General features: G+C 56.6%; 62 protein-coding genes, 1 tRNA gene and 2 pseudogenes (1 of these 65 cut by a window edge). 41 read left to right on the top strand and 24 right to left on the bottom strand.

Going from position 1 to position 55,603, the window contains the following annotated elements:
- The 19 genes from BFP70_RS01145 to cysE form a co-directional block, all read left to right on the top strand.
- Positions 1-187, top strand: partial view of a hypothetical protein gene (locus BFP70_RS01145; protein ID WP_255356552.1) — the 3' portion only. It extends 125 nt beyond the left edge of the window; 187 of the gene's 312 nt are visible here — the last part of the coding sequence; its start codon lies off the left edge, out of view; it ends in the stop codon at positions 185-187.
- Position 188: 1 nt separating this feature from the next.
- Complete coding sequence (locus BFP70_RS01140) at positions 189-1,487, top strand: DNA-packaging protein (RefSeq protein ID WP_066009319.1); 1,299 nt, start codon at positions 189-191, stop codon at positions 1,485-1,487.
- 100 nt (positions 1,488-1,587) lie between these two features.
- Positions 1,588-2,784 carry a phage portal protein gene (locus BFP70_RS01135; RefSeq protein WP_066009316.1) on the top strand — a complete coding sequence of 399 codons (1,197 nt, stop codon included), beginning with the start codon at positions 1,588-1,590 and terminating at the stop codon, positions 2,782-2,784.
- Complete coding sequence (locus BFP70_RS01130; RefSeq protein ID WP_369820164.1) at positions 2,781-3,014, top strand: hypothetical protein; 234 nt, start codon at positions 2,781-2,783, stop codon at positions 3,012-3,014. The genes BFP70_RS01135 and BFP70_RS01130 overlap by 4 nt, the downstream gene beginning before the upstream one ends.
- Before the next feature lie 61 nt (positions 3,015-3,075).
- Positions 3,076-3,588, top strand: coding sequence for an HK97 family phage prohead protease (locus tag BFP70_RS01125; RefSeq protein ID WP_255356551.1), 513 nt, complete (start codon positions 3,076-3,078; stop codon positions 3,586-3,588).
- A 30-nt stretch (positions 3,589-3,618) separates the two neighbouring features.
- Positions 3,619-4,818 carry a phage major capsid protein gene (locus tag BFP70_RS01120; RefSeq protein ID WP_066009312.1) on the top strand — a complete coding sequence of 400 codons (1,200 nt, stop codon included), beginning with the start codon at positions 3,619-3,621 and terminating at the stop codon, positions 4,816-4,818.
- A gap of 199 nt (positions 4,819-5,017) precedes the next feature.
- The gene (locus tag BFP70_RS01115; protein ID WP_066009661.1) at positions 5,018-5,605 is read left to right on the top strand and encodes a hypothetical protein; all 588 of its coding nucleotides are present in this window, start codon (positions 5,018-5,020) and stop codon (positions 5,603-5,605) included.
- The gene (locus BFP70_RS01110) at positions 5,602-5,937 is read left to right on the top strand and encodes a head-tail adaptor protein (protein ID WP_066009310.1); all 336 of its coding nucleotides are present in this window, start codon (positions 5,602-5,604) and stop codon (positions 5,935-5,937) included. Before BFP70_RS01115 ends, BFP70_RS01110 begins: the two co-directional genes overlap by 4 nt.
- Positions 5,934-6,338, top strand: coding sequence for a DUF3168 domain-containing protein (locus tag BFP70_RS01105; RefSeq protein WP_066009308.1), 405 nt, complete (start codon positions 5,934-5,936; stop codon positions 6,336-6,338). The genes BFP70_RS01110 and BFP70_RS01105 overlap by 4 nt, the downstream gene beginning before the upstream one ends.
- 50 nt (positions 6,339-6,388) lie before the next feature.
- A complete protein-coding gene (locus BFP70_RS01100) occupies positions 6,389-6,802 on the top strand; it encodes a phage major tail protein, TP901-1 family (protein WP_066009306.1) in 414 nt (137 codons plus the stop codon).
- A 2-nt stretch (positions 6,803-6,804) separates the two neighbouring features.
- Entirely contained in the window at positions 6,805-7,125 is a 321-nt protein-coding gene (locus tag BFP70_RS01095; RefSeq protein WP_066009304.1) for a gene transfer agent family protein, read from the top strand.
- The gene (locus BFP70_RS01090; RefSeq protein WP_066009302.1) at positions 7,125-7,325 is read left to right on the top strand and encodes a phage tail assembly chaperone; all 201 of its coding nucleotides are present in this window, start codon (positions 7,125-7,127) and stop codon (positions 7,323-7,325) included. The genes BFP70_RS01095 and BFP70_RS01090 overlap by 1 nt, the downstream gene beginning before the upstream one ends.
- 3 nt (positions 7,326-7,328) lie before the next feature.
- Positions 7,329-7,988 carry a phage tail tape measure protein gene (locus tag BFP70_RS01085; RefSeq protein WP_066009300.1) on the top strand — a complete coding sequence of 220 codons (660 nt, stop codon included), beginning with the start codon at positions 7,329-7,331 and terminating at the stop codon, positions 7,986-7,988.
- An 11-nt stretch (positions 7,989-7,999) separates the two neighbouring features.
- Positions 8,000-8,632, top strand: a complete 633-nt coding sequence (locus BFP70_RS01080) for a DUF2460 domain-containing protein (protein WP_066009298.1) — start codon at positions 8,000-8,002, stop codon at positions 8,630-8,632.
- Positions 8,632-9,522 carry a DUF2163 domain-containing protein gene (locus tag BFP70_RS01075; RefSeq protein WP_066009659.1) on the top strand — a complete coding sequence of 297 codons (891 nt, stop codon included), beginning with the start codon at positions 8,632-8,634 and terminating at the stop codon, positions 9,520-9,522. Before BFP70_RS01080 ends, BFP70_RS01075 begins: the two co-directional genes overlap by 1 nt.
- Positions 9,519-9,959 (top strand): peptidase, encoded by a 441-nt coding sequence (locus tag BFP70_RS01070; protein WP_066009295.1) that lies wholly within the window; start codon positions 9,519-9,521, stop codon positions 9,957-9,959. The genes BFP70_RS01075 and BFP70_RS01070 overlap by 4 nt, the downstream gene beginning before the upstream one ends.
- A complete protein-coding gene (locus tag BFP70_RS01065; protein ID WP_066009293.1) occupies positions 9,959-13,909 on the top strand; it encodes a glycoside hydrolase TIM-barrel-like domain-containing protein in 3,951 nt (1,316 codons plus the stop codon). Before BFP70_RS01070 ends, BFP70_RS01065 begins: the two co-directional genes overlap by 1 nt.
- Positions 13,906-14,193 carry a hypothetical protein gene (locus BFP70_RS01060; RefSeq protein ID WP_066009291.1) on the top strand — a complete coding sequence of 96 codons (288 nt, stop codon included), beginning with the start codon at positions 13,906-13,908 and terminating at the stop codon, positions 14,191-14,193. The genes BFP70_RS01065 and BFP70_RS01060 overlap by 4 nt, the downstream gene beginning before the upstream one ends.
- 92 nt (positions 14,194-14,285) lie before the next feature.
- On the top strand, positions 14,286-15,107 hold the full coding sequence (gene cysE / locus BFP70_RS01055; protein ID WP_066009290.1) for a serine O-acetyltransferase: 822 nt from the start codon (positions 14,286-14,288) through the stop codon (positions 15,105-15,107).
- Between the two features lie 93 nt (positions 15,108-15,200).
- Here the strand turns inward: cysE and BFP70_RS01050 are convergent, their stop codons facing one another.
- The 6 genes from BFP70_RS01050 to pgk all read right to left on the bottom strand — a co-directional run bounded on the left by BFP70_RS01050 (position 15,201) and on the right by pgk (position 21,979).
- Positions 15,201-16,526, bottom strand: coding sequence for a pyruvate dehydrogenase complex dihydrolipoamide acetyltransferase (locus BFP70_RS01050; RefSeq protein ID WP_066009288.1), 1,326 nt, complete (start codon positions 16,524-16,526; stop codon positions 15,201-15,203).
- Positions 16,527-16,538: 12 nt separating this feature from the next.
- Entirely contained in the window at positions 16,539-17,918 is a 1,380-nt protein-coding gene (locus BFP70_RS01045) for a pyruvate dehydrogenase complex E1 component subunit beta (RefSeq protein ID WP_066009286.1), read from the bottom strand.
- 13 nt (positions 17,919-17,931) lie between these two features.
- Positions 17,932-18,957: a pyruvate dehydrogenase (acetyl-transferring) E1 component subunit alpha gene (gene pdhA, locus BFP70_RS01040; protein WP_066009284.1), complete on the bottom strand. Its 1,026-nt coding sequence runs from the start codon at positions 18,955-18,957 to the stop codon at positions 17,932-17,934.
- Positions 18,958-19,171: 214 nt separating this feature from the next.
- On the bottom strand, positions 19,172-19,468 hold the full coding sequence (locus BFP70_RS01035) for a septum formation initiator family protein (protein ID WP_066009281.1): 297 nt from the start codon (positions 19,466-19,468) through the stop codon (positions 19,172-19,174).
- Between the two features lie 256 nt (positions 19,469-19,724).
- Positions 19,725-20,633: a fructose bisphosphate aldolase gene (locus BFP70_RS01030; protein WP_066009279.1), complete on the bottom strand. Its 909-nt coding sequence runs from the start codon at positions 20,631-20,633 to the stop codon at positions 19,725-19,727.
- 155 nt (positions 20,634-20,788) lie between these two features.
- Positions 20,789-21,979, bottom strand: a complete 1,191-nt coding sequence (pgk, locus tag BFP70_RS01025) for a phosphoglycerate kinase (protein ID WP_066009278.1) — start codon at positions 21,977-21,979, stop codon at positions 20,789-20,791.
- Between the two features lie 179 nt (positions 21,980-22,158).
- Here pgk and BFP70_RS01020 point away from each other — a divergent pair, with 179 nt between their 5' ends.
- Together BFP70_RS01020 and BFP70_RS01015 are read left to right on the top strand one after the other, a co-directional pair.
- Positions 22,159-22,665, top strand: coding sequence for a peptidylprolyl isomerase (locus BFP70_RS01020; RefSeq protein ID WP_066009276.1), 507 nt, complete (start codon positions 22,159-22,161; stop codon positions 22,663-22,665).
- Positions 22,658-23,254, top strand: coding sequence for a peptidylprolyl isomerase (locus tag BFP70_RS01015; RefSeq protein ID WP_066009274.1), 597 nt, complete (start codon positions 22,658-22,660; stop codon positions 23,252-23,254). The genes BFP70_RS01020 and BFP70_RS01015 overlap by 8 nt, the downstream gene beginning before the upstream one ends.
- Positions 23,255-23,417: 163 nt before the next feature.
- Here BFP70_RS01015 and typA read toward each other — a convergent pair whose 3' ends face one another.
- The 8 genes from typA to BFP70_RS00975 all read right to left on the bottom strand — a co-directional run bounded on the left by typA (position 23,418) and on the right by BFP70_RS00975 (position 30,164).
- Positions 23,418-25,235, bottom strand: a complete 1,818-nt coding sequence (gene typA / locus BFP70_RS01010) for a translational GTPase TypA (protein WP_066009272.1) — start codon at positions 25,233-25,235, stop codon at positions 23,418-23,420.
- Positions 25,236-25,329: 94 nt separating this feature from the next.
- Complete coding sequence (locus BFP70_RS01005; RefSeq protein ID WP_066009267.1) at positions 25,330-25,662, bottom strand: multidrug efflux SMR transporter; 333 nt, start codon at positions 25,660-25,662, stop codon at positions 25,330-25,332.
- Between the two features lie 18 nt (positions 25,663-25,680).
- Entirely contained in the window at positions 25,681-26,373 is a 693-nt protein-coding gene (locus BFP70_RS01000; protein ID WP_083217280.1) for a YitT family protein, read from the bottom strand.
- Between the two features lie 111 nt (positions 26,374-26,484).
- On the bottom strand, positions 26,485-27,114 hold the full coding sequence (locus BFP70_RS00995; RefSeq protein ID WP_083217279.1) for a YitT family protein: 630 nt from the start codon (positions 27,112-27,114) through the stop codon (positions 26,485-26,487).
- Positions 27,115-27,244: 130 nt separating this feature from the next.
- Positions 27,245-28,459 (bottom strand): NADP-dependent isocitrate dehydrogenase, encoded by a 1,215-nt coding sequence (locus tag BFP70_RS00990; protein WP_066009263.1) that lies wholly within the window; start codon positions 28,457-28,459, stop codon positions 27,245-27,247.
- A 135-nt stretch (positions 28,460-28,594) separates the two neighbouring features.
- The gene (locus BFP70_RS00985) at positions 28,595-29,194 is read right to left on the bottom strand and encodes an HD family hydrolase (protein WP_066009653.1); all 600 of its coding nucleotides are present in this window, start codon (positions 29,192-29,194) and stop codon (positions 28,595-28,597) included.
- 62 nt (positions 29,195-29,256) lie between these two features.
- On the bottom strand, positions 29,257-29,505 hold the full coding sequence (locus tag BFP70_RS00980) for a hypothetical protein (protein WP_066009262.1): 249 nt from the start codon (positions 29,503-29,505) through the stop codon (positions 29,257-29,259).
- Positions 29,505-30,164: an alpha/beta hydrolase gene (locus BFP70_RS00975; protein ID WP_066009261.1), complete on the bottom strand. Its 660-nt coding sequence runs from the start codon at positions 30,162-30,164 to the stop codon at positions 29,505-29,507. The genes BFP70_RS00980 and BFP70_RS00975 overlap by 1 nt, the downstream gene beginning before the upstream one ends.
- A 239-nt stretch (positions 30,165-30,403) precedes the next feature.
- Here BFP70_RS00975 and BFP70_RS00970 point away from each other — a divergent pair, with 239 nt between their 5' ends.
- The 11 genes from BFP70_RS00970 to BFP70_RS00920 all read left to right on the top strand — a co-directional run bounded on the left by BFP70_RS00970 (position 30,404) and on the right by BFP70_RS00920 (position 39,569).
- Positions 30,404-30,862: an Rrf2 family transcriptional regulator gene (locus BFP70_RS00970; protein WP_066009259.1), complete on the top strand. Its 459-nt coding sequence runs from the start codon at positions 30,404-30,406 to the stop codon at positions 30,860-30,862.
- A gap of 217 nt (positions 30,863-31,079) precedes the next feature.
- Positions 31,080-32,153 (top strand): cysteine desulfurase family protein, encoded by a 1,074-nt coding sequence (locus tag BFP70_RS00965; protein ID WP_176715471.1) that lies wholly within the window; start codon positions 31,080-31,082, stop codon positions 32,151-32,153.
- A 94-nt stretch (positions 32,154-32,247) separates the two neighbouring features.
- Positions 32,248-33,762, top strand: coding sequence for a Fe-S cluster assembly protein SufB (sufB, locus tag BFP70_RS00960; protein WP_255356550.1), 1,515 nt, complete (start codon positions 32,248-32,250; stop codon positions 33,760-33,762).
- 24 nt (positions 33,763-33,786) lie between these two features.
- Positions 33,787-34,101: a YbjQ family protein gene (locus BFP70_RS00955; RefSeq protein WP_066009255.1), complete on the top strand. Its 315-nt coding sequence runs from the start codon at positions 33,787-33,789 to the stop codon at positions 34,099-34,101.
- Positions 34,102-34,115: 14 nt separating this feature from the next.
- Complete coding sequence (gene sufC / locus BFP70_RS00950; RefSeq protein ID WP_066009253.1) at positions 34,116-34,889, top strand: Fe-S cluster assembly ATPase SufC; 774 nt, start codon at positions 34,116-34,118, stop codon at positions 34,887-34,889.
- Complete coding sequence (locus BFP70_RS00945) at positions 34,889-36,169, top strand: SufD family Fe-S cluster assembly protein (protein ID WP_066009249.1); 1,281 nt, start codon at positions 34,889-34,891, stop codon at positions 36,167-36,169. Before sufC ends, BFP70_RS00945 begins: the two co-directional genes overlap by 1 nt.
- Before the next feature lie 16 nt (positions 36,170-36,185).
- Positions 36,186-36,674 (top strand): YIP1 family protein, encoded by a 489-nt coding sequence (locus BFP70_RS00940; protein WP_066009247.1) that lies wholly within the window; start codon positions 36,186-36,188, stop codon positions 36,672-36,674.
- Complete coding sequence (locus BFP70_RS00935; RefSeq protein WP_066009245.1) at positions 36,674-37,270, top strand: YIP1 family protein; 597 nt, start codon at positions 36,674-36,676, stop codon at positions 37,268-37,270. The genes BFP70_RS00940 and BFP70_RS00935 overlap by 1 nt, the downstream gene beginning before the upstream one ends.
- 25 nt (positions 37,271-37,295) lie before the next feature.
- Entirely contained in the window at positions 37,296-38,516 is a 1,221-nt protein-coding gene (locus BFP70_RS00930) for a cysteine desulfurase (RefSeq protein ID WP_066009243.1), read from the top strand.
- A gap of 203 nt (positions 38,517-38,719) precedes the next feature.
- A tRNA-Arg gene (locus BFP70_RS00925) sits at positions 38,720-38,796 on the top strand.
- A 134-nt stretch (positions 38,797-38,930) separates the two neighbouring features.
- Positions 38,931-39,569, top strand: coding sequence for a LysE family translocator (locus BFP70_RS00920; RefSeq protein WP_066009241.1), 639 nt, complete (start codon positions 38,931-38,933; stop codon positions 39,567-39,569).
- A gap of 67 nt (positions 39,570-39,636) precedes the next feature.
- Here BFP70_RS00920 and BFP70_RS00915 read toward each other — a convergent pair whose 3' ends face one another.
- Positions 39,637-40,485 carry an SDR family oxidoreductase gene (locus BFP70_RS00915; protein ID WP_066009240.1) on the bottom strand — a complete coding sequence of 283 codons (849 nt, stop codon included), beginning with the start codon at positions 40,483-40,485 and terminating at the stop codon, positions 39,637-39,639.
- A 91-nt stretch (positions 40,486-40,576) separates the two neighbouring features.
- Here BFP70_RS00915 and BFP70_RS00910 point away from each other — a divergent pair, with 91 nt between their 5' ends.
- Positions 40,577-40,960: a helix-turn-helix domain-containing protein gene (locus tag BFP70_RS00910; RefSeq protein ID WP_083217278.1), complete on the top strand. Its 384-nt coding sequence runs from the start codon at positions 40,577-40,579 to the stop codon at positions 40,958-40,960.
- A 160-nt stretch (positions 40,961-41,120) separates the two neighbouring features.
- On the opposite strand, the gene BFP70_RS20565 is transcribed toward BFP70_RS00910, so the two are convergent.
- Complete coding sequence (locus BFP70_RS20565; protein ID WP_255356549.1) at positions 41,121-41,321, bottom strand: DUF1127 domain-containing protein; 201 nt, start codon at positions 41,319-41,321, stop codon at positions 41,121-41,123.
- Between the two features lie 92 nt (positions 41,322-41,413).
- Here BFP70_RS20565 and BFP70_RS00900 point away from each other — a divergent pair, with 92 nt between their 5' ends.
- The 4 genes from BFP70_RS00900 (at position 41,414) to BFP70_RS00885 (ending at position 45,756) form a co-directional block, all read left to right on the top strand.
- Positions 41,414-42,850, top strand: a complete 1,437-nt coding sequence (locus BFP70_RS00900) for a PLP-dependent aminotransferase family protein (protein ID WP_255356548.1) — start codon at positions 41,414-41,416, stop codon at positions 42,848-42,850.
- 118 nt (positions 42,851-42,968) lie between these two features.
- Entirely contained in the window at positions 42,969-43,865 is an 897-nt protein-coding gene (locus tag BFP70_RS00895) for an ABC transporter permease (RefSeq protein ID WP_066009235.1), read from the top strand.
- Complete coding sequence (locus tag BFP70_RS00890) at positions 43,862-44,668, top strand: ABC transporter permease (RefSeq protein ID WP_066009234.1); 807 nt, start codon at positions 43,862-43,864, stop codon at positions 44,666-44,668. The genes BFP70_RS00895 and BFP70_RS00890 overlap by 4 nt, the downstream gene beginning before the upstream one ends.
- 14 nt (positions 44,669-44,682) lie before the next feature.
- Positions 44,683-45,756: an ABC transporter ATP-binding protein gene (locus BFP70_RS00885; protein WP_066009647.1), complete on the top strand. Its 1,074-nt coding sequence runs from the start codon at positions 44,683-44,685 to the stop codon at positions 45,754-45,756.
- Between the two features lie 56 nt (positions 45,757-45,812).
- On the opposite strand, the gene BFP70_RS00880 is transcribed toward BFP70_RS00885, so the two are convergent.
- A complete protein-coding gene (locus BFP70_RS00880) occupies positions 45,813-46,100 on the bottom strand; it encodes an SH3 domain-containing protein (protein ID WP_066009646.1) in 288 nt (95 codons plus the stop codon).
- Positions 46,101-46,286: 186 nt separating this feature from the next.
- Positions 46,287-46,970, bottom strand: a complete 684-nt coding sequence (locus BFP70_RS00875) for a GntR family transcriptional regulator (protein ID WP_066009232.1) — start codon at positions 46,968-46,970, stop codon at positions 46,287-46,289.
- 222 nt (positions 46,971-47,192) lie between these two features.
- Between BFP70_RS00875 and BFP70_RS00870 the strand changes: the two genes are divergently transcribed.
- Positions 47,193-48,098: a DMT family transporter gene (locus tag BFP70_RS00870; RefSeq protein ID WP_066009231.1), complete on the top strand. Its 906-nt coding sequence runs from the start codon at positions 47,193-47,195 to the stop codon at positions 48,096-48,098.
- A gap of 98 nt (positions 48,099-48,196) precedes the next feature.
- Here BFP70_RS00870 and BFP70_RS00865 read toward each other — a convergent pair whose 3' ends face one another.
- A complete protein-coding gene (locus BFP70_RS00865; protein ID WP_066009230.1) occupies positions 48,197-48,745 on the bottom strand; it encodes a peroxiredoxin in 549 nt (182 codons plus the stop codon).
- A 231-nt stretch (positions 48,746-48,976) separates the two neighbouring features.
- Here BFP70_RS00865 and lipA point away from each other — a divergent pair, with 231 nt between their 5' ends.
- Positions 48,977-49,927 carry a lipoyl synthase gene (gene lipA / locus BFP70_RS00860; protein WP_066009229.1) on the top strand — a complete coding sequence of 317 codons (951 nt, stop codon included), beginning with the start codon at positions 48,977-48,979 and terminating at the stop codon, positions 49,925-49,927.
- A gap of 82 nt (positions 49,928-50,009) precedes the next feature.
- Here the strand turns inward: lipA and BFP70_RS00855 are convergent, their stop codons facing one another.
- Together BFP70_RS00855 and BFP70_RS00850 are read right to left on the bottom strand one after the other, a co-directional pair.
- Positions 50,010-50,516 carry a hypothetical protein gene (locus tag BFP70_RS00855; protein WP_066009227.1) on the bottom strand — a complete coding sequence of 169 codons (507 nt, stop codon included), beginning with the start codon at positions 50,514-50,516 and terminating at the stop codon, positions 50,010-50,012.
- A 239-nt stretch (positions 50,517-50,755) separates the two neighbouring features.
- A complete protein-coding gene (locus BFP70_RS00850) occupies positions 50,756-51,916 on the bottom strand; it encodes an amidohydrolase (protein ID WP_066009225.1) in 1,161 nt (386 codons plus the stop codon).
- Between the two features lie 63 nt (positions 51,917-51,979).
- Between BFP70_RS00850 and mazG the strand changes: the two genes are divergently transcribed.
- Positions 51,980-52,819 carry a nucleoside triphosphate pyrophosphohydrolase gene (gene mazG / locus BFP70_RS00845; protein WP_083217276.1) on the top strand — a complete coding sequence of 280 codons (840 nt, stop codon included), beginning with the start codon at positions 51,980-51,982 and terminating at the stop codon, positions 52,817-52,819.
- A 138-nt stretch (positions 52,820-52,957) separates the two neighbouring features.
- Here mazG and dusA read toward each other — a convergent pair whose 3' ends face one another.
- From dusA to BFP70_RS00830, 3 genes and pseudogenes are all read right to left on the bottom strand, one after another.
- A complete protein-coding gene (dusA, locus tag BFP70_RS00840) occupies positions 52,958-54,025 on the bottom strand; it encodes a tRNA dihydrouridine(20/20a) synthase DusA (RefSeq protein ID WP_066009223.1) in 1,068 nt (355 codons plus the stop codon).
- 181 nt (positions 54,026-54,206) lie between these two features.
- A pseudogene (locus BFP70_RS20180) lies at positions 54,207-54,635 on the bottom strand (IS3 family transposase); the annotation flags it as partial.
- A gap of 57 nt (positions 54,636-54,692) precedes the next feature.
- Positions 54,693-55,103 (bottom strand): transposase, encoded by a 411-nt coding sequence (locus tag BFP70_RS00830; protein WP_255356547.1) that lies wholly within the window; start codon positions 55,101-55,103, stop codon positions 54,693-54,695.
- A 24-nt stretch (positions 55,104-55,127) separates the two neighbouring features.
- Between BFP70_RS00830 and BFP70_RS21545 the strand changes: the two are divergent.
- Positions 55,128-55,245 (top strand): annotated as a pseudogene (locus BFP70_RS21545) (IS3 family transposase); the annotation flags it as partial.
- Positions 55,246-55,603 lie beyond the last annotated feature (358 nt).

Genomic DNA, 55,603 nt, shown 5'->3' with positions numbered 1-55,603 from the left:
GACCGCGCGCGCTGCGATGCGTGATTTGCGCGCCGCGATGCAACTTGTTTTGGAAGAAAGGACGCGCGTTGACAAACTTCGTCAGGACGCAATCGGGGCCGTTGACGGCCGCCGACTTGATTTCGCCGCCGCCAGATCTGAGATCGGGCGCCGCTTGGCTTGCCTGCGCGACGCAGGAGCAGGTTGATATGTTCATCGACGGGTTAGGGGACAACGCATTGTTGTCCCTGCCATGGTTGTTTGAATTTTGGGCTTTGCCGCATCAGATCCCGCCCAATGGCGCGTGGAAAAGCTGGGTGATTATGGGCGGGCGAGGTGCGGGTAAAACGCGAGCGGGTGCCGAATGGGTGCGTGCGCAGGTGGAATCTGATACCCCGTTAGAGCCGGGGCGCGCATCACGTGTGGCGTTGGTGGGCGAAACATTTGACCAGGTGCGTGATGTGATGGTGATGGGGGAAAGTGGGATCTTGGCCTGTTCGCCGCCCGATCGACGCCCTGCATGGGAGGCGGGGCGCAGGCGCCTGGTTTGGCCCAACGGGGCGGTGGCGACCTGCTATTCTGCGCATGAGCCAGAGGCGCTGCGCGGACCGCAGTTTGATGCTGCTTGGGTTGATGAGCTGGCGAAATGGAAGAAGGCAGAGGACACATGGGATATGCTGCAATTCGCGCTGCGTCTGGGGCGCCATCCGCAGCAGGTGGTGACAACAACGCCGCGCAATGTCCCGGTGTTGAAGGCGATTTTGAACAACCCGTCGACCGTCGTGACCCATGCGCCGACGGATGCGAACCGCGCCTATCTGGCGGATAGTTTTTTAGCGGAGGTCCATGCGCGTTACAACGGATCGCGGCTGGGCCGACAGGAGCTGGACGGTGTCTTGTTGGAAGATCTGGAAGATGCGCTTTGGACTGGACCGCAGTTAGAGGGACTGCGGGTGGATAGGGTGCCTGATTTGGACCGGATCGTTGTGGCGGTGGACCCGGCGGTGACAGGGGGCGCGCGCTCTGACGAATGCGGCATTGTGGTGGCTGGTGTGCAGACCAATGGTGGCGGTCCGTTGGATTGGCGCGGCTTTATTCTGGCCGATTGTACCGTGCGTGGAAAACCCACCGATTGGGCCAAAGCCGCCATCGCTGCAATGGAACGGTTTCGCGCTGATCGTCTGGTGGCCGAGGTCAATCAAGGCGGTGATCTGATCGAACAGGTTGTGCGGCAGGTGGATCCTTTGGTGCCCTTTACGGCGCTGCGTGCCACCTGTGCCAAAACCGCGCGGGCCGAACCAGTTGCGGCGCTGTATGAGCAGGGCCGTATGCGCCATCATCGCGCCGGGATGTTGGGCCAGTTGGAAGACCAGATGTGCGCCATGACGCCGCATGGGTTTGCGGGTAAAGGCTCCCCCGATCGGGTGGATGCATTGGTATGGGCGGTGACGGATTTGATGATTGCCCCGGCTGCCAAATGGCGCAGGCCGCAGATGCGCAGTTTGTAGAGCATTTTGCACAGTTAGATCGATATTTCGACAGGCACGCAGGACGTTGCCTGATTGCAGCGCGGTGGCCAGCGCCCGCCGCCCACCCAAAGAGAGAGGAATGGCGATGAAGTTTTTCAAAAAGGCACAGCAGGCGGCGCCGCAGCGCAAGGCCTCACGAGCGGGACGGGTGGCTGCGATGGCCGCAGGGTCTGGGAGGGTTTTGTGGAGCCCGCGTGACAGTGGCGCCATGACGCGCAGCGGATTTAGCAGCAATCCCATCGGCTTTCGGTGTGTGAAATTGATCGCAGAGGCGGCTGCGGCCCTGCCATTGCTGTGCCACGATCAGGTGCAGCGGTTTGAGCAACATCCGGTCGTGGATCTGATCCGGCGTCCCAATGCAGGCCAAGGGCAGGCGGAATTTTTAGAATCGCTTTACGGGCAGATCCTATTGACCGGAGATGGCTATATCGAGGCGGTCTGCGCGTTGGACATGAAGTTGGATGTGCCACAAGAGCTGCATGTGCTGCGCGCAGACCGGATGCGTGCGGTGCCCGGCAGTGATGGCTGGCCCGTCGCCTATGACTATGAGGTAGGCGGACGAAAGCTGCGGTTTGACATGACCGGGCATCCCGATCCGATCTGCCATATCCGCAGTTTTCACCCGCAAGACGATCACTATGGTCTGTCGCCCTTGCAAGCGGCTGCAACAGCGGTGGATGTGCATAATGCGGCCTCGGCTTGGTCCAAAGCGCTTTTGGACAATGCGGCGCGCCCGTCTGGTGCGATTATCTATCGCGGACAAGATGGCAGCGGAACATTGGGGCAAGATCAATATGATCGTCTAATCCACGAGATGGAGCATATGCATCAAGGCGCGCGCAATGCGGGGCGGCCGATGTTGCTGGAAGGTGGCTTGGATTGGAAACCAATGGGCTTTTCCCCGTCCGATATGGAATTTCACGAGACAAAATCATCGGCAGCGCGTGAGATTGCCGTGGCATTCGGGGTTCCGCCGATGCTTCTGGGGATCCCCGGTGATGCAACCTATGCCAATTACGCCGAGGCGCATCGGGCGTTTTATCGGCTGACGGTGTTGCCATTGGCCACGCGGATCACGGCGGCGTTGGCATGGTGGCTGAGCCAGCATCTGGGCGAGCGGGTGGATCTGCGCCCGGATTTGGACCAGATCCCGGCACTGGCTTCGGAGCGTGATCAGCAATGGAAACGGGTGGGTGAGGCCAGCTTTCTGACCCAGTCCGAAAAGCGGTCCATCCTTGGCTTGCCGCTTGCGCCTGACAGCGGGCAGAGCGCATGAGCGTGACCGGCTCCAGATTTTTGAAAGAGCCATTCGCTGTGCATGAACAACGCTTCGACGCCACTGAAAAGATCATGGCGCTGCAATTTGATCAGGTGGAAAAGCGGCTGGCACGGTTAGAGGCGATGATTGCGGGGCTGGAACGGCGGCTGTGGATGGCGGTTTATGGCATCGTGGCAGTGATCCTGACGCAGGCGGTTTATGGTTTGATGGAGTTGTCACCAAATTAGGAAAATAGACATGGAAACAATAAATTGTGGACTTGAATTAAAGTATTTTCGACCTCGGGGTATGCAGGTTCAGTTAACGGATGGGCATATCATCGAAGGCTATGCCAGCTTATTTGGCAAGCCCGATCAAGGCGGCGATATCGTCTGCCCTGGCGCCTATTCCGCGTCATTGAAGATCAAAGACCGGGCGGTGAAAATGCTGTGGCAACATGATCCCGCACAGCCCATCGGCGTTTGGGATGAGATCCGCGAGGACGGCACTGGCCTATGGGTCAAAGGCCGATTGTTGCCCGATGTGGCCCGCGGGCGCGAAGCGCAGGCACTGGTTCAAGCGGGGGCGATCGACGGGCTTTCAATCGGCTATCGCGTTGTGAAAGCATGTAAATCGGCTGGCAGTCAGCGGATGTTGCAAGAGTTGGAGCTGTGGGAAGTGTCGCTGGTGACCTTCCCAATGCTTCGAGAGGCGCGGGTTGCGGCCAAGGGCGAAGTCCCCAACGCAGATCTGCGACATTTGGTCGAGGCGCTGCGTGCGGCCACGGCTGAATTGGCCGCTGATCCGGCCCGCCACCGCTAACAGACACGCAGTTTACCTACAGGAGAGACCATGAACGACCACAGCAATGCTGGGGATCGGACAGCTATGTCTGATTGTCCCGATGATATCGGCGAAGTGAAATCCGCCCTGCAAGATTTTCTGAACGAAGTCAGATGCGTTCAGTCTGAACTTAAAGTAAAATTTCAACAACAAAATGAGCGATTTGTCATGCTGCAAAAGAAATCAATGACCACGGGCCGTCCGGTGCTATCGGCTGATAACGCTGCGCCAGCACCGCATCAAAAGGCCTTTGCGTCCTATCTTCGCTCTGGCGATGATGACGGGTTGCGCGGGCTGGCTCTAGAGGGGAAATCGTTGAATTCCCAAGTGTCCGCAGAGGGCGGCTATCTGGTGGATCCGCAAACAAGCGAAACCATCCGATCGGTTCTGAGCGCGACTGCGTCGATCCGCCAGGTGGCGAATGTCGTGCAGGTCGAGGCCACGTCATTCGACGTTTTGGTCGACCATGGCGAGATGGGTTCAGGTTGGGCGTCCGAGACGGCGGCACTGACCGAGACGGCAACGCCACAAATCGACCGCATCAGCATACCGCTGCACGAGCTGTCTGCACTGCCCAAGGCCAGCCAGCGTCTGTTGGATGATGCCGCGTTTGATATTGAAACCTGGTTGGCCGAGCGCATCGCAGATAAGTTTTCGCGGGCCGAGGCTGCAGCCTTCATCATGGGCGATGGCGCGGATAAGCCGACCGGTTTTTTGACCCATCCTACGGTAGATAATGACAATTGGACCTGGGGCAACCTAGGCTATGTGGCGACCGGCGCAGAGGCGGATTTTGCAAACACAAGCCCTGCGGATGCGATTGTGGATTTGGTCTATGCGCTGGATGCGGAATATCGTGCCCGCGCAAGTTTTGTGATGAACTCTAAAACAGCTGGAGCGGTGCGCAAGATGAAAGATGCCGATGGGCGGTTCTTGTGGACCGATGGTTTGGCAGCGGGAGAGCCTGCGCGGTTGATGGGATATCCGGTGCTGATTGCCGAGGATATGCCCGATATTGCAGCGGGCACATTTGCGCTGGCTTTCGGGGATTTCCACCAAGGCTATACGATTGCTGAACGCCCGGAGCTGCGCGTGTTGCGCGATCCGTTCTCGGCCAAGCCACATGTGATCTTTTATGCCTCTAAGCGGGTTGGCGGTGATGTCAGCGATTTTGCAGCGATCAAGCTGATGAAATTCGCGCTGTCGTGACGCGATCAGGACGGGTGGAGGGGTAGCGCCTTTTGCCCTGCCGTGGCTGTGATGTGCCGCGGCGGGCGGGTGTGGCCCTTCATCGTCGCCTAGCTGCTTCCTCCGTCCGATGGCGGTGGGGGCGCACCTGCCCAAAATCTTGGCGCCCGGTGGCGGAGCTGCGACCGGGCGGATTTCGGTCATTTCAGGGATCATGAATATGTTGACACAACTTACCGAGGTTGCGGCAGCGGCCTTGCCGGTGGCCGCGTTGCGCGACCATTTACGGCTTGGCCGCGGATTTGCGGATGTGGGGGCGGAGGATGCCGCGCTGGAAGGATATCTGCGCGCAAGCCTAGCCACGATTGAGCGACGTACGGGGAAAGCCTTGCTGGGACGGGACTGTGTTTTGACGCTGTATCAGTGGCGTTGTACGCGTCATCCACTTCCATTGTCGCCGGTGCAGCAGGTAAGCGCGATTGTGCTGGTCGATCGCAATAACATGCGACAGACGGTGGATCCGGCGCGCTACCGGTTGGTCAGGGATATGAGCCGTCCACTGATCGAAGGCCTCGGGCAAAGCCTGCCCGATATCCCGCTGCATGGTCATGCCGAGATCACATTGCAGGCCGGGTTTGGCGTTTGGGCGCAGGTGCCTGCCGATCTGGCGCAGGCGGTGATGTTGCTGGCCGCGACCTATTTTGAACATCGACATGAGCGTGGCGCAGAGGGGGATGACATTCCCTTTGGGGTGGCCTGTTTGATTGAACCATGGCGGACAGTGCGTCTGATCGGAGGGCGTAGATGAATGTCCATTTGAACAGGCTGTTGGTTTTAGAACAAGCGCAGCGCCTGCCAGATGGGGCCGGTGGCTTCGTTCAGACCTGGGCACCGCTGGGCGGGCTTTGGGCGCAGGTGACGCCCGGCACGGGGGTGGAGCGCGCGGGGGAGTTCGTCACACTTGCTTCGGTCAAGATGAAGATCGTCGTGCGTGCGGCACCAGAGGGATCACCGCGCAGGCCGCGGCCTGAACAGCGGTTCCGCGATGGGGATCGGGTGTTTCCTATTCTGGCAGTGGCAAGTGCGGATACGGCGTGCCGTTATCTAACCTGTTTTTGCGTTGAGGAGATTGTTGCATGAGCTATGGCACATCAGCAGCGCTGCAAGCGGCTGTATTTCAGCAACTTAGCACAGATCCAAAGATCAACGAGTTGGTCGGTGGCGCTGTCTATGACGCGGCGCCGCCAGGGCAAATTGGCACATATATCAGTCTGGGACCGGAGGATGTGCGTGATGCGTCTGACAGTTCCGGCCCGGGTGCGCGCCATGATTTCACAGTGTCTGTGGTGACAGATGCTGCGGGGTTTCAGGCGGCTAAGACAATTGCAGGCGCGATTTCGGATGCGTTGGTTGGTGCGGATTTGCCCCTGACGCGCGGGCGGCTGGTGGGGGTGTGGTTTGTGCGCGCCAAGGCTGCGCGGGTGAACAAAGGCGCGACCCGGCGCATCGATATGACATTCCGTGCGCGGCTTGAGGGCTGAGCGGGCGGTTTCGTGGCCTGCGGGCCCTTTGACATTTGGAGACACAGAACATGACGGCACAAAACGGCAAAGACCTATTGATAAAGCTGGATCTGACCGGTGATGGCGCGTTTCAGACGATCGCTGGCTTGCGGGCCACGCGGATCAGTTTCAACGCGGAAACGGTCGATGTGACTTCGTTGGAAAGCGCAGGTGGCTGGCGCGAGCTTTTGGCGGGCGCGGGTGTGCGTTCTGCCGCGCTGTCAGGCTCTGGTGTGTTCCGCGATGCCGATACGGATGAGCGCGCGCGGCAGATCTTTTTCGACGCCGAGATGCCGCAGTTTCAGGTGATTGTTCCCGATTTCGGGATCATCGAGGGGCCGTTCATGATCACCTCAATCGACTATGCCGGCAGCCATAATGGCGAGGCCAGCTATGAGATGGCGATGGCCTCGGCGGGGGCGTTGGCCTTCACGGCGCTATGACTATGACGAACCCTTGGGCAGGAGAGGTCGAGGTGACGCTGGATGGTGTGGCGCATCGCGCAAAGCTGACATTGGGCGCGCTGGCGGAGTTGGAAGCGGGGCTGGGGGAGGCATCGCTGATGGATTTGGTGGAGCGGTTTGAGGCAGGGCGCTTTTCATCGCGCGATGTGTTGGCGCTGCTGGTGGCGGGGCTGCGCGGTGGGGGCTGGCAGGGTTGTGCACAGGATTTGCGCTGTGTCGAGGTGGCCGGCGGGCCAGTGGCGGCCGCGCAGATCGCCGCGACCCTTTTGGCACGCGCCTTTGGGCCGGTTGGGGGCGGGTGATGGATTGGGCGGGATTGTTGCGGGTTGGCCTGCAGGGTTTGGGTTTGCGCCCGTCCGAATTCTGGGCACTGAGCCCGATTGAACTGGCGATGATGCTGGGCGAACCCACGCAGGCACAGGTTTTGTCCCGCGCAGATTTGGAGGCATTGGCTGCCGCGTGGCCTGACCAGCGCCCGCGTGCAACGGATGGGAAAGGGTGAATTATGGCGGAATTTGAAGGGTTTGGAGATCTGTCAGAACAAGCGGCAGAGTTGGAACGTGTTTTGGGCAGCGCGGAGACGGTCACCGGTGCCTTCACCACCGAATTGTCACAGCTGCGTGACAGCATGGTGTTTACCTCCCGCGAGGTGGGCAGCTTGTCACGGTCATTCGGGTCCACGTTGCGCTCTGCGTTTGACGGTGTGGTGTTTGACGGGATGAAACTGTCCGACGCGCTTGCTGCGGTGGGGCAACGCATGTCCGCCAGCATGTATTCGGCGGCGATGAAACCTGTGCAAAATGCTGCAGGAACGGCGCTGGCCAGCGGTTTGAACGCGGTTCTAAGTGGGGTTTTGCCCTTTGCGCAGGGGGGTGTTGTGTCTTCGGGGCGGGTGCAGGCCTTTGCCAAAGGGGGGGTGGTCAGCCAGCCTACGCGCTTTGCGATGCGCGGAGGGACCGGGCTGATGGGCGAGGCGGGACCAGAGGCGATTATGCCGCTTGCGCGTGGGGCAGATGGACGGCTGGGCGTTCAGGCATCTGCGGGGCGTTCAGTCAATGTGGTGATGAATATCACAACGCCGGACGCACCCAGTTTTCAGCGATCACAGTCGCAGGTTGCAGCGCAATTGTCCCGCGCCCTGGCGCGCGGGCAACGCAATGGATGAGGAGGATTACAGTGGCATTTCATGACGTTAGATTTCCTGCGAATTTGAGCTTTGGCTCGGTCGGGGGGCCGCAAAGGCGCACCGAAATCGTGACGCTGAGCAATGGCTATGAGGAGCGCAACAGCCCGTGGAAACATTCGCGGCGCCAATATGACGCGGGGGTTGGGCTGCGATCGCTGGATGATGTGGAGCGGTTGCTGGCATTCTTTGAGGCCCGCGGTGGGCAGCTACACGGGTTTCGTTGGAAGGATTGGGCCGATTACAAAACCTGTGCGGCCAGCGGCACGGTGCATTTTGAAGATCAGGTGATTGGTCTGGGCGACGGGGTGACGACACAGTTCCAACTGGCCAAGACCTATATATCGGGGGGCGTGTCCTATGTGCGTCCGATACATAAGCCCGTTTTCGGCACGGTGATGGTCGGTATTCAGGGCGGCTACCGCGCAGAGAGCATTGACTGGGCCCTGGATCTAACAACCGGGCTGGTGACGTTTACCGATGCCCCACCGGAGGGGGCACAGGTATCGGCAGGGTTTGAATTCGATGTGCCCGTGCGGTTCGACACAGACATGATCCAGGTATCGGTGCAAAGCTTTCAGGCGGGCGATGTGCCACAGGTGCCTGTAATTGAGCTGCGTCTATGATGGGGTATTCAACGCAATTTAAAGACCATTTGCGCAGTGGTACGACGACAGTTGCGCGGGCCTGGGCGGTGACGCGCCGTGACGGGATAACGTTGGGCTTTACCGATCATGACCTTGGGCTGACATTTGAAGATATCGTATTTCGCCCCGATAGCGGAATGAGCGCTAAGGCGGTCGCGCAATCGACCGGATTGGCGGTGGATAATAGCGAAGCTTTTGGCGCCTTGAGCGGTAATGCCATTTCAGAAACTGACATTTTGGCTGGGCGCTATGACGGTGCGCAGCTGCGTGCATGGCTGGTCAATTGGGCCGCACCGCAAGAGCGTGTTTTGGTGTTTCGCGGGACATTGGGGGAAATTATCCGTGCAAGCGGCGCCTTTACTGCCGAGCTGCGCGGGTTAACCGAGGCGCTGAACGTGAAGACAGGGCGGGTGTTTCATTCGCGCTGTGCGGCGATTTTGGGGGATGGGGGTTGCCGGTTTGATTTGACCGCGCCGGGCTATGCCACTGAATTGGAGGTGGAGACGGTGGAGGACGGCGTGCGGTTTGGCTTTGCCACCGTGCCCGGATTTGCCGATCGTTGGTTTGAAAAAGGTCGATTGGAGGTGCTGACAGGCGCTGCGGCGGGTTTGGCGGGGGTGATAAAGGCTGACCGCGTCAGCGGCAGCGGCACCCGCAAGATCGAACTTTGGCAACGCATTGCAGGACAGGTGGTGGTCGGGGATCAGCTGCGACTGACAGCGGGATGTGACAAGCGGTCCGAAACCTGTCGGGTGAAATTTGACAACTTTCTAAATTTTCGAGGCTTTCCGCATATTCCTGGGGAGGATTGGCTGATCAGCTATCCGGTGAAGGCCGGAAATAATGACGGTGGGAGCCTGTTTCGATGATCGGCCCGGACACGGTTGTTGCGCAGGCGCGCCGTTGGATCGGCACGCCCTACAGGCATCAATGCAGCATGCGCGCTGCGGGGTGCGATTGTCTGGGGTTGATTTGTGGTATTTGGCGCGCGCTGTATGGCGACCTGCCCGAGCAGGTTCCTGCCTATACGCCGGATTGGGCGGAGGCGTCGGGTGAGGAGCGCCTGTGGCGCGCAGCACGACGGCATTTGATTCCGGTGCAAGATGCGCCTGCGCCAGGGCAGGTATTGTTGTTTCAGATGCGCCGAGGGGCGGTGGCCAAACATCTGGGCATCGTGTCGCGAGATGGGCCTGCGCCTGCATTCATCCATGCCTATAGCGGCCATGGTGTGGTCGAAAGCCCGCTAAGCCGACCGTGGCGCGACAAGATCGTGGCGCAGTTTATCTTCCCTCAAGGAGCAGTCTAATGGCGACGATATTGCTTTCAGCGGCGGGGGCCGCGATTGGTGGCGGGTTTGGTGGCTCTGTTTTAGGGCTGTCCGGGGCGGTTATTGGCCGTGCGGTGGGGGCCACGCTGGGCATGGCGATCGACAATCGGTTAAGCGCGCAGTTGGTGGGGGGCGCCTCCAACGCCGTTGAGACGGGCCGGGCCGAGCGGTTCCGGCTGTCCAGCGCAGGTGAAGGGGAACCGGTTGGCCGGATCTGGGGGGCAATGCGGCTGAGCGGTCAGGTGATTTGGGCGACACGGTTCATGGAGCATTCTGACGTCAGCAGCGAAACAACGGGCGGTAAAGCCACAGCAAAGGTTGCCACAGGGGTGACGACCACCACAACCAGCTACAGTTATTCTGTAAGCTTGGCGTTGGCGCTGTGCGAAGGCGAGATATTACGGGTTGCGCGTGTCTGGGCGGATGGGAATGAGATTGATCCACGTGATCTGGATATGCGTGTCTATACCGGGGCAGAAGATCAACAGCCTGACCCCAAGATCATGGCGGTGGAGGGGGAGGACGCGGCCCCTGCTTATCGTGGCATTGCCTATGTTGTCATTGAGGGTTTGCCTTTGGCCGCCTATGGCAACCGGGTGCCGCAGTTCTCATTCGAGGTGATGCGTGCGGCCCAAAGCGATGCGGTTGAGCCAGAGCCCGATCTGGTGCGCGGTGTTCAGGCTGTGGCACTGATCCCGGGCACCGGGGAATACGCGCTGGCAACTGAGCCGGTGTATATGAGCGGTGACGGGATTGGTGCGGCCACGGTTGCGGTCAATCAAAACGCCACAGGGGCTCAGACGGATTTCCTTTATGCCCTTGACGCATTGCACCAGGAGCTGCCTGCATGCAAGGCGGTGTCGCTTGTCGTGTCATGGTTTGGCGATGATCTGCGATGCGGGTCTTGCACGATCCGCCCCCATGTGGACACAGAGCAGGCCGAGGGCCGCGATATGCCCTGGCGCGTGTCGGGCGTTGGGCGCGCTCAGGCGGGATTGGTCCCGTTGAGCAACGGCACGGCGGTCTATGGCGGCACGCCGTCTGATCGCAGCGTGATACAGGCAATACAGGCATTGCGAGCAGCGGGACAGTCGGTGACTTTTTATCCGTTCATTTTGATGACGCAGCTGTCTGACAATGGGTTGCCCGATCCGTGGAGTGATGCACAAGAACAGCCTGCATTGCCGTGGCGTGGGCGGATCACCACAGCAATAGCACCGGGACGCGCTGGCAGTGCCGATCAGACAGATGCGGCCGACGCTGAAGTCGCAACATTTTTCGGTACGGCCACGCTCGAAGATTTTACGCCTGGCACCGACACTGTCACATTCGCAGGTGAGGAATGGTCCTTCCGGCGCTTTATTTTGCATTATGCACATCTATGCGCCCAGGCAGGCGGGGTGGATGCGTTTTGTATCGGCACTGAAATGCGGTCATTGACGCAGATCAGGGGGAGCGCGAACCGCTTTCCTGCTGTGCACGAGCTGATCGCGCTGGCTGCGGATGTGCGCGCAATTCTGGGGCACGGGTGCAAGATTTCATATGCGGCGGATTGGTCAGAATATTTCGGTTATCAGCCCGGCAATGGGGATCGGTTCTTTCATTTGGACCCGCTATGGGCAGATTCCAATATAGATTTCATCGGTGTTGATAATTACCTGCCCCTATCGGATTGGCGCGACGGTGAAGACCATCTGGATGCGTCATGGGGCGCGATTCACAACCTTGATTATCTTCAGGCCAATATCGCGGGGGGGGAGTACTACGATTGGTATTACGCCTATGACGCCCACCGCGATGCACAGATCCGCACACCGATTACCGATGACCACGGCGAGGAGTGGGTCTGGCGGGCAAAGGATTTTCGCAATTGGTGGGGAAATGCGCATCATGAACGTATAGGGGGGGTACGTTCGCATGATCCCACAGTCTGGGTGCCCGGGTCCAAGCCGATCTGGTTCACGGAATTTGGCTGTGCCGCGATTGATAAGGGCACGAACCAGCCCAATAAATTCCTGGACCCCAAAAGTTCGGAATCCAGTTTGCCATATTATTCGGATGGGCGACGCGATGAGGCGCTTCAGATGCAATATCTGCGGGCAATGATCGCCTATTGGGGCCAGCAAAAGCACAATCCCGATGCGACGCTTTATGATGGCGCGATGATCGACATGACCCGTGCGCATGTGTGGTGTTGGGATACCCGTCCGTCGCCGCAGTTTCCGGCCTATGACGCGCTATGGTCAGATGCGCAGAATTATGCGCGTGGTCATTGGATCTCGGGGAGGGCGGTTGCACAGCCATTGTCTAATGTTGTCGCAGATGTTTGTGCCGATGTCGGGCTTTATGCGATTGATGTGCGCGGGTTGGTTGGCACTGTACGTGGTTTGGCCGCAACCAGCGGACAGACACCGCGTGCTGTGTTGCAAAGCCTGATGATGGCCTATGGGTTTGAGGCTGTGGAGCGCGACGGTGTCGTGCGGTTCCAGATGCGCAACGGATGGGTGGATGCGCAGCTGGCGGAAGAGGATCTGGCGCTGGGCGAAGGGGATAGAACCGTGCAGCGGATGCGCATGCCAGAGGCCGAGACGGCAGGCCGGGTCCGTTTGAGCTATCTGCAGATGGATGCCGATTATGAGAGCCGCATGGCGGAGGCAGTCTTTCCCGATGAGGCGGCGGCGGAGGTCACATCGGCCTGTAGCTTGCCGCTGACGCTGAGCACGGCTGCGGGCCAGGCCACGGTGGAGCGCTGGTTGGCCGAGGCGCGTGTGTCGCGCGACCGTATCAGCTTTGCGCTGCCGTTATCTTTGGGGGATTTGGGACCCGGGGATGTCGTGGATCTGACGGTTGAGGGAATCGCACGGCGCTACCGGATAGACCGGGTAGAGAGGGCCGGGATCAGCGAAATTGAAGCCGTGCGTATAGAGCCAGGTGTCTATCGCCGGTCAGATGAGGCAGAGGAACGGATTGGTCTGCAACCCTTTGTGGCCCCGGTTCCGGTGACGCCTGTGTTTTTGGACCTGCCGCTGCTGACCGGACAGGAAATCCCCCATACGCCGCATCTGGCGGTAAGTGCCATTCCGTGGCCCGGATCGGTTGCGCTATGGTCTTCGCAGGAGGACGATGGCTACATGTTGAACACGGTTGCCGCGGCGCAATCGGTGATCGGTGTGACGCAAAACGCGCTGGGCGCGGCCCCTGCTGGAATGTGGGATAATGGTCCGGCGTTGCGTGTTAAGCTGATGTCAGGCGCGTTGGCGTCTGCATCACAGGCGCGTGTGTTGAACGGGGCAAACGCGGTGGCCATTCGGGGCGGAGATACTGCCGATTGGGAAGTGTTTCAATTCACCCAGGCCCAGCTGATCTCCCCCGGGGTCTATGATCTGCGCGGACGGTTGCGCGGGCAATGCGGCACGGATGCGGTAATGCCTGATACCTGGCCGGAGGGATCAATTATCGTGCTGTTGAATGATGCGGTTGGCCAGATAGATCTGCCTGCTGGCGCGCGCAATCTGGCCCGTCATTACAGGATTGGCCCTGCCGGTCGCGGCTATGATGACCCAAGCTATATCCACCGGGTGGAGGCCTTTGCTGGTGTGGGGTTGCGCCCGTTTCGCCCGGTGCATTTGCGGATGCATCAGGTGGCGGGCGACATGACGTTTGACTGGTTGCGCCGCACACGCCGAGATGGTGACAGTTGGGAAGGCTTTGACGTGCCGCTGGGCGAGGAGCAGGAACATTATATGCTGCGCGTTGTACAAGGCGAGGCGGTGATCCGCGAAACCACGGTGAGCGCGCCGCATTGGACCTATACAGCGCAGATGGCTGCGGATGATGGTCTTGGCGCGGGGGCCGTATTAACGGTTGCGCAAATGTCGGATCTGTACGGGCCAGGGCCATTTGCGCAGTTGAAACTGGACAACGTATGATGCGGCCTATTACCCAAGATGACCTGATAGCGGCCACCCGTGCGATGATGATCCGTCCGCGGGTTGGGCGGATCACATGGATGTGTTGTTTGTTGCATGATGCCCATGCGGCCGATCGTTTCCGTAAGCGGCTGCGTAAAGCCCATCCAAAATGGGGCGATGGCAGCCTGATATCACGGGTGTTCAAAGAGCCACGCGCCCCTGTGGCCCGTTTGGACGCATGTTATTTGCATGCGTTGGCCGATACTGTGCGGGCAATTGGGATCTGGCGCGACCGGGTTTAGGCTCTTTTCATCTTGTGCCGCTTTTCGTATCCCGAGAGGAACCCTATGTTGCAAAACTGTGCTACGATCAGGGCAAGTGAAAGGAACACGCTATGGCCAAAACCCGCACCACCCTTGCCGCAATTGATCCGGTCTGGACCCGGATTTGTGACGAAGCGCGCGTTGCGGTGGCGGATGAGCCATTGCTGGGGGCTTTGATCCATGCCGGGCTGCTACATCATGGAACGTTTGAAGGCGCGCTGGCCTATCGGTTTTCGATGAAGCTCACATCGGATGAAATGTCAGAGCAGTTGCTGCGTGAGATCGCGGATGAGGCCTATGAGGCCGCGCCTGATCTGGGGGTGGCGGCCCGCGCCGATTTGGTCGCCGCGTTTGAGCGTGACCCTGCGTGCCACCGGCTGATGCAACCATTGCTGTTTTACAAAGGCTATCAAGCGCTGCAAAGTTACCGGATTGGCCATTGGCTATGGCAACAGGGACGCCGTGATATGTCCTATTTCGTGCAGATGCGCACCTCTGAAATGTTCGGAGTGGATATTCACCCTGCCGCGCGGATCGGCAAAGGTGTGATGATCGATCACGCGCATTCCATTGTAATCGGGGAAACGGCAGTCGTGGGCGATAATGTGTCGATGTTGCATTCGGTTACGCTGGGTGGCACCGGCAAAGAAGAAGAAGACCGTCACCCCAAGATCGGCAACGGTGTTTTGATAGGCGCTGGCGCGAAAGTGCTGGGCAATATTCGGGTGGGCGACAATAGCCGAGTCGCGGCTGGCTCTGTTGTGTTGAACGAAGTGCCGCCATGCAAGACGGTGGCGGGTGTTCCAGCCAAAATCGTGGGTGATGCGGGCTGCGCCCAGCCGTCAGTCAGTATGGACCAGATCCTGAGTGAGTTTTGCCGCAATCAAGGATAATGGCACAGTCTATTTCATAGGCCGTATTACATGGTGACATATGCAAAAGGGCGGCCGATGGGGCCGCCCTTTGTGATGATATATCAAAATGCATCATGCAAGCATCAGCATCGGGTTTTCAAGGTTCTCACAGATGGCTTTCATAAGCTCGGCACCCAAGGCACCGTCGATGACGCGGTGATCGACAGACAATGTCATCGACATCATCGTGGCCACGCCCAGCTCTCCATCCGCGTTCACGACGGGCTTTTTCAAACCCGCACCAACAGCAAGGATGGCACCATGCGGTGGGTTGATCACAGCATCAAAGTTTTGAATGCCGAACATCCCAAGGTTCGAGATCGCGAAAGAACCGCCCTGATATTCATGCGGCGCCAGCTTTTTATCGCGCGCACGGCCTGCCAGGTCTTTCATTTCGGCTGACAAGGCAGATAGTGATTTGTTTTCAGCGTCTTTCAGGACCGGTGTGAACAATCCGCCTTCAATAGCAACCGCAACCGCAACATCGGATGGCTTCAGTTTGAAGACGCGGTCCCCTGCCCAAACAGCGTTCGCATCTGGCACCGATTGCAACGCCAGCGCGCAGGCTTTGATGATGAAGTCATTGACCGACAATTTGACGCCACGGCCCGCAAGCTGCTTGTTCAAATCACCGCGGAATTTCATCAGCGCATCCAGCGAGACTTCACGCCGCAGATAGAAATGTGGGATCTGTTGTTTCGCTTCGGTCAGGCGGGCTGCGATAGTTTTGCGCATCCCGTTAAGTTCGATGACCTCGTATTCGCGGCCCTCATACATCTTCGCAATCGTATCCGAAGATGCGCCTTTGGCAGCTGCAGCGGCCGACGCTGTCGGTGCGGTTGGTGCCGCAGCTTTGGTAGCCGGTGCCGCAGCAGCGCCCGCTTTCGCACCTTCTACATCGGATTTGACGATACGGCCTTTGGGGCCAGAGCCCGTCAGAGTCGTCAGATCAACACCGTTTTGATCCGCGATGCGGCGTGCCAACGGGGAGGCAAACAGGCGTTTGCCATCTTTGACCGGAGCAGCGGGCGCTTTTCCGCCCGAGCTGGCAGGTGCGGGCTGCGCCTCTTTCGGGGTTGGGGCAGGGGCGGCATCCTTCGTCGATGAGGCGCTGTCTGCAGGTGCAGAGGCGCTGTCCATCGCGGAGGCGTCTTCGCCTTCTTCCAGCAAAATCGCAATGGCCTCGTTGACCTTCACGCCGCTGGTGCCTTCGGCCACAAGGATCTTACCCATGACACCTTCGTCAACGGCTTCGAATTCCATCGTGGCTTTGTCGGTTTCGATTTCAGCGATGATATCACCGCTTTCGACCGTGTCGCCCTCTTTCTTTAGCCATTTGGCCAAAGTGCCTTCCTCCATCGTTGGAGAAAGGGCGGGCATTAGGATTTCAATTGCCATTCCCGTAACTCCTTAGCGATAGGTGACTTTTTTGACCGCATCGACGACTTCTGCCGTTGTGGTCAAAGCCAGTTTTTCAAGGTTGGCGGCGTAAGGCATCGGCACATCTTTACCGGTGCAATTGATGACCGGCGCGTCCAGATAGTCAAACGCGCGTTCCATGATCACAGCCGACAAATGGTTGCCGATGGAGGCGACCGGGAAGCCTTCTTCGACAGTGACGCAGCGGTTGGTTTTCATCACCGAAGCCAGAACCGTATCATAATCCAACGGACGCAGAGTCCGCAGGTCGATTACCTCTGCCGAGATGCCCTCTTCTGCCAACTTTTCAGCGGCTTCCAGTGCATAGGTCATGCCAATACCGAAGGAGACGATGGTAACATCCGTCCCTTCGCGCCAAATTTTCGCCTTGCCAAATGGCACGGTGAAATCATCCATGTCAGGCACATCGAACGTCTTGCCGTATAGGATTTCATTTTCCAGGAAAATGACCGGGTTTGGATCGCGGATCGCCGATTTCAACAAGCCTTTTGCATCGGCTGCGGAATAGGGAATTGCCACTTTCAGGCCGGGGATTTGCGCATACCAAGCTGAGTAATCTTGGCTGTGCTGTGCACCCACGCGCGCGGCCGCACCATTGGGGCCACGGAACACCATCGGAGCCCCCATCTGGCCGCCCGACATATACAATGTTTTCGCAGCCGAATTGATGATGTGGTCAATTGCCTGCATTGCAAAGTTGAATGTCATGAATTCAACAATCGGACGCAACCCGCCAAAGGCCGCACCAACCGCGATACCGGCAAAGCCATGTTCGGTGATCGGCGTGTCAACGACGCGCTTGTCGCCGAATTCATCCAGCAGACCTTGCGAGATTTTGTAGGCGCCTTGATATTGCGCAACTTCTTCGCCCATCAGATAGACGTTTTCGTCGCCGCGCATTTCTTCGGCCATCGCGTCACGTAACGCTTCGCGAACGGTCTGTTGCTTCATTGGTGTGCCTTCAGGCCAGTCCGGGTCCAGATTGGCCTGTGGGGCGGGGGTGTCATCTTCTGATTTGGCCGCTGCGGGAACGGATGCGGGCGCATCGTCTTGGGGTGCTGCAGGGGCTTCGGATTTTGCCGAGCTGTCGACGTCATCCATCGATTCGCCTTCTTCCAGAAGGATCGCGATGCAATCATTGACCTTCACGCCGGCAGTGCCTTCGGGGATCAAAATTTTGCCGATGACGCCTTCGTCAACGGCTTCGAATTCCATCGTGGCTTTGTCGGTTTCGATCTCGGCGATGATATCGCCAGAAGAGACCGATTCGCCTTCTTTCTTCAGCCATTTCGCAAGCGTGCCTTCCTCCATCGTAGGAGACAGTGCGGGCATCAGGATTTCAGTTGCCATTTATTTGTCCCCCTCAGGCGTTTTGCGGCGCCGCTTCGGCATAGATGTCGGTCCAAAGCTCTTCGAGCGCGGGCTCGGGGCTTTCTTTGGCAAATTCAGCAGACTCGTTGACGATGCCTTTGATCTCTTTATCAAGTGCCTTCAGGTCGTCTTCGCTTGCATGTTCCCCGGTCAGCAACAGCTGGCGGACATGTTCAATCGCATCGCGTTCTTCGCGCATTTTCTGCACTTCATCGCGTGACCGGTATTTCGCCGGATCGGACATGGAGTGACCGCGGTAGCGGTAGGTTTTGACCTCAAGAATATAGGGGCCATTGCCGGCGCGGCAATGCGCAACAGCTTTTTCGCCCGCTTCCTTAACCGCCAGAACATCCATTCCGTCGACCTCTTCGCCGGCGATGCCATAGGCTGCGCCGCGCTGCCACAGGGACGGGGATTTGGTGGAACGCTGAACCGATGTGCCCATCGCGTATTGGTTGTTTTCAATGACAAAAACCACCGGAAGATCCCATAGCTGCGCCATGTTATAGGTCTCATAGACCTGACCCTGGTTGGCCGCACCATCGCCGAAATACGCGAAAGTTACATTGTCATTGCCTTTGTATTTATCCGCAAAGGCGAGCCCTGCGCCAATTGGAACCTGCGCGCCAACAATGCCGTGGCCGCCGTAGAAATGCTTCTCTTTTGAGAACATATGCATCGAGCCGCCCTTACCTTTGGAGTAGCCGCCTTCGCGACCGGTAAGTTCCGCCATCACGCCTTTGGCGTCCATGCCACAGGCCAGCATATGGCCGTGGTCGCGATATGAGGTGACGCGCTTGTCGCCCTCTTTGGCTGCGGCTTCAAGGCCAACAACAACCGCTTCTTGCCCGATATACAGGTGGCAGAAACCACCGATCAGGCCCATGCCGTATAATTGTCCTGCTTTTTCTTCAAAGCGGCGGATCAGCAACATGTCACGGTAGTAGCTGAGAAGATCGTCCTTCGAGACATTCGCGCCCGGCTTGGCCGCGTTGCCCGAAGCTTTGCGAGTCGCCATTGGCTTCCTCCCTCTGCACGGATAGTTCAACGTTAAACCATTTCTACGATAAAGCCTTCACAATGACAATGACCCCCGTGCGGAGTTGTCTTTTTCAATAAATAAAAGGTGGTTGGTGCGAAGATAATTTTCGCTATCGCATTGCAAATGCGCATAAAAAACCCGCCGGCAAGGGCGGGTTATGACATATTGTGGTGCCGTTTTTTGGTTTGGCTTAGCGGATGACAACCTCATCGGCGCGGACCAGGCCAAGAATGTCGCGCGCTTGTTGATCCAGTAGGTCCAGGTCAAGATAGCGGTCGGACAGACGATGGGTCAGGTTCGCCATCTGTTTGACTTCGGCGCGTAGGGCGTCGCGTTCGGTTTCCAGCTCGGAGATTTCCGCCTGAATTTGGACGCTGCGGAAAATCCCGTAAGATCCCTGCACGGCTGCAAAGGTGAAATAGGCGCCCAACACAAAGGCGATCGCGAAGAAAATAAGCGGGCCAAACGCCCGGCTTTTATGTTGCATGTGCCTGTCCACTGCTTGGCCCCTGTGCGGGGCGCGACTGCTTTTGATGTGCCTCTGATGGGCGGTGATAGCCTGAAGGATCGGGCTTCACATTCTGTTCACCATAATGCAATGGGCGGCGCGATGTGGCTAGTGGAACAAAGCGTGATCGCCACTTGTGGGGCGCAACAAAATCGGGCCACAAGGGGCATCGAACCCCTTGTGGCCCGTTCGGTGGCGTGACGCCACCTTCGGTCCGGATGATCCGCGCGGCGCCTTAAGCGGCGACCGTTTCGCTGGCGGTGGATGCGGCATGGATATTGGTGATGGCTGCGGCGAGTGCTGCATCGAATTCTGCATCCGATTGCTGTGCCGACATGCCTTCGGTTAATGCGCGCGAGAAGGAGGCAATCATGCCCTCGTTCTTGGCCAAAATCACATTTGCTTCGTCGCGCGAATAGCCGCCCGACAGCGCCACAAGTTGCAACACCCGTGGGTGATCGATCAGCGGCTTATAGAAATTTGGCACGCTGGGCAGAGACAGTTTCAACATCACCTGCTGATCGCTGGGCAATTGATCCAGATGTTTCAACAGCTCATCGCGCAAAATCGCCTCTGCCTCGGCCTTATCAGAGATCGAGATCGTTACCTCTGGCTCTAGGATTGGCATCAGCCCATGCGCGGTGACCGTCGCGCCCAGTTCAAACTGCTGCGCCACAATAGCGGCGATACCAGCGTGATTGGCCGCATGGATGACCGAGCGTTCTTTGGTGCCATAGATGCCTGCTGCCTTAGCGCGATCCAACAATGCACCCAAACCCGGGATCGGTTTGAGCATCTGCACACCGTTCGACTCGTCTTCCAGACCTTTGTCGATCTTCAAGAAGGGCACGACGCCTGCACTTTCCCACAGATAGGTCGCGGTGGGCGTACCATCGATATCGCGATCCATTGTCTGTTCAAACAAGATCGCACCAATGACTTTGCCATTGGAAAATGCTGGTGATTTAATGATCCGTGCGCGCATCTGATGGATCAGGTCATACATTTCCACATCATTGGAATATGCGTCTTCTTCAATACCATACAAGCGCAATGCTTTTGGCGTTGAGCCTCCGGACTGATCCAACGCGGCGATGAAACCATCCCCTTTTGCGATCTGTGCGGTCTGCTGTGCGGTTGCCATTATAGGACTCCCCCCAAATTTGGAGCTACGTTATTGGGCCATTAATATAGAGCTAATGCGACAATCCTTTGATGCCAATGCTGATGGCGCTAACGCTATGCAAATAAAAACGGCGACCCATGGGCCGCCGCTGTTTTTGATCATGATTCGGGCGATCAGCTTTGCAAAGCTGCGACACCGGGCAGGGTTTTGCCCTCCATCCACTCCAAGAAGGCGCCCCCGGCGGTAGAGATATAGGTGAATCGCTGTGCTGCGCCCGATTTGTTCAGCGCGGCAACCGTGTCGCCGCCCCCCGCCACAGAGGTCAAGCTGCCTGCTTCGGTCAATTCGGCCGCTTTGGCAGCGGCTGCATTCGTGGCCATATCAAAAGGCGTGATTTCAAACGCGCCCAAAGGGCCGTTCCAAATCAATGTGCGCGACGCTGTGAATACTCTGGCGATTTCTTCAACGGTCTTGGGACCGGCATCCAGAATCATCGCATCAGCGGGGCAGGCATCGGCGGACACGGTTTCATTTTCTGCATTGGCTTTAAATTCGCGTGCGACGACAACATCGACAGGCAGGTGAATGGCGCAACCAGTGGACTTGGCTTTCTCCAAAATCTCGCGGGCAGTGTCGGCCATATCGCGCTCTGCCAGTGAGCTGCCCACTTCGATCCCCTGTGCGACCAGGAATGTATTGGCCATACCGCCGCCGATGATCAGATGATCGACTTTTTCAATCAAATTCGACAATAGATCCAGCTTGGTCGATACTTTGGCCCCGCCCACAACGGCGGCAAGCGGGCGCACGGGCTCGCCCAATGCGGCCTCCAGCGCCTTCAGCTCGGCAGCCATCAACCGGCCTGCGGCAGAGGGCAAGACCTGCGCCAAGCCCTCGGTTGAGCTATGCGCGCGATGAGCCGCCGAAAACGCATCATTGACATAGACCGACCCCAGCGCGCCCATTGAAGCGGCAAGCTCGGCGTCATTTTTTTCTTCGCCAGCATGAAAACGCGTGTTTTCCAGCAGCAAAACTTCACCATCGGGCAGGGCGGCTACTGCTTTTTTGGCAACGGTGCCGATGCAATCTTCAGCAAAATGCACGTTGACCCCAAGTGCGTGCGACAAAGCTGGGACCAGCGGCGCAAGGCTTAGATCGGCCAAGACCTGCCCTTTGGGGCGACCAAAATGCGCCAGCAAAACCGGCTTGCCACCCTTGGCCAAAATATCTTTCACCGTAGGCACGATTTTTTCAATCCGGGTGGGGTCGGTGACGCGGCCATTTTCAACGGGAACGTTAATGTCCACACGCGTCAGCACGACCTTGCCCGCCAGATCCAAATCATCAAGCGTTTTCCAAGCCATGTCAGTCTCCAATCATGAAACACGGGGCGCGGCTGTCCCCGGTGCAGTTGCGGCTAACTTGCATCCCCCGTCACGAATGGTCAACGGTGCGCGATGTCATCACACAGACCTAATCGCCCCTTTCATCGGGCGGCGCGTTGTGTAAGTTGCACGGCGAACAAATTTCCTTGGAGGACGCCATGGCCGAAATCAAAGATCCCGAAAACACCATCATTATTGAGCTGAAAGACGGGCCAGTCATCATCGAATTGCTGCCCGATATTGCGCCGCTGCACAGCGAACGTATGAAAAAACTGGCCCGTGATGGAGCCTATGATAACGTCGCGTTTCATCGTGTGATCGACGGTTTCATGGCGCAGACCGGCGATGTTGCCCATGCGAATATGGAAAAAGACTATAATCCGGGCCGCGCAGGCACCGGTGGATCAGAATATGACGATGTCCCGGCCGAATTCTCGCGGATCCCACATGATCGTGGTACGCTGGGCGCCGCACGGTCGTCCAACCCCAATTCGGCCAATTCGCAGTTCTTTATCAATTTCGGTGACAACCATTTCCTGAACGGCCAATACACCGTTTATGGCCGCGTCATTGAAGGCATGGAACATGTTGACGCGATTACCCGTGGTGAGCCGCCGAAATCGCCCGACCGTATGATCTCGGTTAAGGTTGCAGCCGATGCGTAATTTGGTGCGTCGGTCCCTTCTGGCCGGGGTGATGGCCTGTGCTGCAGCCGGTGCATGGGCCCAGGGGGCCGGCACCGCAGATACCGATGGTCCGAACCTGACATTGGAAGTCGCAGGATCGACCAGCGGTGAAATCGTGATTGACCTGCTGCCCGATGTTGCCCCGCAGCATGTGGAGCGTATCGTCAAGCTTGCCAAAGAAGGCGCGTATGATGACGTGGTCTTCCACCGTGTGATTGACGGCTTCATGGCCCAGACGGGCGATGTGCAATTTGGCAAGAAAGATGGCGCGCAAACCGCCATGGCAGGAATGGGCGGATCAGAATATCCGGACCTACCGGCAGAGTTTTCCAACCGAAGCTTCACCCGTGGTATCGTGGGCATGGCGCGGTCGCAAAACCCGAATTCGGCCAATTCGCAATTCTTCATCATGTTTGCAGATGCGCCGCATCTGGATGGGCAATATACCGTTGTCGGCCATGTTGTCGCCGGCATGGATGTTGTCGACGCGTTGAAAAAAGGCGACAGTCGCAAAAACGGCCTGGTCACTGATCCCGATTATATCGCCAGCGCGACGGTTGCAGAATAATCCAATCGCCATAAACAGTTGGTGTAAAGCGGGGCCGTCTGGCCCCGTTTTTTTATGCATGCCTACCGCGCGCCCCGCATAGGCAAGTTGTGGCGCATGAAAATAGTGGCGTATGAAAAAAAGGGGGCCAACTGGCCCCCCTTCCTAAGTATATGCGGCTGACTTATGCGCCGCGCGATGCGCGTTTACGCTCATGCGGGTCCAGATGCGTTTTGCGCAAACGGACCGCTTTCGGTGTGACCTCTACCAGCTCATCATCATCAATATAGGCGATGGCTTCTTCCAGGCTCATCCGAACCGGAGGCGTCAGGCGAACCGCTTCATCTGTTCCAGACGCACGAACGTTGGTCAGCTTTTTGCCCTTCAGCGGGTTCACTTCCAGATCGTTGTCGCGCGAATGCTCGCCAATGATCATGCCGGTGTAAACCGCTTCTTGCGCGCCAATGAACATTTTGCCGCGATCTTCCAAGTTCCACAATGCATAGGAGACCGAAATCCCGTTATCCATGGAGATCAGAACACCCTGACGGCGTCCTTCAATCGCACCCTTATACGGTGCCCAGCTGTGGAACAGACGGTTCAAAACGCCCGAGCCACGTGTATCGGTCAGGAACTCGCCCTGATAGCCGATCATGCCGCGCGACGGCACATGAGCCACGATGCGGGTTTTGCCACCTTCGGCGGGGCGCATCTCGACCAGGTCGCCTTTGCGGTGGCCTGTCAGCTTCTCGATCACGGTGCCGGAATATTCATCATCAACGTCGATAATGACTTCTTCGATCGGCTCTTCGCGCTGACCATCCACGTCACGGAAAATCACCTTGGGACGCGAAATCGACAGTTCGAACCCTTCACGGCGCATGTTTTCGATCAACACGCCCATCTGCAATTCACCACGACCCGATACGACGAAGGCTTCGCCGCCCGGCGTGTCTTCGATCTTGATCGCAACGTTGGTTTCGGCCTCTTTCATCAGGCGGTCACGAATGACGCGCGACTGAACCTTAGAGCCGTCTTTGCCTGCAAGTGGGCTGTCGTTGATGCCAAATGTGACCGAGATCGTCGGCGGGTCAATTGGCTGTGCGGGCAGGGCAGTATCGACATCCAGCGCACATAGCGTATCGGCCACGGTCACTTTGGTCATACCGGCCACGGACACGATGTCGCCTGCGATGGCTTCGTCAATCGGCTGCTGGCTCAGGCCGCGGAAGGCCAGAATTTTGGTGCAGCGGAACTGCTCGACCTTATCGCCATCGCGCGACAGACCTTTCAGCGCATCACCGACCTTCAACTTGCCGGATTCGATACGGCCCGTCAGGATACGGCCAATGAACGGATCCGCGCCCAATGTGGTGGCCAGCATCGAGAAGGGCTCGTCTTGTTTTTCAAGCTGCTTTGGTGGCTCAACGTGTTTGACGATCAGTTCAAACAACGCGTCGAGGTTTTCACGTGGCCCGTCCAATTCGGTGTCAGCCCAGCCGCCAATACCCGAGGCATAGACATGCGGGAAATCAAGCTGCTCTTCGCTGGCGCCAAGGTTGGCAAACAGGTCGAACACTTCGTCGAGCGCGCGGTCAGGCTCGGCTGCCGGTTTGTCGACCTTGTTCAAAACCACGATCGGCTTCAGGCCAAGTGCCAACGCCTTTTGGGTAACGAATTTCGTCTGCGGCATCGGGCCTTCGGCGGCATCCACCAACAGGCACACGCCATCAACCATCGACAAGATACGCTCTACCTCGCCACCGAAATCGGCGTGACCGGGGGTATCAACGATATTGATGCGGGTGGTGCCCCATTCGACGCTCGTCGCTTTTGCAAGGATGGTAATCCCGCGTTCGCGTTCGATGTCGTTGCTGTCCATCGCGCGTTCCGCGACGGCCTGGTTTTCCCGGAAAGCACCGGATTGTTTCAGAAGCTGATCAACGAGCGTGGTCTTGCCGTGGTCAACGTGGGCGATGATCGCGATATTGCGAAGGTCCATGGAACTTGCCTGCGTAAGGGAGGTTGCCCTGCGCATAAGGCAAAAAAGCCGGACTGGAAAGCCCTGTGGCAGTTAATCGCCCTGAAAGAGCAGGTTAATGCGTGGCAGATTTTGAGAACAGGTTGATCACGACGATCCCACCGATGATCAGCGCCAGTCCGATCATGCCTGCCAGATCCAGCTTTTGCCCGAAGAAAAGGCGCCCGGTGATCGCGGTCAACACGATGCCAATTCCCGACCACAGCGCATAGGTGATCCCCAGCGGCAACACGCGCAAAACCAATGTTAGCAAATACAGTGCGGTTCCCAGACCCAGCACCACCCCCAGCGACGGCCAAAGCCGCGTGAACTGTTGGCTGGCTTGTAACGAGGTGGTCGCAAGCGTTTCAAACAGCACCGCAACCAGAAGGATGACATAGGTTTTCATCTGCGCGACCCTGCACGATCAGGTCACGACATACCAGTCACGCCGATGATTGAACGCGATCACGAAATTGAGAACAACCGCCCCTAACAAGGACCACAGCACCCGATCGGCCGGCAAGATTGCGAAGGCTACGGCAAACAGGCACAAATCATGGATTGATTGCGTCCAACCCGCTTTGAAGCCGAATTTATCTTGTAATATCACCGCAACAATCGACACGCCGCCCAAACTGCCCGAATGGCGAAACAGGCCCAAAAGCCCCACGCCGGTGCTGATCCCGAACAGGGCTGCGGCGACCCCGGGATGCACCTGTGCGATATGCAAAACCGGCTTTAGCGCCTCAGCCATGACCGACACGGTGGTGACAGATGCCATGGATTTCAGACAAAACCGCAAGCCGCGTGCACGATAGGCAAAACCATAGAACGGTAGGTTGATCACAAAAAACACGAGGCTGAAATTCCAACCCATCGCATAGGTGATGATCAGTGCCATCCCCGCAGTGCCACCTGTCACCAGACCCGCGGCTCGCAGTAAATGAATGCCAAGCGCGGATTGCGCGCAGGCAATCAAGATCCCCTGAATATCTTCAAACAGGGTGTAGTGTTTTTCTTGCGGACGGCGCGCAGGACGGCGCGCCTCAAGGCGTTTGCGGCGGCCAGCTGGCGGCGGGCGTTGTATTTTGGCGAGTGTAGAAGCGTCAGAAGGCATGACCTAAATATGCGCTAGAATCAGCCTGCTGCCAAATCACGATTATGCAGGGCAGGGTTGCAAAAAGGGATCTGCTGAAATCCACGCCACCTTGCACGAATGCGCCGCGATTCAGGTCGCGATATAGCGATCTTTGCGGTGATTCCATGTGATCACCAAATTGACGACCAAAGCACCAAGCGCTGACCATGCCACCAGATGCCAATCACGCATCGACAACGCGATGGCAAAAACACAGGCGTCAAAGATCATCTGTGTCCACCCGGCTTTGAATCCGGTTTTATCTTGCAGATAAAGCGCGACAATGCCCACGCCGCCCAGACTGGACCCATGCCGAAACAGCGCAAGCAATGCCGATCCGGTAATTCCCCCAAACAGCACCGCGCCCGCCAGCGGATGCAGCTGCGAAAACCCGACATAATTGGGCAAGACGGCGGTCGTCACCGACAAGATCGTGACCGCTGTAAGGGATTTGGCCACGAACATCGGGCCGATCCGCTTCCAGCCCAGATAGTAGAATGGCAGGTTGATCACGAAGAACACTGCGCCAAAGCTCCAACCCGTGGCATATGAGATCAAGATCGCCGCACCTGCGGTTTGACCGGTTACAAAACCTAGGCTTTGCAAGATCAGCACGCCAAAACCGGCCATAAACCCACCGTATAAAATACCTTGGGCATCATCGGTCAGGCTGTGGCGGGTGTGGGCGATTTCGGGCGTGGGCGCGGTGGTCTGTGTCATGGGGGAGACATTACGAACCATTCGGTCAATGGCAAGTGGCTGACACCGAAACCATCCGTTTTTCGCGTGCTATTTGAAAAACTGATCACGCAGAGAATGCGGCCGGGCGCGGGGCCCGACCGATCCGTTCTTATCCGGCCAATGCGGTATCCAAATTGGACGCGATTTTTTCAAGGAAACCAATCGTGGTCAGCCATTTCTGGTCCGGTCCGACCAGCAGCGCCAAATCCTTCGTCATGAAGCCGGCTTCCACCGTATCCACAACGGTTTTTTCCAGCGTCTGTGCAAAGCGCATCAGCTGATCATTGCCATCCAGCTTGGCACGGTGCTTCAGCCCGCCCGTCCATGCATAAATTGAGGCGATAGAGTTGGTCGATGTGGCCTCGCCTTTCTGGTGCTGACGGAAATGGCGGGTGACAGTGCCATGGGCCGCCTCTGCCTCAACAATTTTCCCATCAGGCGTCATCAATTGTGAGGTCATTAACCCCAAAGAGCCAAAGCCCTGCGCGACTGTATCCGACTGCACATCACCATCGTAATTCTTGCACGCCCAGACGAATTTACCCGACCATTTCATCGCGCTGGCCACCATATCGTCGATCAAACGGTGTTCATACCAAATATTGGCGGCTTTGAATTGGTCTTCAAATTCAGCGGCATAGACTTCGGCAAAGATGTCTTTGAACCGCCCATCATAGGCTTTCAGGATCGTGTTCTTGGTGGACAGATATACCGGCCAACCCAGATTAAGCCCGTAATTGAACGATGCGCGGGCGAAATCATAGATCGATTCATCAAGGTTATACATCGCCTGATACACGCCTGCAGATGGCGCATCGTAGACAACACGTTCAATCACGGTGCCATCGTCGCCCACGAATTTCATCGTTAGCTGGCCTTTGCCGGGGAAGGTGAAGTCGGTGGCTTTGTATTGATCGCCAAAGGCGTGACGGCCCACAACAATCGGGTCAGTCCAGCCGGGCACCAGACGCGGCACATTGCGGCAGATGATCGGCTGGCGGAACACCACACCGCCCAAAATGTTGCGGATCGTCCCATTGGGTGATTTCCACATCTTTTTCAGGCCAAATTCTTCAACGCGCGCCTCATCTGGGGTGATCGTGGCGCATTTCACACCAACGCCGACGTCTTTGATTTTATGTGCGGCGTCTATGGTAATCTGATCTTCGGTCCGGTCGCGCTCTTCGATGCCCAGATCGTAATACAGCAAGTCGATGTCAAGATAGGGTTCGATCAGCTTTTTCTTGATGAAGTCCCAGATGATCCGCGTCATCTCATCGCCGTCAATATCGACAATTGGGTTTTCGACTTTGATCTTCGACATGTGGGCCCTTTCCACGTGGCTAATGGTGAGTCGGCTGTCTTTGCTGTAACGGAGAAATATGAAGACTTCTATACGCCGGTATGCAATTGCATACCGGATCGGCGCAAATTTGCGTGTTCTGCCTATAGCAAAAACTTAAATACGGTTGCGTGCCGAAAACCACGGCAGGATGCGGGCTTTCACAGCATCCCATAAACCCGGCAGCCCCAAGGCGACCTTTGCGCCGACCCGGCTTTCTACCTGATCATAGCAGACATCATAGTCGATCCATGATCCGCCGCCCGCCTGTAGGTTCAACACAACCGGCTGCGCCCGATCAAGGGATTTTGCGTATATGGCGGTCGCGGTCTGCGCCGCTTCGAATTCTTGCCATAGCGCCGTAAATTCTTGCGCCATGTCGTTGGGAAGTAATCCGAAAATCCGCATCGCAGCCGCTTGTTCTTGTGCTGCGATCTCGGCAGAGCCATGCGCCGTACCATTGGCGGAATGAATTGGCACATCACCTACGTCAATTTCCACAATGTCATGTACCAGCAGCATCTTGACTGCGCGTAGCGTATCCACACCTGGCGCCGCCTGATCTGCCAGCACCAATGCCCACAACGCCAATGACCAACTATGTTCGGCCGAATTTTCGGGTCGGCTGGCATCATGAATGGGCGTTGCGCGCGTGACAGATTTCAGCTTCTCAACCTCTGCCAGAAACGCCAGTTGCTGATCTAATCGCGTGGTCATTGCCATTCACCCATCTGTATAGAAAATCACCGGCGGGCTTGCGCGCGCCGGTGAGGGGTATTTTAACCTGCGTCAGGTTTCAGCGCCTGCGCCTGTAAGGCTTTAAGCTTTTTTTCAAAGAACGCGCGGCCGCGTTGTTCGGACAGGTGCACACGACAGGCGGTCAAAAACGCCTCTTCCAGGGCGGGTGAGGAGGTGCCGATGAAATTCGCCACCTCAACATACAGTCGATCTGCCTCCGGGCCGAGCTCCTTTTGCGCCTGCATCACATCAGCCGCCAATTTCTCGGCCATCTGATCGACAAGTGCCATTACCGGGTGCCTTCGGTCAGGCGCCGTTTGACATAAGAACGCACGGTGTCGATCATTGGCGTCATGTGCTTTTCATCATCCTTAAAGAAGTGATCGGCACCTTCGATCTCTTCATGGGTGACTGTAATGCCTTTTTGTTCGCGCAGCTTGCTGACCAGCGTATGCGTGTCTTTGGGCGGGGCAACGCGATCATTGGTGCCGTTGATGATCAAACCCGATGAGGGGCATGGCGCCAAAAAGCTGAAATCATACATATTTGCCGGCGGTGCGACCGAGATAAAGCCGGTAATTTCGGGCCGGCGCATCAAAAGCTGCATACCAATCCATGCGCCAAAGCTGAAACCCGCAACCCAGCAATGTTTGGAATTGGGGTTTTGCGCTTGCAGATAATCCAGTGCCGATGCGGCGTCGGACAATTCACCCACGCCTTGGTCATATTCACCTTGCGACCGGCCTACGCCGCGAAAGTTGAACCGCAAAACGGTGAAACCCATTTTGTGGAACGTATAATGCAGGTTATACACCACGCGATTGTTCATCGTGCCGCCGAATTGGGGATCGGGGTGCAAAACAATTGCAATTGGCGCATCGGGTGCGGGCTGCGGATGATAACGGCCTTCAAGGCGACCTTCGGGACCGGGGAAAATGACTTCGGGCATCTTGTCTCGTTTGCTACGTGTCTAACGGGCCCCGTGAGCGGTGTGATCGAAACCTTGACGGTTTTGTCATCGCCCCCTAGGGAAAAACCAAAAATCCGGCTATGACACCGGGACTGGGATAGAACGGAGTTAAGGGGCCAAAGGCGCGGCGTCAATGCCAAGCAGTGATTGAGCCCATTTAACATAGGTATTTGCAGCGTTTTTTCCGGCTTTGGAAGCAGCGCGCACAGGAGGAACGAATGAAACTATCGACCAAAGGCCGTTATGCGATGGTTGCGCTGGTGCGTTTGGCACTGGCGGGCGAAGGCTCTCGAACCTCATTAGGGCAGCTATCGAAGGCAGAAGATATTTCGCTGCCCTATCTGGAACAGTTGTTTGTGCGGCTACGGCGCGCGGGGTTGGTGACATCGGTGCGCGGGCCTGGTGGTGGCTACCAACTGGCGCGCCCACCGGCCGAAATTCGGGTGAATGAGATTTTTGAAGCGGTGGATGAAAAGGTCTCTGCAATGACGGCGGGCGGCGGCGCGTCGGGGGGTGTGTCGGGTTCGCGGGCGCAATCACTATCCAACCGGTTGTGGGAAAGCCTGTCGGCGCAGGTCTTTGTGTTCTTACATCAGACGACATTGGAAGATGTGGTGAAAAACGGCCTGAAGCCCTGTCCGGCGGTGCCATCGTTGTTTTCGGTGGTGGATGAGTGAGCATCGACATGATGGCCCTGTGGTGGCATCATGAAAAATGATACATACACATAAGAAATTCTGACTACAATTTGGCAGGGCTATGCATTGCCCTTTGTGCGCTCCTTGTTTAGATCAATTCCAAATCGGGGTGAAAGAGTCGGGAATGGCGCTTTGATCCTTATGGAATATGAACCACCGCGACGGGCTAAGGTCCGCAGGGGCGGATGAGGGACGTATGGGTATGGCGCGGCACTATCTGGATTGGAATGCGACAACGCCGCTGCGGCCAGAGGCCCGGGAGGCGATGATTGCGGCGATGGATGTGCAGGGAAACCCCTCATCCGTTCATGCCGAAGGGCGCGCGGCGAAATCTGTTATCGAGACGGCGCGGGCGCAAATCGCGGCAGCCATCGGGGCAGAGGGCCAAGATATCGTCTTTACATCCGGTGCGACCGAGGCCGCAGCCTTGGCATTGGAGGGGCGTGATATTGCCTGCGCCGCAGTGGAACATGATGCGGTTTCGGCATGGTGTCGGGCTGATTTACCAGTGGATTGTTACGGCCGTGTGACAGTGGATGATCCGGCCAACACCGCGCTGCAACTGGCCAACCCCGAAACCGGGGTGATCCAGGCCCTGCCAGAAGGGTTGTGGGTGTCGGATCTGACTCAGGCCTTTGGCAAAATCCCCTTCGCGTTCAACTGGCTCAATGTGACATGTGGCATTGTCTCGGCGCATAAGCTGGGTGGACCGAAAGGAATCGGTGCGCTTGTCCTGCGCCGTGGGACAGAGATCGCCGCGCGGCTGAAGGGCGGCGGACAAGAGATGGGCCGCCGTGCCGGAACCGAGAATTTGGTCGGAATTGCCGGTTTTGGCGCCGCTGCGCAGGCCGCCGCACGAGATCTTGACCAAGGAATTTGGTCAGAAATCGCTGAATTTAGAAATATTCTAAAGAAGGCACTGGAACAGAGCGGCGAAGCGCTTTACTTTCCGGGGTGGGATAGACCGGACGGGCAATCAGGCGATGCGCCAGCAATACTGCCCAATACATTGTCGGTCGTCAGCCCCGGCTGGAAAGGCGAGACACAGGTGATGCGGATGGACCTTGCGGGATATGCCGTGTCTGCCGGATCGGCCTGTTCTTCGGGCAAGGTCAAATCATCGGGCGTTTTGCGTGCGATGGGATGGTCAGATGAAGACGCAGGCTGCGCGATGCGGATTTCGCTGGGGCCGGGGGTGACACAAGACGCGATAGACCGGTTCGCTGACACATGGCTGGCGGCACGCGCAAAGGCGCGCGCCCGGAGCTGACAGATATCATAGGGCGGCTTTGCCACTGGCAGCCGGTCTGAATTGGAATTTACCGGGGCAGAACAAAGCCTGCCCGCGACGAGAGGATATGCACGTGGCAACAGATCTGGAAGTGCGCGAAGGCGTTGACCGCGAGACGGTCGAAACCGTCGCAAATATGGGGTCCTACAAATATGGTTGGAACACCGATATTGAAATGGAATACGCGCCCAAGGGCGTGAATGAAGACATCGTCAAGCTGATCTCGAGCAAAAATGAAGAACCTGAATGGATGACCGAATGGCGTCTTCAGGCGTTTCAGCGCTGGGAAGGTATGGAAAAACCCGATTGGGCCTTGTTGAAGGTTCCGGCGATTGATTTTCAAGATCAGTATTACTACGCCCGCCCTAAGTCGATGGAAGTAAAGCCAAAATCGCTTGATGAGGTCGATCCCAAACTCTTGGCCACCTATGAAAAACTGGGCATTCCGCTGAAAGAGCAGATGATCCTGGCCGGGGTTGAAGGTGCGGAAGATTATGATCCGTCCCAACGCCAGGTGGCCGTGGATGCGGTGTTCGATTCCGTTTCGGTGGGGACCACATTCAAAGACAAACTGGCCGAAGCCGGTGTTATCTTTTGCTCGATCTCTGAAGCGATCAAAGAGCACCCAGAATTGGTGAAGAAATATCTGGGCACAGTGGTGCCGCAGTCGGATAATTTCTATGCCACTTTGAACTCTGCCGTGTTCTCGGATGGGTCATTTGTCTATGTGCCGCCCGGCGTGCGCTGCCCGATGGAATTGTCGACCTATTTCCGGATCAACGCGGAAAACACCGGGCAGTTTGAACGCACATTGATCATCGCGGACAAGGGCAGCTATGTGTCCTATCTGGAAGGTTGCACCGCACCCAAGCGTGACACAGCGCAGCTGCATGCCGCCGTGGTCGAGATCATTATCGAAGAAGATGCCGAGGTGAAATATTCCACCGTTCAGAACTGGTTCCCCGGTGATGAAGACGGCAAGGGCGGTATTTACAATTTTGTGACCAAACGGGCGGATTGTCGTGGTGATCGGGCCAAAGTTATGTGGACGCAGGTGGAAACAGGCTCTGCGATCACCTGGAAATATCCGTCGTGCATCTTGCGCGGCGAAGAAAGCCAGGGTGAGTTCTACTCGATCGCGATCGCCAATAATTATCAACAGGCCGACACTGGCACGAAGATGGTGCATTTGGGCAAGAACACCAAATCGCGGATCGTGTCGAAAGGGATTTCGGCAGGCAAGGCGCAAAACACCTATCGTGGTTTGGTGTCAATGCACCCCAAAGCCAAGAACAGCCGCAACTACACCCAATGCGATAGCTTGTTGATCGGATCTGAATGTGGCGCCCATACGGTGCCGTATATTGAGGTCAAGAACAACTCCAGCCGGGTGGAACATGAGGCGACGACATCGAAGGTCGATGACGATCAGCTGTTCTACTGCCGCGCGCGGGGCATGGATGAAGAAGAGGCCGTCGCGCTGGTGGTCAATGGCTTCTGCAAAGAGGTTCTTCAGGCCCTGCCAATGGAATTTGCGATGGAAGCACAATCGCTTGTTGCGATCTCGCTTGAAGGTTCAGTTGGCTAAAACAGCCTGACACAGGAGGATTCCATGATCGTATCCACGACCAATACGCTGCAAGGCCACACGATTACGGGCTACCACGGTATCGTTACGGGCGAGGCGATCATGGGCGCCAATGTGGTGCGCGATTTCTTCGCGCAGATCACCGATATCGTCGGCGGCCGCTCTGGCAGTTATGAAAAAAAGCTGACTGATGCGCGTGAAACCGCGCTGAAGGAAATGGAACAACGCGCCCAGTTGATGGGTGCCAATGCAATCGTAGGCGTCGATCTGGATTACCAGGTTGTGGCCGATTCAATGCTGATGGTTTCGGCGTCCGGCACGGCCGTCACCATCGACTGATAGGAAAAGAAAAAATGCTTGAGATCAAAAACCTGCATGTGAAACTTGAAGAAGAGGACAAAGCGATCCTCAAGGGTTTGAACCTGACGGTTGAGACCGGAAAGGTCCATGCGATCATGGGTCCAAATGGCTCGGGGAAATCCACACTGTCCTATGTGCTGTCTGGCCGTGACGGCTATGAGGTCACCGAGGGTTCGGCGGAATTGGCAGGCGAAGAGCTGCTGGAGCTGCAACCGGAAGAGCGTGCGGCCGCAGGTCTGTTCCTGGCGTTCCAATATCCTGTGGAAATCCCCGGCGTAGGCAACATGACGTTCTTGCGCACTGCGGTGAATGCCAAGCGCAAGGCCAATGGCCAGCCAGAGCTGAGCGCGGGTGAATTCCTGAAACTGGTGCGCGAAAAAGCCAAGGCGCTGAAAATCGACGCCGAGATGTTGAAGCGTCCGGTCAATGTCGGTTTCTCCGGCGGTGAAAAAAAGCGTAACGAAATCCTGCAGATGGCAATGTTAGAGCCCAAGATGTGCATCTTGGACGAAACTGATTCTGGTTTAGATGTCGACGCGATGAAACTGGTAGCCGAAGGCGTGAATGCGCTGCGTGACGAAGGCCGTTCGTTCCTTGTCATTACCCATTACCAGCGCCTGTTGGACCATATCAAACCCGATGTTGTGCATATTCTGGCCGATGGCCGGATCATCAAAACCGGTGGTCCAGAGCTGGCGCAAGAGATTGAAAACAATGGCTATGCCGATATCTTGGCAGAGCATGGCATCAGCGAGGTCATGGCGTAATGGCAGTCTTGCAGCAAAAACGCGATGCAGCGGCGGCGCGTCTGGATGCGCTGACCGTTGCGACAGGTGACTTCACCGCGGCGGCGCGCAGCGATGCTTTGGCACGGGTTCAGGCGCAGGGCCTGCCAGCGCGACGTGATGAATATTGGCGCTGGACCAATCCGGCAGCCTTGAATGCTGTGGCGCCCAGCCCGGCGGCAGGATCGGATGCGGGCGATGAATTCGCAGCATTTGATCGGATCAAACTGGTGTTTGTGGATGGCGTCTTTGATGCCGCAGCTTCGGATGATCTGTCGCAGGCAGGGATTGAACTGCTGAGCGCGGCAGGCAATGCCGATATCCATTGGGCCGGCGCGATTTACGGCACATTGGAAAAGGCGGGGCAGACCCCGGTTGACCGCCCCTTTGCCGCGCTGAACACCGCCACCGCGACCGAGGGCGTTTTGATCCGCGTTACCGGCAAGGCGCCCAAACCTGTGCATCTGCAATATATCCATTCCTCGGATCACTCTGACCCGATCTTGCATCACATCGTGAAGTTGGAAGAAGGTGCGGAGTTGACACTGCTGGAAAGCGGCACGCCGGGCGCACGGTTCAATGTGGTGACAGAGGTTTGCCTGTCGAAAGACGCCAAATTCAACCATATCCGGGTGCAAGGTGCAGAACAGGACCGTCAGGCACTGACCCATATCTTTACGCGTGTTGCAGAAGGTGCGGCGTTCAAATCCTTCACCATGACGATGAATGGCGTGTTGACCCGTAATGAATGCGTGATCGACATCATCGGGGATGACGCGGTGGCGCATGTTGCCGGCGCGGCTTTGGGTGACGGTAAAACCGAGCCGTTCCACCATGATGACACGGTTTTCATCACCCATGGGGCGCTGCGCGGCGAAAGCCGCCAGGTGTTCAAGAAAGTGTTGAAAAACGGCGCAAATGGCATTTTCCAAGGCAAGATCCTTGTGAAAGAAGGCGCGCAGAAAACCGACGGCTATCAGATCAGCCAGTCGCTTTTGCTTGATGATGACAGCCAGTTTTTGGCCAAGCCAGAGCTTGAAATCTACGCCGATGATGTTGTGTGTTCGCATGGCTCTACCACCGGCTCGATTGACCAGACGGCGATGTTCTATCTGCGCTCGCGCGGGGTTCCGGTGGAAGATGCAACGGCGATGCTGGTGTTGTCTTTCATGGCGGATGCCGTTGACGAAATCGAAGACGAGGCCCTGCGGGACGACATTTTGTCGCGCCTTGAGGCGTGGCTCTCGCGTCATCGGTCGTAACGGATAGGCTGACCCCATGGCGGCGGTCGACGATATCCTTCAATCCTACCGTGCACCGCGTAAAGTGGTGCGCGGTTTTCTTGCGCGGACACGGTCTGAACCCCGGGCGCTGTCGATTCTTTTGGCGGCGTTGATTGTCGTGTTCGTGGCGCAATGGCCGCGCCTGTCGCGCCAGGCCTTTGAAACCGATGTGCCAATGGCAGGGCCGATGATGGGCACGGCCCTGGCTTTAGGGGCGACGATCCCGATATTTTATCTTTTGGCCGCCCTGGCGCATGTGATCTGTAAGATGTTCGGCGGCACGGGCACATTTTACCGCGCCCGGATCGCATTGTTCTGGGCGCTTTTGGCCAGTGCGCCGCTCGCGCTGTTGCAGGGGCTGACGGCAGGCTTTATCGGTCAAGGTCCACAGGTGACGATTGTCGGGTGTTTGACATTTGCTGCCTTTATCCTGATCTGGCTCGCGGGTATCCGCGTTGCAGAGTTTGAAACCGGAGACGCGTGATGCAGCTTGGGCCGTTTGATCTGAAAGAGGCATTGATCCGCAGCGTGAAGGCGCCGCGTGAGATGGCTGCGGCATTGATTGATTATGCCCCCCCGGCGCAGGCGCGCTATCTGGCATTGCTGGTGGTGGTTGTGCTCTCGGCCTGTCTGGGCAGTCTTGCAGATATTGTCTTTTCTATGGTGAGTGGCACTGGCAGCGATACATTGCGTGCCAGCCCCATTCCATTGGCGCTGATCCAGGGCGCATTGCTGGTTTATGGTGCGGCCGCAATGACGGTTGTGGGGCGTATTGCCAATGGCAAGGGGCAGTTTCTGGATGCGCTGATGCTGCTAAGCTGGATGGAATTTGTGTTAATCGTCGGTCAGGTGGTGCAACTGGTGCTGCTGATGATCTTCCCGGTGACGGCACTGATCACATCTGCCTTGTTGCTGGCGTTGATGTTTTATCTCTTGGTGAACTTCACGGCTGCGGTGCATGGGTTCACCCAGCTTGTGCCCGTGGCAATCGGTGTGATTGCCACCTTTATCGGCAGTGCGTTCTTGGCCGGGATCTTGTTGGTCTCGACCGGGCTTGTGCCGATTTCTGTGGCGCCCTGACGCGCCCATCCGAAAGGTTTTGCAGATGTTCGATGTTGAAAAAATCCGCGCAGATTTTCCGATTCTGTCGCGCCAGATCAATGGCAAACCATTGGTCTATCTGGACAGTGGAGCCTCGGCGCAAAAACCTCGTGTGGTGATTGATGCAATGACCCGGATGTATGAGGAAGACTATTCCAATGTGCACCGTGGGCTGCATACGCTGTCGAATATCTCGACCGAGAAGTATGAGGGGGTGCGTGGAATTGTTGCGCGTTTCCTGAATGCCCCGTCCGAGGATGAGATCATCTTTACAACCGGCTCGACCGAGGGGATCAACCTTGTGTCCTATGCCTGGGCTGCGCCGCGGTTTCAGCCCGGTGATGAGATTGTTCTATCGGTTCTGGAACATCATGCGAATATCGTGCCCTGGCATTTTTTGCGCGAACGCCAAGGCGTTGTGCTGAAGTGGGTGGAGCCAGAGGCTGATGGCTCTTTACCTGCCGAAAAGATGCTGGAGGCGGTGACAGATCGCACAAAGCTGATTGCCGTAACACATATGTCCAACGTGTTGGGCAGTTTGGTGGATGTGAAAGCCATCGCAGCCGGCGCGCGTGAAAAGGGCGTTCCGGTTTTGGTAGACGGGTCGCAGGCGGCGGTGCATATGCCCGTAGATGTGGCCGATCTGGGCGTCGATTTCTATGCGATCACTGGACATAAGCTTTATGGTCCATCGGGGTCGGGGGCGATTTGGATCGCCAAGGAGCGTCAGGCCGAAATGCGCCCTTTCCTGGGTGGCGGCGATATGATCGATACGGTCACGCGCGACACGGTAACCTATAACCACGCGCCAATGACCTTTGAGGCGGGAACGCCGGGGATCGTGCAGCAATACGGTATGGGCGTCGCCATCGATTATATGATGGGTATCGGCATGACCAATATTGCGCAATACGAAGCGCAACTGCGCAGCTATGCCCATGAACGACTGTCGGGTTTGAATTGGCTTAATCTGTCGCCGGTGCCACCACAGGGCGGAGCGATTTTTTCGATGACGTTGAATGGTCCCGCTCATCCGCATGATATGTCGACCATTTTGGACAAGCGTGGTGTGGCCATCCGGGCCGGCAGCCATTGTGCCATGCCATTGATGCAGCACCTGGGCGTCAGCGCCACGGCGCGCGCATCATTTGCTATGTATAACACCCGCGCCGAAGTGGACACATTGGTATCGGCGCTAGAACTGTGTCACGAGCTTCTGGCCTAAGCCAGATCTTGCACAAAAAACGCAACGGGCAGGACACTTTGTCCGTTGCGAGCCGCGCGTGCCTCGGCTATACGAGGCCCAGCATGCAGGCAGGTGGTCGTCGACTGAAATGGTGATCTGCTTCGGTTGCACGCTGTTAAAAGGTACAATATAACGACCGTGATTTGGTTTGGATTGTTGTAATCCCGTCTGAATTGCATGTTGGTCCCGTAGCTCAGCTGGATAGAGTGTTCGCCTCCGAAGCGAAAGGTCGCGCGTTCGAATCGCGCCGGGACCACCACCTTTTACCCCTTAAATCAGATGGTTTGGCAGTCAGTGCATTGCGCGTATGCGTTGAAATTGCCCGGGCGAGGTTCATTGCGCCATCGCTGAAATTTTGCGATGGTTGGCCAGTCCGCTCTGTTGGAGGTCCGTATGACTTTAGCTGACATTTTGTCCTTTGCCTTTGTGGCCAGCCTGTTGGTTATGTCGCCGGGGCCAAACGGGGCGTTGATTGCGAAAACTGTGCCGACCTCTGGCCGCGCGGCGGGTTTTGCAACTGTGGCAGGCTTTGTCACCGGCTTTTACCTGCATGGTGCGATGGCGATTTTCGGGCTGTCGATTGTGTTGGTGCAATCGGCAACGGCGTTTACCATCGTCAAATATCTTGGTGCGGCCTATCTGTGTTGGATTGGGATCAAAGCTTTGTCTGCGGCATGGCGTGGCCTGGATACCGCAGCCCCGGTTGCACCGGCCAACAGACGGCGCACGCTTGGACGTGCCTATATCGAAGGGCTTCTGACCAACGCACTAAATCCCAAAGTTTCAATGTTTTACCTTGCGGCCTTTCCACAGTTTATCACGTTGGGGGGCACCACGCTGACGGCATCATTCTTGTTGGTGTTCATTCATTCGATGATTAACGCGGTTTGGTTTGGTGTAATGGTAATGGTGATGTCACGCCTAAGCGCGGTTGTGCGCGGGGGACGGTTTCAACGGTGGTTGAAAGGGGTGACAGGTCTTGTATTCATCGGTTTCGGCCTAAAGCTCGTCAAATATCGGCCTGATGTGTGACCCCACGCCGCGGTTGCGGCGCGGGGCGGTGGGCCGCTGTCCTATGCAGTCGCCCGGGTAACACATGTTACCCTTTCAAGGCCTGCGCAACCACGTCGCGCAACGGCGTTGTTGGCCGGTTGATCAGCTGCGACAATGTCGTTCCCGCATCATATAGCGCACCATGTGCCACACCGTCATCCCAGCTGGCAATTGCCGCTGCCAACCCGGCAGGCAAGCCCACCTTTTCCAAGATCGCGGCATAGTCCTGTTGCGGAAGATTCTGATACGGAATGGTTTGTCCGCTTTGCCGCGAGATTTCCGCCGCCAGATCCGAAAGCGTATAGCTGTCATCGCCCGACAACTCATATGTCGCGCCATCGTGGCCGTCGCTGGTCAGCACATTTACCGCAGCTTGCGCATAATCAATCCGTGCCGCGGATGAGATCTTTCCGTCCCCTGCGCTGCCAACAAAGGCACCGTTTGCCAACGCTGCAGGGATCGACCCGGTGTAATTCTCGGTATACCAGCCATTTCGCAAAATCGTATATTTCAAACCGGCGGCTTTTAGGGCTGCTTCGGTTTCGACATGCTCTGCAGCCAGGCTAAGCGGGGAGTTCTGTGCACGCAGCAAGCTGGTATAGACAATGCGCTGCACGTTTTGCGCCTGTGCTGCTGTCAGAATATTTTGATGCTGCGTGGCGCGCTGTCCAACCTCGCTTGAAGATATAAGCAACAGCGTATCAATGCCTTGCAGCGCGGTGTTCAGCGCCTCAATATCATCATAAGGGGCTTCGCGCACGGCAACGCCCAAATCGGCGGCCTTGGCGGTATCACGGGCCAGCGCCACGATATCTTCTGCGGGATGCGCCTGTTTCAGCGCGGCGATCACAAGGCGGCCAAGTTGCCCGGTGGATCCTGTTACAGCGATTTTCATATCCGTTTCCTTTCGGTGTTGGTGGAATCGGATATAGAATCTATGCTTACGAAAGATAAGTACGCACTTTTTTGTAAGTATGGAGAAAAATATGACCATGGCGGAAAATAATCCGCGCGGGAACTTGATGGCGATGAATTGCCCCTCGCGCGAGGTGTTGAAACATATGACCAGCAAATGGGGCGTGTTGGTGTTGATCGCGCTAGAAGGTGGGACACATCGGTTCAGCGAATTGCGTCGTGCAATTGGCGGGGTCAGCGAACGGATGTTGGCCCAGACCCTGCAATGGTTAGAAGGCGACGGGCTGGTTCAGCGCCGTGCCTATGATGTGGTGCCCCCGCATGTGGAATATCGGCTGACTGCACTGGGGGTGGAGGCAGCACAGCGCGTGCGCAGCCTGACCGATTGGATTGAGGCAAATGCACTGCACATTTCTGACAATTGGTCCAAAAATCGCGCAGAGGTATCAAAATAAGCGCGCAGATGCGGTAATAGATACAAACGCGGTTCCGGCCAGATTGTATCTGTGATTGTGCCGATTGGTGGCAGGTGCATAAAAAAGCGCCGGGCGCGGGGCCCGGCGAGTTAAGAGGAGCCGACAGGGGTAAATTGCGGCTCCTACTGGGTAGGGTGGATCATGACCAAATTTGGCGCTGGGATTCGCTTGCGGCCTCAAATTCGGTCAGGCCAATGTCTTTTAACAAATGCGTGTCCAAATGTTTCAGCGCCTGACGCGAACGATGCATCTGAATCTGTGTCGTGACGACGCGCAGCAGGCGCAGAACCGGAACAGAAGCGGAGACATTTTTGCGTTGAGTCAGGCTGAACATTTTCATCACCATTGTGTTAATCGGGTATTGATACAATCCCTGTGTTTCTGGTACGATAAAGATACAAAGAACGTAACAATTAGCGCTAGTGAAACATTGTGCCCCATACAAGAAATACAATCCGTGAAACCGAGTGGAAGCCGGATCTCTCCGCCGGTCAGGGGCCAAAATATCTGGCATTGGTGCGGGCGCTGCGTGAAGGCATCCGTGAAAATCACTTAAAACCCGGCCAACGCCTTCCAACTGTTAGAGATTTGGCGTGGCGTCTTGGGGTGACGCCGGGAACGATCGCGCGTGGGTATCAGATAGCAACGCAAGAAGGGCTGTTAGAGGCCGCCGTGGGTCGGGGTACATTTGTTGCGGCACAATTCCGGCGACTCGGTCCGACAGAGACATTGTATCCGTACAGTCAGGTCGAACAGGGGAACAATGACGGGATTGTGGATCTGCGCTCGCCGCGTTTGCCCGATGTTGGGCAGCTTGCCGCCATTGCCACGGCGATGCGCGAGGCCTCCGATGATGTAGATGAGATGTATCTGCGCTATCCCGGCTTAAAACGTGACGAATATTGCCGACAGGCGGTGTTGGAATGGTTTCCACCAAATTGTTCGTTGTCCAGCCATGTGACGGTGGATGATGTGGTCTTGACCCATGGCGGTCAAAATGGCCTGAGCGTGATTTTGCAATGTTGTTTGCGCGGTGATCGCCCGGTCGTTTTTGCCGAAGAATTGGCGTATCCTGGTTTTCGCCACGCCGCGCGCCGCCACCGCGCCGAAATTGTGCCGATCGCTTTGGATGAAGAGGGCATGATACCAGAGGCATTGGATGCTGCCTGTCGTCGCCACGGCGGTCAGCTTGTCTTCATTACGCCCGATGCGCAAAATCCCACCGCGGCACGCATGAGCACGCAACGCCGAGAGGCGATTGTGGCTGTGGCGCGCCGCCATGATTTACAGATCGTCGAGGATGATTGTTACACCGCGCCGGTCAATGGCTTGCCATCGATGCGGGTTCTGGCACCCGAACGCGGCTGGTATGTGACCTCCTTGTCCAAAACGATTTCGGCCGGGATCCGGTTTGGCATCGTCTTGGCACCAGAACATATGGGGCAGGCGGGGCGGCTGACGGCGCAGCACAGTTATTTCGGTTTGGCGCGCCCGGTCACGGATATTGTCACACGGCTGTTTGCCTCTGGCGATGCGATGCGGCTTCGTTACGCGGCACAAGAGGCGATGAACCGCCGGTTGCAGCTGTGTTTGCAGGTGTTGGGCGATCAGGATATCGGCTGGCAAGACGGGTTGAGCTTTATCTGGTTGAAACTGCCATTGGGGTGGCGTGCCTCTACCTTTGCGCGCATGGCAGAGGCTGATGGTGTCTTGCTGCGTTCTGCCGATGAATATGTGCTGCAAGATGGCCATGCGCCCAATGCAGTGCGTATCGCGATGGCCGGCGGTGTGCCAGAGGATCTGTTCATTCAGGCGATCACCCGCTTGCGGCGTTTGTTGGACAATCAACCGAACGATTTGCCGGTGTAACAGCGCCGCTTGTGACGAAAAAACAGGCGCTTGCCCTGTCACGGGGCAAAATTCGCCGTGCCTCCTCTTTCCCTGCGCCAAGAGCTGTGATTTTCTGCCAGAAATATCAGCCAAAGGGATGCGTATGGCCACATATACAGCAGCGCGACGCGAGGCCAAGCAGGGCTATGTAATGATCGCGCCCACGCTGATCTATGCACTGGTGTTACTGGCCGCGCCCTTGCTGACAATTCTGGCGTTTTCTTTCTTCAAAGACGGGTATTTGACCGTTATCCGCGAAGTTACGCTGGCCAATTATATTGCCGTCTGGACCGATCCGATCTTTCGCGCGATCTTGCTGCGGTCTTTGTGTGTGGCGGTTATGGTCACGGCGTTGACCGTGGGCACGGCCTATCCGATCGCCTATTTCCTGTCCTTTGGCGTGTCGCCTGGCAAGAAAAGTTTCTGGCTTTTCCTGATCACCATTCCGTTTTGGACCAGCTATCTGGTGCGGGTGTTTTTGTGGAAAGTCATTATGGGCTATAATGGCGTCATCAATTCAGGGTTTGAAATGCTGGGTCTGATGGGCGATGGGCGGTTGTTCGAAGATCCGTTCCGAATGCTGTCGACCATGCCGGCAATCGCCGTGACGCTGGCCCATTGCTATGCGCCATTTGCGATTTTGCCGATCTTTGTGGCGCTTGAAAAGATTGACCGCTCACTGCATGAGGCAGGGCGCGATTTGGGTGAAAGCCGCTGGACGACCTTCTTGCGCGTGACCCTGCCACTGTCGATGCCCGGTGTTGTTGCAGCCGTATTGGTGGTGTTCATCCCTGTGATCGGGGATTACGTTACACCAGAGCTGATCGGCGGCGGCAAGCTTCCGATGGTGGCCAATATGATTCAGGCGCAGATGCTGCCTTTGGACAATAAGCCGATGGGATCGGCCATCGCGGTTTCAGCCATGGTGACGGTGACGGTGATCGCGCTGATCTTCGTCGGGCTTGTTCGGATATTTGTGAAGGGCGCGAAATGAAGGTTTCTGGGCTGAAATGCTATGCCTATCTGTATCTGCTGTTCTTATATGCGCCGATCCTTTTGCTGCCGATTTTTGCGTTTAACGATGGGACGGTGATTGCCTTCCCACTGAAAGGCGTGACATTTGAATGGTTTGGCCAGATGTGGGAGAATGAGACCCTGCGCCGTGCCCTGACCAATTCGCTGATCATCGGCACGAGCAGTGCGGTGTTGGCCACCATTTTGGGCCTGTTTGCCGCGCGCGCAACCACGCGCTACCGCTTTCCGGGGAAGGGGCCGATCACCGCGCTTATCATGTTGCCGCTGGTCTTACCTGAAATCATGGTGGGGTCGTCGCTGCTGATTGTGTTGCTGGGTCTGGGCGTGGACCTGTCGATCGTGACGGTTATCCTTGGCCATGCGCTGATTGCCACGCCGTTTTGCATTGCACTGCTGTCGACGGCGCTTGGCTCGCTTGACCGCTCGTTGGAAGAGGCGGCACTGGATCTGGGCGAAACCAAATGGTCAACCTTTTGGCTGGTGATTTTGCCGCTGGTGATGCCGGGTATCATTTCATCCCTGTTGATCGGTTTTGTGATCTCGATGGATGAGTTCATCATCGCCTTTTTCCTTGCCGGCAATGAACCGACCTTACCGACTTATATCTTTTCGCAGCTGCGCTTTCCTAAGGCTATTCCGATGATTATGGCCTTGGGCACATGTCTTGTCGTGCTTTCTGTCGTGTTGTTGACGATTGCTGAATATTTCCGCCGCTCCGGGCTTGCCCGCGCGGGTCTTAAAGATACCGGAGGCTTCTTGTGAGCGACCGAAAGCCGATGATCGAATTCAACGACATCCAGAAATTTTATGGTGAATATCACGCGTTGCGCGGCATCACCGCCACGATCCGCGAGGGCGAGTTCTTTTCCCTGCTTGGTCCGTCGGGCTGTGGGAAGACAACGCTTTTGCGCACCATTGCCGGGTTTGAAGATATCTCATCTGGGGCAGTATTGATCGATGGGCATGATATGGCGCAGGTGCCGCCCAACAAACGCTCGACCAATATGGTGTTTCAAAGCTATGCGATTTTCCCGCATCTGACGGTGGCGCAAAACGTCACTTTTGGTCTGCGCCGTGATCCGCGCACCAAGGCCGAAAAGGCGGGTTTGGTGGAAGACATGCTTGGGAAGGTCGGTCTGGCGGGCTATGGAAAGCGTGCGGCACATGCGCTGTCAGGGGGGCAGCGTCAGCGGGTTGCACTGGCTCGCGCGCTGATCCTCAAACCCAAAGTCCTGCTACTGGATGAGCCGATGTCGGCATTGGACCGTAAGATCCGTGAACAAATGCAAGTAGAGCTGATCAAGCTGCAACGCGATCTGGGGATCACATTCGTGCTTGTAACCCATGACCAGGAAGAGGCCCTGGTGATGTCCGACCGGATTGCGGTGATGTTTGAGGGGGAGATCGCGCAGCTGGATGATCCCGAGACCCTGTATCGCAAACCGGCATCGCGGCGTGTGGCAGAATTCATTGGGGCGATGAATTTCCTGGACGCCGAGGTGATCGGACAGGCTGATGATGGGATCACCGTGGTCGTGGACGGTCTGGGGCAGGTGGTCTTGTCACACTCGCAGGTATCGACGGCCCATGATGGCACGGTCGCCGTCGGGTTTCGTCCGGAAACCATGACGATCTTACAAGACGGTCAAACCTCGGATGGGCTGGAAACCTTAGGGGTGATCGAAGAGGTCGTTTATTACGGGGATATGACCTATTACGATGTGCGACTGAACAATGGCAAACGCAGCGTGCGCATTTCTATGCGCAATCTGTTTGGGCGCACGATCCCCGATATTGGTGCAAACGTTCGCGTGGCGTGGTCGCCCGGGGCGTTGATCTTATTTCAATAAAATAATTCGCGGGCCGGGGCGGCACCGGGTGTTTGCTGCCCGGCACCGCCGATTGATCAGCGTGTTTCGATATAATCGGCCGAAACATAGCCGGTGACATTTGGGGCATCTGCCAATGTCACCCGGCACCACAGCTGCCCGACCTCGGTCACGCAGTCGCGGCGATTAAGCAATGTGCCGTCGGGCAGGCCCATGATGATGTTGAACCCCAAACCCGGTCCGGTGCGCAGTTTTAACAGCTCATCAGGGCCCGTACCTTTGACAACGGTGCGACCGGCGCCCAAGCCCACACACCCGGTCAAAACCGTCAAAACCAATATCATCGAAATCGGAGTGCTGCGCATCATTTACCCTCATGCCTTTTGTTGCCCGTACAAGAAACCGGGTGGGGTGGCCAGTCAAGTCTGACCGCGCGCAAAGACGACGCGGCGGGCGGGCAGCGTCAGTTTTGGCTCGGGGGCTGGCCCGAAACCGGATGGATGCCCGCGTTGCCCGCATCGGGGGCGATGTGATGTGTATTGTGCGTAAAATTACAGTGTGGCGCGGGTCTCGGTCTCGGTTAGGGACCAATTCTCAATCATCCGCCGGCCCGATCGATAGGTATGTTCGGATTGGATACGATGGGCGCGCCGCGACTGTTGGTTCAACAGCGCATCCAGCAATTCACCATGTTCATCATGCGTCTGGCGTAGCAAATTCGCATTGAACCAACGCCACCGGATCAAATCGAACAGCGGCACATCATTGGTTTTATGGATCATATCAATCAGAAACGGGTTCTTGGCCGCGGCGCGGATCTGTTCGTGAAAGGTCCGGTTCAAGGGCAAAAACATCTGTTGCACCTGTGCATCCCATTGGCGCAGGGCCACCAAGCGCGCAGTTTGCGCCATAATATCATGCAAGAGCGCGATTGTGGGATCGTCCAAACCGTTTTCGGCAGCCATCCCTGCGGCCAGCCCCTCCAATTCCGTGCGTACCCGAAAGATCTGCGCGATATCTTTGGCGGTAAATCGGCGCACTGCGTAGCCTGCATTGGGCGTGTAATCCAGCAGCCCCTGTGCGGCTAGAACCGAAAGCGCATTGCGCACAGGGGTGCGCGACACACCCAATCGTGCGGCCACATCGGCTTCGTTCAGACGCGCGCCGCCGGGGAATCGCCCTTCGGCAATACCTTCCCGAATTTGCGTGATCACCTGCTGGCCGCGTGTTGACATGGTAAACCCCTTTGCTGATCCGGTTGTAAACGCCACAAGGCGCTGCACAAGGGCCAAAAAATAGAAGCATGCTTATGATTTTTTCAATATTGGATGCAATCCACCTTGCGTGGCACCAAAAACACCCGTAGCCATAGAAAAATACCAATTATCGCATGCAATTTTGCGCATCAGGCCCATCCACGCCTATGCGCTGTGCTCTCATTGATTTGGATTTTCACCATGGTTCTTGATGTCTCGACCCGGTTGCGCGCCTATATGGCCCATCTGCCGCGCAACCTTCAGGGGGCGGTGTGGATTGCGCTAGCGGGGCTTGTGTTGACCACCATGACAGCGTTGATCAAATCCGTAGGAGAGGCGATCCCGGTCGTGCAGATCCTGTTCATTCGGCAGGTGGTAATGACCCTTGCGATGGCGCCAAGAATGATCCGCACCCCGGCACAGGTGTTTCAGACCGCTGCGCCCAAGCTGCATGTGCTGCGTGTAGCCTTGTCGACCGTGGCAATGACCGCAGGGTTCACCGCGATGGTGCATTTGCCGTTGGCCGATGCGGTCGCAATCAGCTTCTCACGTTCATTCTTTGTGGCGATTTTTGCCATTGTGATCTTGCATGAAATCGTCTGGGTGCACCGTTGGATTGGTATCGTGCTGGGGTTTGTGGGCGTTGTCGTGATCTGCAATCCGGTGGGCGGTTCGGTCGATCACTATACGCTTTTGGCGCTGGTATCGGCGGGGGCAGTTGCGATGATCATGGTGATTGTGCGCAAACTGGCCCAAAGCGAAAGCTTGGCGACCGTGATTACCTATCAGGCCTTGGGCGTTGGCGTGCTTTTGGCGGGGCCGGCGCTGTATGGCTGGGTGGCCCCCAGCGCGCTGCAATGGGCGCTTTTGGTCTGTATTGGTGGTCTGTCAACATTGGGCCAAAGTCTGAATTTCCTGGGCTTTCGCGTGGGAGAGGCGACGGCACTGGCCCCAGTCGATTATTTGCGACTGATCTATTCGCTTGCGATTGGTGCAGTGTTCTTCCTGGAAATGCCAACCATGACGACATTGGCCGGCGCGGTATTGGTGATCGGTGGCACGTTTTGGGGGCTGTGGTTTGAACGGCGCGGCCATCGGCTGGCCTGATCGATATAGCGGCGCTTATGGCTCAATCGGACAGTAGATACGCAAACAGCCCGACGCGATACGCCGGGCTGAGGAACATAGGCACTGATGACCTGAACTTAGGCTGCAGCTTCTGCCGGATTGGCCTGCAGCCATTTCAACAGCGATTCTGGTGAGGATTCGCCATAGGGATCCTCTGGGCATTGGTCCATCAGACCGGGCTCTTCAAACCATGCTTCGACAACGCCGTCTTTGACGACTGCAGCGTAACGCCAGGAACGCAGGCCGAACCCCAGATTGTCTTTGCGCACCAACATGCCGACGCGGCGGGTAAATTCACCCGATCCATCAGGGATCACGGATACATTCTGCAGGTTCTGCGATTTCGCCCATTGGTTCATCACGAACGCGTCGTTGACTGACATGCAATAGATTGCGTCAATGCCCTGCTTTTGGAACTCTGCGAAGCCATTTTCAAAGCCGGGCAGCTGATAGGTGGAGCAGGTTGGCGTGAACGCACCGGGCAACGAGAATAAGATCACCCGCTTGCCGCCGAAATAATCGCTGGTGGTTTTGTCTTCCCAACGGAATGGGTTCGATCCACCGATGGATTCGTCGCGAACGCGGGTACGGAAAGTGATTTCGGGAAGCTTTACACCGGGCTGCATAGAGGTCTCCAAATTTTAGGTTAGGGGAGGTGGCAGCTGGAGGGCCGCCATATTGGAACAATTCTAACCTTTGCCGCAATAACCCGCAATGGGTGGTTTGTGCAGATGCGGCATATGCAGCGGGCGTCCCCTATGCATATGGCGCAATGCTTGTGTGCGTGCGCGTTGCAATGGTCCCGGTTTCGTTTTATGTCAGATAAAAGCCGAAAGGACCTGAAAGGACCTGCTCGCATGCGCGATTTGAAATTGCCCGACCAGCGCCACCCCGAAAAGGCGCATCGTCCGGATAACGTCCAGCCAAAAAAGCCAGACTGGATTCGTGTAAAAGCACCGGTAAGCCAAGGGTATAAAGACACCAAGGACATCATTAAATCAAACAAGCTGGTCACAGTTTGTGAAGAGGCAGGCTGTCCCAACGTGGGTGAATGTTGGTCGCAAGGCCACGCAACCATGATGATTATGGGTGATATTTGCACCCGGGGTTGTTCGTTTTGCAATGTGGCAACGGGGCGCCCGGATGCGTTGGACGTGTTTGAACCCGGCCGCGTCGCCCACGCGGTGCAAACATTGGGTCTAAACCATGTTGTGATCACATCAGTTGACCGTGATGATTTGGAAGATGGCGGCGCGGAGCATTTCGCCCAAACCATTCGTGCGATTCGTCATCGCTCCCCTGATACAACGATCGAAATCCTGACCCCGGATTTTTTAAAATGCGACGATAGCGTTTTGGAAAAAGTGGTCGAGGCACGGCCAGATGTTTTCAACCACAATCTGGAAACCGTTCCGGGCCTGTATCCCACAGTGCGTCCTGGCGCGCGCTATTTCCACAGCTTGCAATTGCTGCACCGGGTTAAGCAGCTGGATCCGGCGATGTTCACCAAATCGGGCATCATGGTGGGCCTGGGCGAGAAAGACCAAGAGGTGCGTCAGGTCATGGATGACATGCGCTCTGCCGATATTGATTTCTTGACCATCGGGCAATATTTGCAGCCTACGCCGAAACACCATGCAGTGGAACGTTTCGTGCATCCAGACGAATTCAAAAGTTATGAAAAAGCTGCGTATAACAAAGGGTTTTTGATGGTTTCGGCCACACCTTTGACACGCTCCAGCTATCACGCGGGGGATGATTTTGCGCGGATGCGGACGGCGCGTCTTGCAAAACTGGGCCGTGCGTGACGCCGTAACAGCGACAATAGAATATGACAAAAGCGCGATCGGTCAAACGGTCGCGCTTTTTGCAGGAATATCTGATGAAAGGTTAATGCGCCCGAACCAAAGATAATGTCGCGGGGGCTGGATCAGGAAGATTGGTGATTTCGGCACAGTCTTCGATCAATTGCGCAAATGCTTCCGGGTCAATCTCGATGCCGTCGCTCATTAACTTTGACAAGAATTTCAATTTTAGCATTGATTCTGACAAATCTGACGGGGCCGTTTCTTGAATGACCTCTTGTAACACCTTCATTTGATACTGATAAATTCGGATCTCAGTCTCAAGCTCCTCCAGGTCCGCGGCCAGCTCTGTGGGCAGGGACACGGGCTCCGACATCTCTGACTCATCGGCACCGACACGTGTATCTATATGGCCATTGACCTGGTGAAACGCGGTTTTCAACGCCTGCTGTTCCCCTGATAGCCGTTCGCACAGCTCTTCCATATACCGATGGCGCGACAGCAGCTCTTCTATCGGAAGCCGTTTCAACATTCCATTCCGCTCCGCCAATTCGAGCGCGGCGTGTTCGATTTCTTCTTTATATTTCAGCATCTTTTCGCCCCTCTCAGGGTTGGATCTGACCTGCCCGGATGGGCGTTGAAGAAGGTCGACACCGTTTACCCTACCCGTTTTAGGCGGTCGGCCCAGCCGATCCAGCATTCTGCCAGTGCAAACGGTGCCAAAGTCTTTTGACCTTCCGCAACCATGGTTAAGACCACATCCCTAACGAGTGGTAAATTTTCCCGCAAAGATTGTATCAATATCTATCACGCACTCGCGATGCGGGTTTTTTACAGCGGCATCGCTGCTTCCACCAAACGTGCAAAATAGGAGGCACCAATCGGCGCGGCCTCATCGTTGAAATCGAACTTAGGATGATGCAAACCTGCGCCCGGACCCGTGCCCACGAACATATAGGCACCCCGCCGAGCCTGCAGCATATAGGCGAAATCTTCTGCCCCCATCGCACGCGGGCCATTGCGCTCTACCGCCGCGTCACCCGCGATTTCAGCCGCGACATCTGCTGCAAATGCCGCACAATCGGCATCATTCACAGTGGGTGGATAGCCACGATCAAATTTAATCTCTGCCGTTACGCCAAATGCACTGGCGATTCCGGCGACAATCTCGCGCAAACGTAGCTCTGCACGCGCGCGGATATCGGGATCAAAGGCACGAATGGTGGCACAGAACCAGCCATCATCGGCAATTACATTTGCTGCCGATCCCACATGCACCTGCGTGACCGAAATCACCAGTTCATCTTGCGCGGCGATATTGCGCGATACGATGGTATTCAGCGCCTGCACCATCGCAACAATCGCCGGTGTCGGATCGACGCATTCAAAGGGTACGGCGGCATGACCGCCACGACCCGTGACGGTCACCCATGCCTCATCCACCGAGGCCATGATCGGCCCAGGCGCGGTCATGAATGTGCCAAACTGCATATTTGGGGCGTTATGGATGCTGTAAACTTCTTGGATCTTGAACTGATCCAACACGCCCTCGCGCACCATCACCTCGCCGCCGCCGCCATCTTCCTCGGCGGGCTGGAATATCAAGACAACACTGCCGGCAAAGCGCCGTGTCTCGGTCAAGTATTGCGCAGCCCCCAAGAGCATCGCCATATGCCCATCATGGCCGCAGGCATGCATTTTCCCGGCAGTCAATGATGCATGATCATGGCTTGCCACCTCCGTAATCGGTAGCGCATCCATATCTGCGCGCAGTCCAATCGTTGGCCCATCACCGCTTCCATTGATTACGGCGACAACACCGCTCGTCGCGATCCCTTCATGCAGCTCATCTACACCCATCTCTGTTAGACGCTGCGCAACAAATGCGGAAGTCTGTGGCAGATCAAAGCCAAGTTCTGGATGTTGATGAAGCCAATGACGCCACCGCGTCATTTCCGGGGACAGGGCGGCAATTCTGTTTAAAACGGGCATGGTATCATAGGGCCTTTGCGTGGCATTACAGGTCTAGTCGAGCAGAGCCGAAGAGGAAGTTCAATGGCACACCCACATGACGCAGTGATCCATGACAGCCGCAATGACCCGGGCCATGAATTTAGCCGACTGATTGCCATCATGAAGGCGCTGCGAGACCCCCAAACGGGCTGCCCATGGGATGTTGAACAGGACTTTGCATCCATCGCGCCCTATACTATCGAAGAGGCTTATGAAGTGGCCGATGCCATCGCGCAAGAGGATTGGGATGACCTGCCATCAGAGCTTGGTGACCTAGTGCTACAAGTCGTCTTTCATGCTCAAATCGCCCAAGATCGGGGCCTGTTTGACCTTGCAACCGTATTGCAACGCATCAATGCCAAGATGATTGCACGGCATCCGCATGTTTTTGCCACGCAAAATCCCGGGAAGACATCTGAACAACAAACCATTGATTGGGAAAAAATCAAAGCGGCAGAGCGCGCAGGCAAAGGTCAAATCCCGCCTGGAACACTTGACGGAATTGCTATGGCCTTGCCCGCGCTGACCCGGGCGCTGAAGCTGCAAAAACGTGCGGCGCGCGTGGGGTTTGACTGGCCTTCAACTGATCAGGTCATGGAAAAATTGCTGGAAGAAACACAGGAACTGATTGAGGCACGCAGGAGCCTGAGCGCTGACGCAATGGAGGATGAATTTGGCGACCTGCTATTCGTTATGGTTAATCTTGGGCGTCATCTTGGGTTGGATGCCGAAGCGGCTCTCAGACGTACTAACCGCAAATTTACCAACCGATTTGCAGATGTTGAAACCTCGCTCAACAAGCTTGGAAAAACTCCGCAAGATAGCACTTTAGAAGAAATGGATGCGCTGTGGGATGCTGCGAAACACAAAGGTATCTTCTAGCTAGCAGTTTCAGCTTGCTGGAAATATCCCGGGGAGGGCGCCTTTTAGGGGGCGTCGAGCCCCCTAAAAGGCGGTCGGGGCAGAGCCCTTCCACGCCAGTTTCCAACGCATACGCGCTATTGTGACGCGATATACCCTCTAGAATGTCGCTGGCGTGACATCATGTTCTTGCGCTTGACGAACAGCGTTCACTGCCGTCTCAAACAATGCTACATCGGCCCCGTCGCGTGTCGCACCCTGTGACAGGATTTGGCGGAATTTACGTGCGCCAGCGCGCCCGTGAAAGAGCCCCAGCATGTGACGCGTATAGTGATGCAGGCGGCCACCTTGCTGAAGGTGATCTGCAATATAGGGCACCATGTCTTGCGCCACGTCGAATGGATCACGGGTCACTCCATCATCCCAAATCAACTGATCCGCCGCCCCCAGAACAGCCATCGGATCATGATAGGCCGCCCGACCGACCATTACGCCGTCCAATCCAGTCTTTAGTTGGTCTTGCGCCTGCGCCAATGTGGTCACCCCTCCGTTGATCGACAAATGCAGCTGCGGAAATTCCTGACGCATACGATAGACCAAAGCATAATCAAGCGGCGGGATCGTTCTATTGTCCTTCGGTGACAGTCCTTGCAACCAGGCTTTGCGTGCATGAATGGTAAAGCGCGTCACCCCGGCTGCTGAAACGATCCGAAGAAACTCTGGCAAAACGACATTGGGATCTTGGTCATCCACACCGATCCGGCATTTCACTGTCACCTCGACCGGCGCGGCCGCTTGCATCGCTGCAACACAATCCGCAACCAAATCCGGTGATTTCATCAACACCGCGCCAAAGGCTCCAGATTGCACCCGATCAGAAGGACAGCCGCAATTCAGGTTGATTTCGTCATAATTCCAGTCGCTTGCGATTTTAACCGCCTGCGCAAGCTCTTCTGGCACCGACCCACCCAGCTGCAAGGCCACGGGATGTTCGATATCGTGATAATCAAGATGCCTGCCGCGATCCCCATGGATCAGGGCAGGGGCGGTCACCATTTCAGTATAAAGCAACGCGTTTTTTGAGATGATGCGATGGAACAGTCGACATTCCGGTGTGGTCCAATCCATCATCGGAGCAACACTTAGACGCGCCGCCCTTGAAATAGATGTAAAATATTGATTTCCGAAAACTTTTTCGTCTGATTCTGAGCGTCTGACATCCGACATTTGAGCGACATTCCTGCACATTTGGAACTAGCATCCGCCAAAAAGGGGACCTATCTGCGCTTCAGGCGGGTGGCACTCCCCGCCGATGCAGCAAAGAAACTAAAAGCCTATGGCACATATCGACGTTCGTGAAAAGGCTGACTGGACCTGTCGCGTTTTTCGTGACGCCGCCGGTGCTCGTTTAAGCCACCTTGCGTTCGAAAGCAGTGGGGCTTTTCCAGCCCAGTGCTGAATGGCGGCGCCGCGGATTGTAGAAGCCGTTGATATATTCAATGGCTGCCATCACAGCCTGTCGCCTCGTTTCCCATGACCGTCGCCAGATCAGCTCGGCCTTAATGGTTTTGAAGAAGGTGAGGAGGGAAAACAGGCGAGAGTCCAGTGGACTGCCATCCCCGACGTAAAACGGCGGCGTTGTCATAGCGATTGCCTCTCCCTGACATCGACGCCTTGAATGCAGGTCGAGGGTAACAGCCAGATACAGCCATCCCTCAAACGTCCAAATGTAGCTGATGTCGCCAGCCCACTTCTGATTTGGCGCATCCGCTGTGACGTCACTATTCAGCAGGTGCGGTGCGATGTTGAACTTGTGGTTGCTGTCCGTTGTTATTTTGGGGGATTGTCTGAAATTCTGTGTATTTGATCGCGCCCATGCGGTTTTTAGATACGTTTAGGCGTCGAAGCGTCCTGCGAGCAGTATGGCCGGTTGATTGCGGGCCGCAACCCATTCACTGACAGCGCGGCAGCCTTTCTCGAATTTGCGGATGGCGAGGTAGATCAACTTGGTTGTAGCCTCGGTCGGGAACAAGCTTTTTATCTTTAGCGTCTGTCTTAGCATCCGGTTCAGCGACTCCACGGCGTTCGTAGTGTAGATGATCTTCCGGATTCCAGCGCTGAAGGCAAAGAACGGGGTCACTTCGGCCCAAGCCCGGCGCCGGGCCAGAGCGATCGAGGGGTAGTTCCCTGCCCATTTCTCCTCGAAGGCATCGCGCCTGCGGGCGGCCTCCTCGGCGGAGGGGGCCTCATAGATCAGACGCAGGTCTGGACTTGCCTCACTTCCGTTCCGGTTTTCTGTGAGCAACGCTCGCTTTGAAGGAGACTGGATATGGCACCCAAGCATAGTGAAGATTTCAAGCGCGAAGCGGTGCGGATCGCGGCGCACAGCGGCCTGACACGGCGACAGGTGGCCTCCGACCTTGGGGTTGGGTTTTCGGCCTTGGGCAAGTGGATGCGGGATTTATTCGGCCGATCCGGCTACCGCCGAGGACGTGGAACTGCGCCTTGAAAATGAACGCTTGCGCAAAGAGAACCGTATCTTGCGAGAGGAGCGGGAAGTGCTAAACTGAGGCGGATCAGAAAACAGTCAGGGGGGCAGTTTTCCCGACGAAGGCCGCGATCTACTTCGCGAGCCATGGAGGGCATGACCGCCATTGATGGTGTGGATGGCCCCCCCAAACGGCATCGCGATGTGCCAGGGTGGGTCTGAGTACAGCCACCGAAAGGAGCCATCCATGGAACAGCCTATCACGATCGGCCTCGATCTGGCCAAGAATGTCTTTCAGGTTCATGGGGTCGACGCGA

Origin of the sequence: Thioclava sp. SK-1 (genome assembly GCF_001705665.1) — a bacterium.
In the GTDB taxonomy this organism is placed as follows: Bacteria; Pseudomonadota; Alphaproteobacteria; order Rhodobacterales; family Rhodobacteraceae; genus Thioclava.
The sequence above is the reverse complement of the archived record's forward strand: the minus strand, read 5'-3'. Positions and strand labels throughout refer to the sequence as shown.

Coding starts and splice junctions, on each gene's coding strand:
- BFP70_RS01005 (WP_066009267.1), bottom strand. CDS start 25,662: ATGAAAACCTATGTCATCCTTCTGGTTGCGGTGCTGTTTGAAACGCTT.
- BFP70_RS01095 (WP_066009304.1), top strand. CDS start 6,805: ATGACGAACCCTTGGGCAGGAGAGGTCGAGGTGACGCTGGATGGTGTG.
- BFP70_RS01075 (WP_066009659.1), top strand. CDS start 8,632: ATGGGGTATTCAACGCAATTTAAAGACCATTTGCGCAGTGGTACGACG.
- BFP70_RS20565 (WP_255356549.1), bottom strand. CDS start 41,321: ATGAAAATGTTCAGCCTGACTCAACGCAAAAATGTCTCCGCTTCTGTT.
- BFP70_RS01045 (WP_066009286.1), bottom strand. CDS start 17,918: ATGGCAACTGAAATCCTGATGCCCGCACTGTCTCCTACGATGGAGGAA.
- BFP70_RS00885 (WP_066009647.1), top strand. CDS start 44,683: ATGATCGAATTCAACGACATCCAGAAATTTTATGGTGAATATCACGCG.
- BFP70_RS01030 (WP_066009279.1), bottom strand. CDS start 20,633: ATGGCAACCGCACAGCAGACCGCACAGATCGCAAAAGGGGATGGTTTC.
- BFP70_RS01070 (WP_066009295.1), top strand. CDS start 9,519: ATGATCGGCCCGGACACGGTTGTTGCGCAGGCGCGCCGTTGGATCGGC.
- BFP70_RS00865 (WP_066009230.1), bottom strand. CDS start 48,745: ATGCAGCCCGGTGTAAAGCTTCCCGAAATCACTTTCCGTACCCGCGTT.
- BFP70_RS00920 (WP_066009241.1), top strand. CDS start 38,931: ATGACTTTAGCTGACATTTTGTCCTTTGCCTTTGTGGCCAGCCTGTTG.
- BFP70_RS00915 (WP_066009240.1), bottom strand. CDS start 40,485: ATGAAAATCGCTGTAACAGGATCCACCGGGCAACTTGGCCGCCTTGTG.
- sufC (WP_066009253.1), top strand. CDS start 34,116: ATGCTTGAGATCAAAAACCTGCATGTGAAACTTGAAGAAGAGGACAAA.
- BFP70_RS01140 (WP_066009319.1), top strand. CDS start 189: ATGTTCATCGACGGGTTAGGGGACAACGCATTGTTGTCCCTGCCATGG.
- BFP70_RS01105 (WP_066009308.1), top strand. CDS start 5,934: ATGAGCTATGGCACATCAGCAGCGCTGCAAGCGGCTGTATTTCAGCAA.
- BFP70_RS00870 (WP_066009231.1), top strand. CDS start 47,193: ATGGTTCTTGATGTCTCGACCCGGTTGCGCGCCTATATGGCCCATCTG.
- BFP70_RS00980 (WP_066009262.1), bottom strand. CDS start 29,505: ATGGCACTTGTCGATCAGATGGCCGAGAAATTGGCGGCTGATGTGATG.
- BFP70_RS00965 (WP_176715471.1), top strand. CDS start 31,080: ATGGGTATGGCGCGGCACTATCTGGATTGGAATGCGACAACGCCGCTG.
- BFP70_RS01035 (WP_066009281.1), bottom strand. CDS start 19,468: ATGCAACATAAAAGCCGGGCGTTTGGCCCGCTTATTTTCTTCGCGATC.
- BFP70_RS01060 (WP_066009291.1), top strand. CDS start 13,906: ATGATGCGGCCTATTACCCAAGATGACCTGATAGCGGCCACCCGTGCG.
- pgk (WP_066009278.1), bottom strand. CDS start 21,979: ATGGCTTGGAAAACGCTTGATGATTTGGATCTGGCGGGCAAGGTCGTG.
- BFP70_RS00940 (WP_066009247.1), top strand. CDS start 36,186: ATGGCGGCGGTCGACGATATCCTTCAATCCTACCGTGCACCGCGTAAA.
- BFP70_RS01085 (WP_066009300.1), top strand. CDS start 7,329: ATGGCGGAATTTGAAGGGTTTGGAGATCTGTCAGAACAAGCGGCAGAG.
- BFP70_RS01050 (WP_066009288.1), bottom strand. CDS start 16,526: ATGGCAATTGAAATCCTAATGCCCGCCCTTTCTCCAACGATGGAGGAA.
- BFP70_RS00880 (WP_066009646.1), bottom strand. CDS start 46,100: ATGCGCAGCACTCCGATTTCGATGATATTGGTTTTGACGGTTTTGACC.
- BFP70_RS01020 (WP_066009276.1), top strand. CDS start 22,159: ATGGCCGAAATCAAAGATCCCGAAAACACCATCATTATTGAGCTGAAA.
- BFP70_RS01110 (WP_066009310.1), top strand. CDS start 5,602: ATGAATGTCCATTTGAACAGGCTGTTGGTTTTAGAACAAGCGCAGCGC.
- BFP70_RS01090 (WP_066009302.1), top strand. CDS start 7,125: ATGGATTGGGCGGGATTGTTGCGGGTTGGCCTGCAGGGTTTGGGTTTG.
- BFP70_RS00995 (WP_083217279.1), bottom strand. CDS start 27,114: ATGACACAGACCACCGCGCCCACGCCCGAAATCGCCCACACCCGCCAC.
- mazG (WP_083217276.1), top strand. CDS start 51,980: ATGGCACACCCACATGACGCAGTGATCCATGACAGCCGCAATGACCCG.
- lipA (WP_066009229.1), top strand. CDS start 48,977: ATGCGCGATTTGAAATTGCCCGACCAGCGCCACCCCGAAAAGGCGCAT.
- pdhA (WP_066009284.1), bottom strand. CDS start 18,957: ATGGCGACTCGCAAAGCTTCGGGCAACGCGGCCAAGCCGGGCGCGAAT.
- BFP70_RS00890 (WP_066009234.1), top strand. CDS start 43,862: ATGAAGGTTTCTGGGCTGAAATGCTATGCCTATCTGTATCTGCTGTTC.
- BFP70_RS01015 (WP_066009274.1), top strand. CDS start 22,658: ATGCGTAATTTGGTGCGTCGGTCCCTTCTGGCCGGGGTGATGGCCTGT.
- BFP70_RS00985 (WP_066009653.1), bottom strand. CDS start 29,194: ATGACCACGCGATTAGATCAGCAACTGGCGTTTCTGGCAGAGGTTGAG.
- BFP70_RS00990 (WP_066009263.1), bottom strand. CDS start 28,459: ATGTCGAAGATCAAAGTCGAAAACCCAATTGTCGATATTGACGGCGAT.
- BFP70_RS00945 (WP_066009249.1), top strand. CDS start 34,889: ATGGCAGTCTTGCAGCAAAAACGCGATGCAGCGGCGGCGCGTCTGGAT.
- BFP70_RS01000 (WP_083217280.1), bottom strand. CDS start 26,373: ATGCCTTCTGACGCTTCTACACTCGCCAAAATACAACGCCCGCCGCCA.
- BFP70_RS00955 (WP_066009255.1), top strand. CDS start 33,787: ATGATCGTATCCACGACCAATACGCTGCAAGGCCACACGATTACGGGC.
- typA (WP_066009272.1), bottom strand. CDS start 25,235: ATGGACCTTCGCAATATCGCGATCATCGCCCACGTTGACCACGGCAAG.
- BFP70_RS00970 (WP_066009259.1), top strand. CDS start 30,404: ATGAAACTATCGACCAAAGGCCGTTATGCGATGGTTGCGCTGGTGCGT.
- BFP70_RS00910 (WP_083217278.1), top strand. CDS start 40,577: ATGACCATGGCGGAAAATAATCCGCGCGGGAACTTGATGGCGATGAAT.
- BFP70_RS01100 (WP_066009306.1), top strand. CDS start 6,389: ATGACGGCACAAAACGGCAAAGACCTATTGATAAAGCTGGATCTGACC.
- BFP70_RS00935 (WP_066009245.1), top strand. CDS start 36,674: ATGCAGCTTGGGCCGTTTGATCTGAAAGAGGCATTGATCCGCAGCGTG.
- BFP70_RS00875 (WP_066009232.1), bottom strand. CDS start 46,970: ATGTCAACACGCGGCCAGCAGGTGATCACGCAAATTCGGGAAGGTATT.
- BFP70_RS00855 (WP_066009227.1), bottom strand. CDS start 50,516: ATGCTGAAATATAAAGAAGAAATCGAACACGCCGCGCTCGAATTGGCG.
- dusA (WP_066009223.1), bottom strand. CDS start 54,025: ATGTCGGATGTCAGACGCTCAGAATCAGACGAAAAAGTTTTCGGAAAT.
- BFP70_RS01065 (WP_066009293.1), top strand. CDS start 9,959: ATGGCGACGATATTGCTTTCAGCGGCGGGGGCCGCGATTGGTGGCGGG.
- BFP70_RS01125 (WP_255356551.1), top strand. CDS start 3,076: ATGCAGGTTCAGTTAACGGATGGGCATATCATCGAAGGCTATGCCAGC.
- BFP70_RS00930 (WP_066009243.1), top strand. CDS start 37,296: ATGTTCGATGTTGAAAAAATCCGCGCAGATTTTCCGATTCTGTCGCGC.
- BFP70_RS01130 (WP_369820164.1), top strand. CDS start 2,781: ATGAGCGTGACCGGCTCCAGATTTTTGAAAGAGCCATTCGCTGTGCAT.
- BFP70_RS01115 (WP_066009661.1), top strand. CDS start 5,018: ATGTTGACACAACTTACCGAGGTTGCGGCAGCGGCCTTGCCGGTGGCC.
- BFP70_RS00850 (WP_066009225.1), bottom strand. CDS start 51,916: ATGCCCGTTTTAAACAGAATTGCCGCCCTGTCCCCGGAAATGACGCGG.
- BFP70_RS01135 (WP_066009316.1), top strand. CDS start 1,588: ATGGCGATGAAGTTTTTCAAAAAGGCACAGCAGGCGGCGCCGCAGCGC.
- BFP70_RS01120 (WP_066009312.1), top strand. CDS start 3,619: ATGAACGACCACAGCAATGCTGGGGATCGGACAGCTATGTCTGATTGT.
- BFP70_RS00895 (WP_066009235.1), top strand. CDS start 42,969: ATGCGTATGGCCACATATACAGCAGCGCGACGCGAGGCCAAGCAGGGC.
- cysE (WP_066009290.1), top strand. CDS start 14,286: ATGGCCAAAACCCGCACCACCCTTGCCGCAATTGATCCGGTCTGGACC.
- BFP70_RS00975 (WP_066009261.1), bottom strand. CDS start 30,164: ATGCCCGAAGTCATTTTCCCCGGTCCCGAAGGTCGCCTTGAAGGCCGT.